Source organism: Caballeronia eucalypticola, from assembly GCF_047608185.1.
In the GTDB taxonomy this organism is placed as follows: Bacteria; Pseudomonadota; Gammaproteobacteria; order Burkholderiales; family Burkholderiaceae; genus Caballeronia.
Map to the genome: position 1 here is coordinate 399688 of NZ_JBLKRU010000003.1, position 40594 is coordinate 440281.

Annotated in this window: 33 protein-coding genes and 1 tRNA gene (1 of these 34 cut by a window edge); 22 read left to right on the forward strand and 12 right to left on the reverse strand. The window is 60.6% G+C overall.

All coding sequences use genetic code 11. The features are described 5' to 3' along the window. The 8 genes in view from ACMX25_RS06230 to ACMX25_RS06265 are tightly spaced (at most 50 nt apart) and all read left to right on the forward strand, a layout consistent with a single transcriptional unit that may run on beyond the window. Positions 1-326, forward strand: the 3' portion of a protein-coding gene (locus ACMX25_RS06230; protein ID WP_414948644.1) for a LolA family protein. Its footprint begins 322 nt before the window's first position; the window shows 326 of its 648 coding nt (coding positions 323-648); the start codon falls outside the window, past its left edge; the stop codon is at positions 324-326. Further along, entirely contained in the window at positions 326-2734 is a 2409-nt protein-coding gene (locus ACMX25_RS06235; protein ID WP_414948645.1) for an MMPL family transporter, read from the forward strand. Before ACMX25_RS06230 ends, ACMX25_RS06235 begins: the two co-directional genes overlap by 1 nt. Then, positions 2731-3915: a beta-ketoacyl-[acyl-carrier-protein] synthase family protein gene (locus ACMX25_RS06240; protein ID WP_414948646.1), complete on the forward strand. Its 1185-nt coding sequence runs from the start codon at positions 2731-2733 to the stop codon at positions 3913-3915. Before ACMX25_RS06235 ends, ACMX25_RS06240 begins: the two co-directional genes overlap by 4 nt. A gap of 17 nt (positions 3916-3932) precedes the next feature. Further along, entirely contained in the window at positions 3933-4424 is a 492-nt protein-coding gene (locus ACMX25_RS06245; RefSeq protein WP_414948647.1) for a hotdog family protein, read from the forward strand. After that, positions 4421-5146 carry a 3-ketoacyl-ACP reductase FabG2 gene (locus ACMX25_RS06250; protein WP_414948648.1) on the forward strand — a complete coding sequence of 242 codons (726 nt, stop codon included), beginning with the start codon at positions 4421-4423 and terminating at the stop codon, positions 5144-5146. The genes ACMX25_RS06245 and ACMX25_RS06250 overlap by 4 nt, the downstream gene beginning before the upstream one ends. Further along, the gene (locus ACMX25_RS06255; RefSeq protein ID WP_414948649.1) at positions 5146-6372 is read left to right on the forward strand and encodes a beta-ketoacyl-ACP synthase; all 1227 of its coding nucleotides are present in this window, start codon (positions 5146-5148) and stop codon (positions 6370-6372) included. Before ACMX25_RS06250 ends, ACMX25_RS06255 begins: the two co-directional genes overlap by 1 nt. Next, entirely contained in the window at positions 6369-7619 is a 1251-nt protein-coding gene (locus tag ACMX25_RS06260) for a beta-ketoacyl-[acyl-carrier-protein] synthase family protein (protein ID WP_414948650.1), read from the forward strand. The genes ACMX25_RS06255 and ACMX25_RS06260 overlap by 4 nt, the downstream gene beginning before the upstream one ends. Positions 7620-7669: 50 nt before the next feature. Beyond that, positions 7670-8107, forward strand: a complete 438-nt coding sequence (locus tag ACMX25_RS06265) for a signal peptidase (protein ID WP_414948651.1) — start codon at positions 7670-7672, stop codon at positions 8105-8107. 38 nt (positions 8108-8145) lie between these two features. On the opposite strand, the gene ACMX25_RS06270 is transcribed toward ACMX25_RS06265, so the two are convergent. After that, on the reverse strand, positions 8146-8883 hold the full coding sequence (locus ACMX25_RS06270) for a class I SAM-dependent methyltransferase (protein WP_414948652.1): 738 nt from the start codon (positions 8881-8883) through the stop codon (positions 8146-8148). A gap of 177 nt (positions 8884-9060) precedes the next feature. Here ACMX25_RS06270 and ACMX25_RS06275 point away from each other — a divergent pair, with 177 nt between their 5' ends. The 4 genes from ACMX25_RS06275 (at position 9061) to ACMX25_RS06290 (ending at position 14195) form a co-directional block, all read left to right on the forward strand. Beyond that, complete coding sequence (locus tag ACMX25_RS06275) at positions 9061-10308, forward strand: NAD(P)/FAD-dependent oxidoreductase (protein ID WP_414948653.1); 1248 nt, start codon at positions 9061-9063, stop codon at positions 10306-10308. Between the two features lie 260 nt (positions 10309-10568). Continuing rightward, a complete protein-coding gene (locus ACMX25_RS06280) occupies positions 10569-11861 on the forward strand; it encodes an MFS transporter (RefSeq protein ID WP_414948654.1) in 1293 nt (430 codons plus the stop codon). Positions 11862-12099: 238 nt separating this feature from the next. Then, a tRNA-Asp gene (locus ACMX25_RS06285) sits at positions 12100-12176 on the forward strand. 90 nt (positions 12177-12266) lie between these two features. Then, positions 12267-14195 carry a SurA N-terminal domain-containing protein gene (locus ACMX25_RS06290; RefSeq protein ID WP_414948655.1) on the forward strand — a complete coding sequence of 643 codons (1929 nt, stop codon included), beginning with the start codon at positions 12267-12269 and terminating at the stop codon, positions 14193-14195. Positions 14196-14350: 155 nt separating this feature from the next. On the opposite strand, the gene ACMX25_RS06295 is transcribed toward ACMX25_RS06290, so the two are convergent. Next, entirely contained in the window at positions 14351-14692 is a 342-nt protein-coding gene (locus tag ACMX25_RS06295) for a hypothetical protein (protein WP_414948656.1), read from the reverse strand. Positions 14693-14873: 181 nt separating this feature from the next. Continuing rightward, positions 14874-15602, reverse strand: a complete 729-nt coding sequence (locus ACMX25_RS06300) for an arylesterase (protein ID WP_414948657.1) — start codon at positions 15600-15602, stop codon at positions 14874-14876. On the opposite strand from ACMX25_RS06300, the gene ACMX25_RS06305 reads away from it, so the two are divergent. After that, positions 15601-16302 (forward strand): ABC transporter ATP-binding protein, encoded by a 702-nt coding sequence (locus tag ACMX25_RS06305; RefSeq protein ID WP_414948658.1) that lies wholly within the window; start codon positions 15601-15603, stop codon positions 16300-16302. The genes ACMX25_RS06300 and ACMX25_RS06305 overlap by 2 nt on opposite strands. A 58-nt stretch (positions 16303-16360) precedes the next feature. On the opposite strand, the gene pgi is transcribed toward ACMX25_RS06305, so the two are convergent. The 3 genes from pgi to ACMX25_RS06320 all read right to left on the reverse strand — a co-directional run bounded on the left by pgi (position 16361) and on the right by ACMX25_RS06320 (position 21269). Then, positions 16361-17986 carry a glucose-6-phosphate isomerase gene (gene pgi, locus ACMX25_RS06310; RefSeq protein ID WP_414948659.1) on the reverse strand — a complete coding sequence of 542 codons (1626 nt, stop codon included), beginning with the start codon at positions 17984-17986 and terminating at the stop codon, positions 16361-16363. 226 nt (positions 17987-18212) lie between these two features. Further along, positions 18213-19796, reverse strand: coding sequence for an NAD(P)H-hydrate dehydratase (locus tag ACMX25_RS06315; RefSeq protein ID WP_414948660.1), 1584 nt, complete (start codon positions 19794-19796; stop codon positions 18213-18215). Between the two features lie 168 nt (positions 19797-19964). Next, entirely contained in the window at positions 19965-21269 is a 1305-nt protein-coding gene (locus ACMX25_RS06320) for an FAD-dependent oxidoreductase (RefSeq protein ID WP_414948661.1), read from the reverse strand. Between the two features lie 490 nt (positions 21270-21759). Here ACMX25_RS06320 and purL point away from each other — a divergent pair, with 490 nt between their 5' ends. Then, positions 21760-25818, forward strand: a complete 4059-nt coding sequence (purL, locus tag ACMX25_RS06325; RefSeq protein WP_414948662.1) for a phosphoribosylformylglycinamidine synthase — start codon at positions 21760-21762, stop codon at positions 25816-25818. Between the two features lie 933 nt (positions 25819-26751). Here purL and ACMX25_RS06330 read toward each other — a convergent pair. The 5 genes from ACMX25_RS06330 to ACMX25_RS06350 form a co-directional block, all read right to left on the reverse strand. Continuing rightward, positions 26752-27534, reverse strand: a complete 783-nt coding sequence (locus tag ACMX25_RS06330; protein WP_414948663.1) for a peptidylprolyl isomerase — start codon at positions 27532-27534, stop codon at positions 26752-26754. 140 nt (positions 27535-27674) lie between these two features. Continuing rightward, the gene (locus ACMX25_RS06335) at positions 27675-27998 is read right to left on the reverse strand and encodes a BolA family protein (protein ID WP_414948664.1); all 324 of its coding nucleotides are present in this window, start codon (positions 27996-27998) and stop codon (positions 27675-27677) included. Next, the gene (locus ACMX25_RS06340) at positions 27995-28534 is read right to left on the reverse strand and encodes a septation protein A (RefSeq protein ID WP_062091754.1); all 540 of its coding nucleotides are present in this window, start codon (positions 28532-28534) and stop codon (positions 27995-27997) included. Before ACMX25_RS06340 ends, ACMX25_RS06335 begins: the two co-directional genes overlap by 4 nt. Before the next feature lie 199 nt (positions 28535-28733). Beyond that, the gene (gene msrB / locus ACMX25_RS06345; protein ID WP_414948665.1) at positions 28734-29156 is read right to left on the reverse strand and encodes a peptide-methionine (R)-S-oxide reductase MsrB; all 423 of its coding nucleotides are present in this window, start codon (positions 29154-29156) and stop codon (positions 28734-28736) included. An 85-nt stretch (positions 29157-29241) separates the two neighbouring features. Next, positions 29242-30840, reverse strand: coding sequence for a protein adenylyltransferase SelO (locus ACMX25_RS06350; RefSeq protein WP_414948666.1), 1599 nt, complete (start codon positions 30838-30840; stop codon positions 29242-29244). Positions 30841-31027: 187 nt separating this feature from the next. Here ACMX25_RS06350 and ACMX25_RS06355 point away from each other — a divergent pair, with 187 nt between their 5' ends. The 7 genes from ACMX25_RS06355 (at position 31028) to ACMX25_RS06385 (ending at position 38850) form a co-directional block, all read left to right on the forward strand. Next, complete coding sequence (locus ACMX25_RS06355; protein WP_414948667.1) at positions 31028-32686, forward strand: 3-(methylthio)propionyl-CoA ligase; 1659 nt, start codon at positions 31028-31030, stop codon at positions 32684-32686. Between the two features lie 254 nt (positions 32687-32940). Continuing rightward, the gene (locus ACMX25_RS06360; protein WP_414948668.1) at positions 32941-35025 is read left to right on the forward strand and encodes a 3-hydroxyacyl-CoA dehydrogenase NAD-binding domain-containing protein; all 2085 of its coding nucleotides are present in this window, start codon (positions 32941-32943) and stop codon (positions 35023-35025) included. A 33-nt stretch (positions 35026-35058) separates the two neighbouring features. After that, entirely contained in the window at positions 35059-35685 is a 627-nt protein-coding gene (gene pncA / locus ACMX25_RS06365) for a bifunctional nicotinamidase/pyrazinamidase (RefSeq protein WP_414948669.1), read from the forward strand. 71 nt (positions 35686-35756) lie between these two features. Further along, positions 35757-36935, forward strand: a complete 1179-nt coding sequence (locus ACMX25_RS06370; RefSeq protein ID WP_414948670.1) for an acetyl-CoA C-acyltransferase — start codon at positions 35757-35759, stop codon at positions 36933-36935. A gap of 76 nt (positions 36936-37011) precedes the next feature. Next, a complete protein-coding gene (locus ACMX25_RS06375) occupies positions 37012-37314 on the forward strand; it encodes a Dabb family protein (protein ID WP_414948671.1) in 303 nt (100 codons plus the stop codon). A 4-nt stretch (positions 37315-37318) separates the two neighbouring features. Beyond that, on the forward strand, positions 37319-37783 hold the full coding sequence (locus tag ACMX25_RS06380) for a PaaI family thioesterase (RefSeq protein WP_414948672.1): 465 nt from the start codon (positions 37319-37321) through the stop codon (positions 37781-37783). 59 nt (positions 37784-37842) lie between these two features. Continuing rightward, on the forward strand, positions 37843-38850 hold the full coding sequence (locus ACMX25_RS06385) for an NADP-dependent oxidoreductase (protein ID WP_414948673.1): 1008 nt from the start codon (positions 37843-37845) through the stop codon (positions 38848-38850). A 68-nt stretch (positions 38851-38918) separates the two neighbouring features. Here the strand turns inward: ACMX25_RS06385 and ACMX25_RS06390 are convergent, their stop codons facing one another. After that, a complete protein-coding gene (locus ACMX25_RS06390; RefSeq protein ID WP_414948674.1) occupies positions 38919-39362 on the reverse strand; it encodes a hypothetical protein in 444 nt (147 codons plus the stop codon). On the opposite strand from ACMX25_RS06390, the gene ACMX25_RS06395 reads away from it, so the two are divergent. Continuing rightward, entirely contained in the window at positions 39340-40587 is a 1248-nt protein-coding gene (locus tag ACMX25_RS06395) for an ISL3 family transposase (protein ID WP_414948675.1), read from the forward strand. The genes ACMX25_RS06390 and ACMX25_RS06395 overlap by 23 nt on opposite strands. Positions 40588-40594 lie beyond the last annotated feature (7 nt).

Here is a 40594-nt window from a genome sequence, read left to right on the forward strand (position 1 = left end):
CGAACACAAACAGCGGCAACGGCGTGCGTGGCGTGGCGCAGGTTTCTCGGATGATGCGCGCGATGCTGGGTGGCGATCTCTCTGCGCTCTACGCACAATTCGACGTGCACGCGGACGGCACACCGGCGCAATGGCGTATGCAACTGACGCCGAATCAACCGCAACTTGCCCAATCGATCAAGGGCCTGGAGATGAGCGGCGGCGACTACTTGCAGGCGCTGCGCATTACGCTCGCGAATGGCGATGTGACACGCATCGACTTTGCGAACAGCGCGGCGGTGACGGAGTTGCCGCCAGCCGATCGCACGCTGTTCGGAGCGCCGTAATGCAGGTGCCTCAATCACGGGTCGCTAAACCGGCATGGGGCATGCGCGTTGGTTGGCTTTTGCTTGCGCTCGCCGCTACGCTTTATTGCGTGTTGCGATTTGCCGGGCCGTCGCCGCTGCAGACGAACCTGCTTGCATTGTTACCCGCAACCGAAGCGGATCCGGTCGCTGAGAAAGCCGTCGATACCCTGGCGACCGCGTTGGGTGATCGGACGGTGTTCCTCGTCACCAGCAACGACGCAGCGCACGCCAAAGCCGCGGCGAAACAGCTTGGAGCGATGTTGTCGGCAAGCGGAGCGTTCGGCTCGGTGACAGCGGAGCTGCCGCCATTCGATATATCGAAAATTGCCGGGCTGTACATGCCGTATCGATTCGGCTTGCTTGCGTCGGCTGATCGCGTCGCGCTCGCAGACGGCACGCTCTCGTTACACGACACACTCGCGCGACGCCTCTATAGTCCGCTGCGCAGTGGCCTCGCCACTCAACTCGCCGACGATCCGTTCGGCTGGCTGGAACATTGGCTTGCGGGCTTGCCGCTGGCGACGTCGAACCTGGAGGTTGAAGACGGTTTGCTCGTGGCGCATCGAGGTAATGCGACCAGTGTTCTTGTGATGGCGACGTTGCCTGGTTCGGCTTACGAATCGAAGATCCAGCATGCGGTCCATGATGCTGTAGCTCGCGGCGAAGGAACCCTAAAGCAAAGTTTCCCCGATGTCACTTTAGCCCGCACCGGCGCTGTCTTTTACGCGGAAGCGGCACGCGCTGCTTCGGAGCGCGAAGTGCATTTGATCGGTATCGCGTCGCTCTGCGGGATCGCGTTGCTCATGTTGTGGGTGTTCCGTTCACCGCGACTGATCCTGCTCGGCTTTGTTTCGACGGCGCTCGGCATTGTCTGCGCGCTTGCCGCCACCATGTTGATATTTGGCAAGCTGCATCTGCTGACGCTCGTGTTCGGCGCGAGTTTGATCGGCGAAGCTGTCGACTATTCGATTCAGTACTTCGTCGTCTATCTAGGTGCGGGGCGTGAATGGGATGCGCAGCGCGGCGTGCGCGCCGTGCGGCCGGCACTGATGGTCGCGCTGACAACAAGCTTGCTGGGTTACGCCATCCTCACGTGGGTGCCGTTCCCTGCGCTCAAGCAGATCGCGTGTTTCGCGATTGTGGGTATCTGTACCGCTTTCGCATCAGTGCTGTGGCTGTTGCCAGCATTACTGGTCCGTGCGCCCAAGCGCAGTCCGCAGCGCGTATTCGCCGGGGCGGCGCGTCTGCTTGACGGATGGCGCCTAGTGATCGGCGGCCGGCGGGCATGGGGCGTGGCGGCTCTCCTGTTGATTGTTTCCGTGCCCGGCTGGCTTCGACTCACGAGCGACGACGACATCCACGTGTTGATCCAGCGCGATCCTGTGCTCATGGCGCAGGAACAGAAGGTGCGCGACGCGGTCGGTTTCGATAACAGCTCACAGTTTTTCGTCGTGCGCGGCGCGACATCTGAGGTCGTGCTGGAGCGTGCTGAAGCGCTGGGCGCGAAACTCGACGGCTTGACGGGCGCGGCCAAGCTGAGCAGTTGGCAATCGATAACATCATTCGTCCCGTCGGCGAAGCGGCAGGACGAAGACCATACGCTGCTCAGCCAACGCGTGTTCAACGATCCGTCCGCGTTACGCGCGACGCTCGTTCAAGCGGGTTTCCGCGATGAAGTCGCTGACGCATGGCTTGCGGCCTACGCGAAGTCGGACCACGCGGTGCTGACCATCGACAGCTGGCTTGCAGCGCCGTGGTCGCAGCCATTCCGTCACTTGTGGCTCGGCAGAGTCGATCCGGCATCGACGTCGGGCGGTTATGCCGCCGTCGTGATTCCGCAGGGCGTGACGCCTGCGAACGAGCCTGTGCTGATCTCCACGGCACACACATTACCGGGCGTCTTGTTCGTCGATAAAGCCGCGAGCGTGTCGGCGCTGTTCGGCGCTTATCGTGTCGATAGCGGCATCTGGCTGGCAGGCGCGTTGCTAAGCGTCCTCTTGCTGATGATGGTGCGCTACCGGCCGCTCGGCGGCGTTGTCGTCACGCTGCCCGTCTTGCTCGCGGTTGGGGTGACGCTCGCCGTATTCGGCTATGCAGGCGTGCCGCTGAATCTGTTTAACTGGCTCGCGTTAATGCTCGTGCTCGGGGTAGGCGCAAACTATGCCGTGTTCCTGCGCGAGGGCGCCGCGCGCCCGGATGCCAATCTTGGCGCGGTGTGGACAGGCGTGCTGCTGTCGGCGGCAACAACCCTGCTTTCGTTCGGCCTGCTCGCCATGAGCGCGATGCCCGCGTTGCGGAGTTTCGGCGCGACGCTTGCACTTGGTATCGCGGTATCGGTGCTGCTTGCGCCGATAGGCATGCCATCTGAACGAAGGGGGGCCGCATGAACGGGCCACGGGTTTATCTGCATGCGCTGGGGATGATCAATGCGCTGGGCGACACCATTGACACGATCGTGCCGGCGCTCGCAGCCGGCATTGCGCCGGGCATGCGAACGATCCATACCGGCATTGGCGATACGTTTGCCGGCAGCGTGATCGCACCGCTTACTCTCGCGCCTCCGGACTCACTCGCGCGTTACGACTGCCGCAATAATCGGCTGCTGCTCGCTGCGCTCGCGCAGATCGCGCCGGCGGTAGAAGCCGCTCGGGAGCGTTACGGCGCGCATCGGATTGGTGTGGTGCTTGGCACGAGCACATCGGGTATCGAGGCGGCCGAGGCTGCGTTCGTGTATCAGGCACAAGCCGGAAAATTGCCGGTGAGCTTCGACTATCGGCAAGTTGAAATTGGCACGGTGGCGCCGTTCGCCGCAGCAGCGCTGGACATTCACGGCCCGGCGTTCACGATCTCGACCGCGTGCACGTCGAGCGCGAAGGCGTTCGTTTCCGCGCGTCGCTTGCTCCAGTTGCACTTGTGCGATGCAGTTGTAGTCGGCGGTGTCGATTCGTTATGCGAACTGACCGTGCAAGGCTTCGCGTCGCTCGAATCGACCAGTTCGGTCCGCTCCAATCCCATGAGCCGCAATCGCAACGGGATCAACGTGGGCGAGGGTGCCGCCGTGTTCCTGATGAGCCGCGACGAGGGCGCAGTCGTACTCGCGGGGGCGGGTGAATCGAGTGATGCGCATCACATTTCCGCACCTGATCCACACGGCGCGGGCGGTGAGATCGCATTGCGCGCCGCATTGGCGGATGCCGGTCTTGTGCCGGCTGATATCGGCTATGTAAATCTCCATGCGACCGCGACGCGCAAGAACGACGACATGGAAGCGCATCTGATGGCGCGGGTGTTCCGCGCAGGCGTTGCGGCGAGCGGCACCAAACCGCTGACCGGGCATCAACTGGGCGCCGCGGGCGCGACGGAACTGGGCTTGGCTTGGCTCACGCTTGCACACGACGATGTCGCTTTGCCGCGTCATCTGTGGGACGGCGAGGCCGACCCGGCGCTGCCGCCGCTTGACCTCGTCGAGAGCGAGCGTTATCTGCCCCGCACGGCGGGCGCGCAGTACGTGATGAGCAATTCGTTTGCATTTGGCGGCAGCAACGTCAGCCTGATACTCGGTCGATGATGACCGTGACGACCTCTATGAATAACGACAGCTTTGGCTCCATTGAAACCATCTTGCCGCACCGGGGCACGATGTTGCTGCTCGACGCGGTCAGCGCCTGCACGGACGAAACCGTGACAGCTTATGCAAGCGTGAGAGCAGATGCCTGGTACGCCGACGAAGACGGTTCGGTGCCGGCGTGGATCGGGATCGAACTGATGGCGCAGGCCATTGCCGCGCACGTAGCCATACTCGCGATGCGCGCAGGCGGCCGGGCACGTCCCGGCGTCCTGCTCGGATCGCGCCGATACGAGGCACATGTGCCCGTATTCGCTCGCGGCGCGCGCTTGCGCATCGAAGCAAAAGAACTGCTGCGTGGTGAAGAAGGCCACGGCGCGTACGAATGCTCGATCCATTACGACCAGAAGCTCGACCGGAAGCACAGCCCGGTGTGCTGCGCCGAGGCAGTCATCAAGGTGTATCAACCGGCTGACTTTCAGTCGTTTATTGTTGGGAGTTTCGGATCATGAGCCGGCGTGTCCTTGTAACGGGCGCAAGCCGTGGCATCGGCCGCGCAATAGCGTATCAACTCGCGGCAGACGGCTTCACAGTCTCCGTGCATTGCCGCAGCGGCCGCACTGAAGCGGAAGCGGTCGCGACCGGTATTGCCGCGCAGGGCGGCACGGCGCGAGTGTTGCAATTCGATGTCCGCGACCGCGCCGCATGCCGCGAAGTGCTGGAGGCCGATGTGGCGAGTCATGGCGCGTATTACGGCATCGTATGTAGCGCGGGCGTGACGCGTGACGCGGCGTTCCCGGCGCTCACCGAAGAGGACTGGGACATCGTGATCGAAACCGGTCTCGACTCGTTTTATAACGTCGTGCATCCATTGACCATGCCGCTCGTGCGCGCGAAGCAGGGCGGTCGTATCGTGACGATCGCCTCGGTCTCGGGTGTGATGGGTAACCGTGGCCAGGTCAACTACAGCGCGGCGAAGGCCGGACTGATCGGCGCCACGAAGGCGCTCGCCGTCGAACTTGCGACGCGCAACATCACTGTCAATTGCGTGGCGCCCGGCTTGATCGATACCGGCATGCTCGATGGCGTGCCGCTCGAGCAAGCACTGAAGACGGTGCCGATGAACCGCGTCGGGCAACCAGCCGAAGTTGCATCCGTGGTGAGTTTCCTGATGTCGGACGCGGCCTCGTACATCACGCGGCAGGTGATCGGTGTCAATGGCGGGATGATCTGATGAAGCGCGTAGTCATAACCGGCATGGCTGGCGTCACGGCGTTCGGCAACGCCTGGGACGAGATCGAAGCGAACTTGAGAAGCGGTCGAAATGCCGTGCGCCGAATGCCCGAATGGGACTACTTCGAGTTGCTGCATACGCGGCTCGCGTGCCCGTTGCCCGGCTTCACCACGCCGGCTCATTACCCGCGCAAGAAAACCCGTTCGATGGGACCTGTGTCCCTCTATTCGGTGCGTGCAAGCGAATTGGCGCTCACCGATGCAGGTCTCGCCGATGACCTCACGATCAGGGACGGCCGCATGGGCGTGGCCTACGGTTCGTCGTCTGGATCGGTCCAGCCGATTCGTGCATTCGGCAAGATGATCGAAACCGGTTCGATGAGCGACGTGACCTCGAACAGCTACGTGCAGATGATGCCGCACACCACGGCCGTCAACGTGAGCCTGTTCTGGGACCTGAAGGGCCGCATTGTGCCAACGTCCTGCGCGTGCGCGTCTGGCAGCCAGGCGATTGGTTACGCGTACGAGATGATCGCGGCGGGTAAGCAGACGCTGATGCTCGCCGGTGGCGCGGAAGAATTGTCGGGGCCGGCCGTCGCAGTGTTCGACACGCTTTATGCGACGAGCACGCGCAACGACGAACCGCATCTCACGCCGCGTCCCTTTGATGTCGCCCGCGACGGTCTCGTGGTCGGTGAAGGCGCAGCGACCCTGGTGCTTGAAGAATATGAACACGCGCTTGCACGCGGGGCGCGGATTCATGCGGAGATAGCAGGCTTTGGCTGCAACTCGGACGGCGCGCACATGACGCAGCCATCGGCCGACACCATGGCCTTCGCCATGCAGCTCGCGCTGCGCGATGCACGGCTTCCGGCTGAAGCCATTGCTTACGTCAACGCGCATGGCACGTCGACAGATCGCGGCGATGTAGCCGAAAGCCACGCAACGGCGCAGACCTTCGGTGAGCGTGTGCCAATCAGTTCGCTGAAGAGTTACGTGGGCCACACGCTGGGTGCGTGCGGCGCATTGGAGGCGTGGTGGACCATCGAGATGATGAAGCGCAACTGGTATGCGCCCACGCTCAACCTGACGCAAGTCGATCCGGCTTGTGCGCAGTTGGACTACATCGTGGATAGCGGGCGCACCATTGATGCCGACTACGTCATGAGTAACAACTTCGCATTCGGCGGTATCAATACGTCGTTGATTTTCAGGCGCGTGCCATGAGCGGGAGTCATTCATCGACGTCCCGTGGCTTGTCACGCGTAGTCGTGACGGGCATGGGCATCGTGTCGTGCCTAGGTAATACGCTCGATGAAGTTTCCGCTGCGCTGCACGCGGGCCGAAGCGGTATTACGCGCGTCGATGCATGGCGTGAACGCGGTCTCGCAAGTCAGGTGGCCGGCGTAGCGGCGATAGCAGGCGAGCCGCCATTCGATCGCAAGCTCGAACGCTTCATGGGTGACACGGCGCGTTTTGCGTGTCATGCGGCGCGCAAAGCAGTACACGATGCCAACCTCGATCCCTCCTTGCTGCGTTCGCCGAACGCCGGCGCGGTGATCGGCTCGGGCACCGGAACCATCGCAGCGTACGACGCAGCGATGGCAATTGCGCACGCGCGCGGTATCGAAAAGGTGCCGCCGTATACGGTCCCGCAGGTGATGGGCAGCACCACGTCGGCGAACGTGGCTCAGGTGTTCGGGCTGGAGGGCATGACCTATTCGCCGTCGTCGGCCTGCACCACGTCAGTCCTTGCGATCGGCCAGGCAATGCAACTGATCCAGACCGGCCGCCAGCAGATCGTACTCGCGGGCGGCAGCGAAGGTCTGCACGACAACATGACGCTGATGTTCGACTCAATGGGCGCATTGTCGAGGCGTTTTAACGACGCACCGGAACATGCCTCGCGTCCCTATGACAGCACGCGCGATGGTTTCGTGATTGCATCCGGCGGTGGCGTGCTGGTGCTTGAGTCGCTGGACCATGCGTTGTCTCGAGGCGCACGTATTCATGCCGAGCTGACAGGCTTCGGCCATTGCACGGATAGTGCGGGCATGGTGAGTCCGCACGCGCCGGGCATCGCGCGCGCCATGAGAAGTGCACTCGATGAAGCGGGTACACGTCCGTCGTATATCAACACGCACGCACCCTCCACACCGCTTGGCGATGTCGAAGAACTGCATGCGTTGTGCGATGTATTTGGCGACGACATCCCGTTGTTTTCATCGACGAAAGGATTGTCCGGGCATCCGCTTGGAGCCTGTGGCGTGCACGAGGCAATCTACGCCATGCTGATGATGCGCGATGGTTTTGTCGCCGGAACGGGACCGATAGAAATGCTCGATGCTCGCGTGAACGGCATGCCGCTCGTGCGCACGTCGCGGCCGATGAAGATAGACACCGCGATGTCGATTTCATTCGGCTTCGGCGGCAGTTGCGCGAGTCTCATCTTCGATGCGTGGAAGGGCGCTTGAAAAGGTCCGCTGAAACAATGACCGTAACAAAAACTAACCGGGGAAACACGATGAAGAGCAAGTTTGCGTTTGGAGGGCTGATGGTGGTCGTAGCGACGCTGTCGGGATGTGCAACACAGGTGAAGTCGTTGCCGCTTGCGCCGGTGGTTGCACAATCAACTCAGTCCGCGCCGGGCGCGCAGGTCGCGTTGTATTTCGGCTCTCAGGATCATCCTGCCGTGCAGAGTCAGCTTGGGCGAACCACTGAGTCGGTGCGTATCGCGCGTGAGACTAATGGCCAGGATGCGGCATGCAACCGTGCGCTCGCCGCTGCGCTGGAGAAGCTACGAGCGACTGCCCGGGATCGTCACGCGAACGCCGTTATCAATGTGGGGACGAGTTTTCATAGCACTGAATCGTCGTCGGCTACGGAGTTCACATGTGGCGTGAGCCCCAGCGCGGCGACCTTGCGAGTGCGTGGCGATCTTGTTGTGCTTGACGGGCAATAACGTCGAATACCGTGGGATAGCGCAGCTTGAGGGCCGATTCAATCGGCCTTGATCGCAGCCACATTGACCAGCGTTTCACGACGCTTGCCCGGCAGCGGCCGATGCAATCCAAGCCGTTCAAGAAGTCCGAAGTCCGCTGCACGACTCCACCACAAGTAAGGCATGGAAACGTTTTGTGGACCGAATGCAAAGCCAGCGTTGCGGATCATATCGAGGTAACCGTCGGCGCTTTTTTGCACGTGCATGGGATGACGGAACAGCAGACGGATCACCCACGACTTGATATACGCGTCGGTGGATTCGGCGAACAGCAAGACCCCGCCGGGTTTCAACACGCGGCGAAATTCAGCGAGGGAGCGGCCTTGATCGACGAGATGATGAAAGGTCTGATGGCAGAACACGATGTCAGCGCTTGCGTCGGGCAAGGGCAGGCGTGCGCAGTCACCATGCAGCAACTCGATCTGCATCGCCCAGCCGTCTTCTCGCGAGCAAGCCCGCGCTGCGCTGCGGGCTTCGGCAAGCGAAGGCTCATGGAAATCCACTCCTATGATCCGGCCGGGCCTGAACGCGTTGCCGAGCAGCCGGAACGATTGACCTTGCCCGCATCCCACATCGACGATCACAGGCGCCGCGGGCAGGGAGAAATCGGCCAGGCGCCTGAGGTCGTTGATGGCTACGCGCAGCACGTGATGTTCCCACGTGGCGGTGCGAAGAAACCACAATCCGAAGGCCGTCTCCGGCACGAAGGCAACGCTGGATATTTCGGATGACGACACGATTTTCTCTCCGGCAACAAAGGATGCGAAAGGATGCAAACAGGGCGCACGTCATTGTACTGGCAAGCATGGCACGCATAGAAGCAAGAGCTTGAAAGTTGATCCGAACACATGATCCACACAATGATCGACCCACGAGATTACGCACACAGCTTCATGTCTTTAAGCGAGGCACCCTTGAGTACTGATTCTTCGAAGCAAGACACGACTGTCGATGTCGCCATCATCGGCGCGGGGCCCTCGGGGGCAGTCGCGGCCGCGCTGTTGCGAAAAGCGGGCCGTTCGGTGCTCGTGCTTGAGCGCCAGCATTTTCCGCGCTTTTCTATCGGTGAAAGCCTGTTGCCGCAAAGCATGGCTTACCTTGAAGCGGCCGGCATGCTGCGGGCGGTTGTCGAGGCCGGGTTCCAGTACAAGAACGGCGCGCATTTTATTCATCGCGACCAGTCGTTCTCCTTCGACTTCCGCGATAAACACACGCCCGGATGGGGCACGACGTACCAGGTTGAACGCGCGGTATTCGACGACCTGCTGATCCAGTGCGCCGCGAAGCAGGGCGCCGAAGTGCGTTTCGGCCACACCGTGCAAGCGATGCAAACCGGCACTGCGCCGGTGCTGGACGTGATCGATGAAGCGGGCATTGCATACCAGGTGAACGCCCGTTTCGTACTCGATGCCAGCGGCTTCGGCCGTGTATTGCCGCGTCTCCTGAACCTCGAAGCGCCCACGCGGATGCCCACGCGTGCGGCCATCTTTACGCATGTGCGCGACGGCATCCCGGTTGGCGTTACGGACCGGAACAAGATCTGCGTCGCAACGCATCCGGAGCATCGCGATGTCTGGTTCTGGATGATTCCGCTCGCAGGCGGCCGCTCGTCGGTCGGGTGCGTAGCCGAGGCGAGTTTCCTGGACTGTCCCGAGAACGAACGCGATGCAAAGCTGCGCGCGCTGATCCAGCAGGAGCCGACACTTAACGCGCTCATCGCCGAGGCGCCGTTCCTGATGCCGGTGCGGCATATCGGCGGTTATTCAGCGAACGTCGAGTGGCTGCATGGTCCGGGTTACGCGCTGCTCGGTAACGCGGGAGAGTTCCTCGATCCTGTGTTTTCATCGGGCGTGACGATCGCTCTTCGCTCCGCGCATCTGGCGGTGCAAACGCTGGAGCGGCAGTTCAATGGCGAAACTCCCGACTGGCAGGCAGAGTACGACGCGCCGCTGCGAAAAGGGATTGATACCTTCCGCGCATTTGTCGAACGGTGGTACACGGGTGAGCTGCAGGACATCATTTTTTATCCGCATAAAACGCCGCATATCCAGCGTTTTATCAGCGCGGTGCTGGCGGGCTATGCGTGGGATGAATCGAATCCGTACGTAGCCGATCCAGTACGCAGGCTCAATGCGCTTCACGAGATATGCAAGAGTTCTTGAGGGAGCATGGACCGTGTTGGAGTCGGGACCAAACGCGCAAAAGCTTTCTTGTTGTAAGCATTAAGCTATGGCTCAGGGAACACCCTGACCCGCGACTCCGCCTGTGCAGACACCCGCATTTAGCGAGTAGCATGTAACGCCCCGGCGAGCACGCACCCATCACGCATCATGCACGCCGGGCCGATCCTGCGCTCGCTCGCAGCATCGCTGAACCCGAGCATCGTAGATAAAAAAACGAGCCGTACCGGAGGAGACAAAGCATGCGCAAGATGCGGTGGATGGTCATATTTCTATGTTTCCTGGCAATCGCGATCAATTACGTCGATCGTGCGAACTTGGCCGTTGCAGCCCCTCAGATACAGAAGGCGCTCAACATCGGTCCCGCGCAAATGGGCCTTGTAATGAGCGGCTTCTTCTGGACCTACGCGCTGATGCAAATGCCGTTCGGCTGGTTCGTCGATAAAGTCGGCGCGCGCATCGCATTGCCGCTTGCAGTCGGATGGTGGTCCATATTCACCGCACTCACCGCCGCAACCTCGAGCGTGGCGGGCATGTTCGGCTGCCGCCTGATGCTCGGCGTGGGCGAAGCGGGCGCTTATCCGGCGTGTGCGAAGCTCGTCGCGCAATGGTTCAAGCCGGCGCAACGCGCGTTCGCGACAAGCATCTTCGATAGCGGCTCGCGAGTCGGCTCCGCACTTTCCATCCCGATCGTCGCGCTGATCATCAGCGGCTTTGGCTGGGAAGCATCGTTCGTCGCAACCGGCGCCGTGGGCCTGCTGTGGGTGTTGGGCTGGTTCGTGATCTACCGCAATCCGTCGCGCGGCGATCTGACCGGCGAAGAAAATGTAACGCCTGCGCCGCGCGACAAAACGGGTGACCGGAACATCACGTGGGCCTCGCTTTTCAGGCATCGCACGCTGTGGGGCATGATGCTCGGCTTCTTCTGCCTGAACTTCGTGATCTATTTTTTCATCACGTGGTTCCCGAGTTATCTCGTGCAGACGCGCGGTTTTTCGCTCAAGTCGCTCGGCACGCTCGGCATGATTCCCGCGCTCATTTCAATACCCGGCGGCTGGCTGGGCGGCATCGTTTCGGATGCGCTCTATAAGCGCGGCTGGAGCCTGACGAAGTCGCGTAAGACCTGCATGGTCGGCGGCATGCTGCTTTCGTCGATCATCACGCTGTCGGCGTTCACCACCAGCATCTATGTGATGCTGGCATCGTTTGGAGTCGCGTATGGCAGCCTCGCGTTCGCGGCTGCCAGCATCTGGTCGCTTCCCGGCGATGTGGCGCCGACCCCGGATTACGTGGCATCGATCAGCGGCATCCAGAACTTCGCGTCGAACCTCGCGGGCATTGTGATCACCACGTTCACCGGCCTGATGCTTGCACTCACTAAAGGCTCGTTCACCATTCCGTTGATTGTTGCGGGCGGTTTCTGTTTCCTTGGCGCGTTCAGTTATCTCGTGATCGTGGGCAAGATCGAGCCGCTGCGGATTCCAGGCGAGCAGCCAATCGATGTAGCCGCGTCGCAGGGAGTAGGGGGACGGTAGCGTGATAAAATTCCGCATCGTCTGACTTTTCGTTGTATACTTCGTCCCCGATCGAGCAAACGGTTGTGGAGCAAGGCTGGCAGGATGTTGATCAAACCTTCCGGCGCGCCGCTTTCCCGTTGTGTTGACCCGTATTTAGTCGGCACATAACCGCCAGTTTCGTGCAAATGATTGAAACAATTGGTGGAATAAGCGGCTGCACTGCTCGCGTCTCGATCGTTGCAGAAGATGTACAAAAGGAGTGGTAGTTCAGTTGGTTAGAATACCGGCCTGTCACGCCGGGGGTCGCGGGTTCGAGTCCCGTCCACTCCGCCAGCATTCTCGAGAAGGGCGAACTCCGGTTCGCCTTTTTTATTGCCCGCTGCTGTAACATCGGGCGTTTCGTATTAGGCAGAATCGTCACGCATGCTCGACTTTTTCCGTAATCACCAACGCCTGATGATGGCCCTGTTGATCCTGATCGTCGTGCCAGGATTGGGAATTGTGGGTATCCAGGGTTTCAGCAGTTTCTTCGACGAAAACGCGAACGTCGCCAGCGTCAACGGCCACAAGATCACGCGTGTCGAGTACGACGGCGCGATGCGCCAGCAAGTCGATCGCGCGCGGCAAATGCTCGGCGCCCAGTTCGACCCGAAGATGTTCGAAACGCCGGAAATGCGCGCCTCGCTGATCGACAGCCTCGTGCAACAGCGCGTGCTCGCCGACGAAACCCAGCGCCTCCACCTGACCGCGTCCGACGCAGCCGTACGCCGCGCGTTGCTGGCCGATCCGACCATCGCTTCGTTGCGCAAGCCGGATGGTTCCATCGACGTGGACCAGTACAAGCAATTGCTCGCGATGCAAGGCATGACGCCTGAGCAGTACGACGAGCGCGTGCGTTACGGTCTCGCTGCGGATCAGATTCCGGCGAGTATACAGTCCACCGCATTCACGTCGAAGACGCTGGCCCAAACGCTGACCGAGATCGCCGAGCAACGCCGCGACGTTCAAGGTCTCGCGTTCCGTACCGTCGATTACACCGCGAAGATCCAGCCCAGCGACGCACAAGTAAAGTCATATTACGACGCGCACAGTGCCGAGTTCGCTACGCCCGAGTCCGCGACCATCCAGTATCTGGTGCTGTCGCCGGCTACGTTGTCGGCAGCGGTCAAGCCGTCTGACGCGGATCTCAAGAAGTACTACGACGACAACATCGCGCGCTTCAAGACGCAGGCGCAAGTGCGTGTGAGCCACATCCTGATCAATGCGCCGAAAGACGCAAGCGCGGCAGACAAAGCGAAGGCCAAGCAACAAGCCGACACGCTGCTCGCGCAGGTCAAGGCGCATCCGGATCAGTTCGCCCAGATTGCAGAGAAGAATTCCCAGGATCCAGGGTCTGCGTCAAAGGGCGGCGACCTGGGGTATTTCAGCCGCGGCATGATCGCGGGCGGCAAGGCATTTGATGACGCCGCGTTCGGCCTGAAGAAGGGCGAAACCAGCGGCATCGTGCAGACGGATTTCGGTTATCACATTCTTGAGGCGACCGACGTGAAGCCGTCCGTCACGCAGCCGTTCGACGAAGTGAAGGAGCAGATCACGAAGGAAGTCATCGCGCAGCAAGCGGCGAAGAACCTCGCTGACGACGCGGAAGGCTTCACCTCGACGGTGTACGAACAGTCGAAGTCGCTGCAACCCGCCGCCGACAAATACAAGCTCCAAATCCAGACGGCAACGGTTGGATCGAAGCCTGATCCGAAGCTGCCGGCTGACAGCCCGCTGAACAATCCCAAGTTCCTCGCGGCCATTTTCGCGCCGGACGCCGTGAAGCAGCACAACAACACCCAGGCTATCGACATCGGCAACAGCACGATGATCGCCGGCCGTGTGACGGACTATAAAGCGGCGGCCGTGCCCGCACTGGACACCATCAAGGACGCAGTGCGTACAAAGGTCATCGCGGAAGAAGCGGCCCAAGCTGCGCGCAAAGATGGCATAGCCAAGCTGGCCGAGTTGCAGAAGTCGAACTCGACGGCAGGTTTTTCGTCGATATCGAAGGTATCGCGTAACGACGCGCAGGGCCTGCCGCGCGCCGCGCTCGCCGCCATCTTCAAGGCCGATTCGTCGAAGTTGCCGTCGTATGTTGGTGTCGACCTTGGCACGGACGGATACGCGATCTATCGCGTGGACGGTATCGAGAAACCTGATCCGGTCACCGCAGACCGCCTGACCGGCGCGCAGCAGCAAGTCGCTCAGGTCTACGCGCAAGCCGAGATGGAGTCGTACCTCGATTCATTGAGAGCGCGCTCGAAGGTGAAGATCACGAACGTGCCCACCACGGCTGATCAGTCGCAATGATCTTCGTGGGCTGAGACGCTGAGTCTTAGCCTGAGTCGCTAAGTTTGACCCGCACGATAAAAAGCCCCGCTGGCGCAAACCAGCGGGGCTTTTTCATATCGGAAGTGCGTGAGGAAGACTCGCCCGATAAAGTCGTTACAGGACCTTCACGAAGGTCAGAGGCATGCCTGGATGTCGCCGGTGGCATCGCTGCCGGCCGAGCCCGCAGCGCGGAAACCGACCCATGTGCCCGGACCCGAATAGTTGGGACGTACGATCGCCTTGGCTCCATCGGGCGGTTGCTGACCCGGAACGTAGACATCGGCAGCCATGTCGTTCGCGAGCGTGTCTTGCGACACTACTTGCTGCTGTGATTTATCGGCCCATTTCTGCGCGATACATTGTGCGACGGCCTTCGGCGGTTGCTGACTCGTTCCAACCTGGCTGACGCCAGGTGACATAGGAGCGGCGCAAGCCGAGATCGCGACGGTCAAAGCGAGAATTGGTAAATATTTCACGTTACCTCCTTTCAATGCGCTCACAAACGGAGCCGGGGTTTTTCAGGGTTACGCGAAAATCTTGAGTACTGAATCGTGGCCGTATTCCGCGCATGGCTAAAAGCCAACCAGACGACGCGCTGACAGGGTGCAAGCGGGGATGTGGAGATGAATCGCCTCAATCATCAATTATCTCCCCCAGTCATTTCGATGGCGCGCCCAGCAAAGGTCTTAAAACTGGCCAGACGTTGTTCAATAGCAAAGGCTGGGCCTGAGGGGTCGGATGAATCTGGTCCGCCTGAAACATCTCGGGCTTGTTTTCAATACCAGCCAGCAAGAACGGGACTAGCGGCACGCGTTTTTCTTTCGATAATTGTTCATACACGCCGTGAAACTTTTGCGAATAGTCGGGGCCATAGTTAGGCGGAACATACATCCCGACGAGTAAAACTTTCGCATTGGCGGCCTGCGATTTCTCGATGATGCTCCTCAGGTTCGCCTCGGTCGTCGCGAGCGGGACGCCGCGCAGCGCGTCATTGGCGCCGAGTTCCACGATCACAATGCTCGGCCTGATGCGGTTGAGCGCGGCGGGCAGGCGGGCGAGGCCGCCGCTGGTGGTGTCGCCGCTGATGCTTGAATTGGCGACGCTATAATCGAAGTGCTCCTGGGGAAGCTTTGAGCGCAGCAACGCGACCCAGCCTGTATCGCGCGGCAGGCCATATTCTGCGGAGATGCTGTCGCCGAGTACCACGATTGCCGGTTTGTCTGCCGTAGGCGTCGTGCTTGTTGCAGCCGTGGTTCCAACCGTAGCTGCAGCCTTAACCGCAGTCGCGTCTTGCGCTGCATAAGCGGGCGTCCCGCTCATGCATGCGATCACTGCAACCCATGCCAGCGTGGCGCGCGTTGTCCAGTTCACCTTAAGTCTCTCCATGCAAAACAATATCGAACCGGTCATAGAAGTACGGGGTTTAAGCAAGCGGGTGAAGGACGCGACGGGCGAATTGATCATCCTCGATCAGATAGACCTGTCGATCGAAAAGGGCAGCAGTGTCGCCATTGTCGGTGCATCGGGGTCGGGCAAGTCCACGTTGCTTGGTCTGCTTGCGGGATTGGACAGCGCGACGGCAGGCTCGGTTCGCTTGCTCGGGCGCGACCTGAGCAAGCTTTCCGAAGACGAACGCGCGGCATTGCGCAGCGGCTCGGTGGGATTCGTCTTCCAGTCGTTCCAGTTGATGCCGCACCTGACCGCTCTCGAGAACGTGATGTTGCCTCTGGAATTGCGCGGCGATGTGCCGCACAAAGAGATCGCGACGCGTGCGCGGGACCTGCTCGAACAGGTTGGCCTCGGTCAGCGGACCGCACATTATCCCAAGCTGTTATCCGGTGGCGAGCAGCAACGCGTGGCGCTTGCGCGCGCGTTTGTCACGCGTCCGGCCGTGCTGTTCGCCGATGAACCCACCGGCAGTCTTGATGCGGCAACGGGATACGCGATCATCGACTTGATGTTCGAGATGAACCGGCGTAACGGTGCAACGTTGATCCTCGTCACGCACGATGCCGAACTGGCCGAGCGATGCGACGCGACGGTGACCATAGAAGCGGGGCGGCTTGTGAACGGGCTGAGCGTGTAGCGGCCCGTCTCGCGGCTTCATGAATGGAAGACGCGAGACGGTGTTCAAACCAAAGCCTTTACAGTCCCTTCAACGCAGCCTGCGCACGCGCAATCAACGCCGATGTCGACGAATCGTGCTTCGCCGGATCGGCCTTGTCGCTGGTGATATCGGCTTCGACCACCTTGCCGAGGATCTTGCCCAGCTCGACGCCCCACTGATCGAACGAGTTGATGTCCCACACCGCGCCTTGCACCAGCACCTTGTGCTCGTACAACGCGATAACCGCGCCCAGGGTCTCAGGCGTGAGGGCATCGAGAATGATCGTGGTTGTCGGGCGATTTCCGGGGAAGCTGAGGTGAGTAGCCAGTTCTTCCTTACCGGGTCCCGCGACCTTCTTCGCTTCTTCCAGCGTGCGTCCGAGCATCAGCGCTTCGCTTTGCGCGAAGCAGTTCGCGAGCAACTTGGCGTGATGATCGACGAGCGGATGTTCCGGCGTCAGCACCGCGATGAAGTCGATCGGGATCAACGTCGGTCCCTGATGCAGCATCTGGTAGAACGCGTGCTGGCCGTTCGTGCCGGGCTCGCCCCAGATCACGGCGGCGGTAGGGTAATCGACCATCGTGCCGTCGAGCCTCGCCGACTTGCCGTTGCTTTCCATCTCGAGTTGCTGGAGATACGAAGACAAGTAGCGCATGGCTTGCGAGTACGGCGCGACCATCACGCTTTGCGACTTGAAGAAGTCGCGGTACCAGATGCCGATCATGCCCATCAGCACGGGCAGGTTGCGATTGAACGGCGCGGTACGGAAATGCTCGTCCATGGCATGCGCGCCGGCGAGCAGCTTTTCGAAGTTCTCCGGTCCAACCGAGATCACGATCGACAAGCCGACAGCAGACCATAGGGAATAGCGGCCGCCGACCCAGTCCCACATTTCGAAGACGTTTTCCTTCGCAATGCCGAACTTGACCACTTCCTCAGGATTCGCCGATACCCCCACGAAGTGCTTCGACAGCGCCTCTTCCGGGCAACCGCTCTTGATAAACCAGTCGCGCATGGACCGCGCATTGGTCATGGTCTCGAGCGTGGTGAACGTCTTCGATACAACAATCGCCAGCGTCTCTTCAGCGTCGATGCCCTTGAGCACGTTGTAGATATCGGCGCCATCGACGTTCGAGACGAAATGCGTATCCAGGCCCGGCTGCGCCAGATGTTGCAACGCGTGCACCACCATCTTCGGCCCGAGATCGGAGCCGCCAATGCCGATGTTCACGACATGGCGAATCCGCTTGCCGGTGTAGCCGGTCCACGAGCCGTCGCGAACCTTGTTCGCGAACGCGGCCATCTTGGCTTTTTCAGCGCGGATTTCCTTCTGGAACGGGGAGTTGTCGTCGGTGGAACGCAAGGCCGTATGCAGCACCGCGCGATGTTCGGTGACGTTGACAATATCGCCGGCAAACACGGCATCGCGCTTTTCCGCGACCTTCGCCTGCTGCGCAAGTTCGACCAGCAGCTTGAGCGTGGCTTCGGTGATGCGGTTCTTCGAGAAATCGACGGAGATGCCGCCGCCGTCAAAAGTCAGGCGCTCGGCGCGGGACGGCTTTGTATCGTTTTGCGGCGCGAACCAGTCGCGCAGGCGTTCGTCACGGATGGCATCGTAATGCGTCTGGAGCGCCGGCCAGGCAGGGAGCGAATTGAGCGTCATAACGGTCCGTTTATCAGAGGGTGACGGGAGGTACTGATCATCGCGCAGGTCGGATGATGGTCTATCTCGATCCGCCTACGCGCGAGTCAACAAGTATAGCCACGATGGATGAATGATTGCTTGCATGAACGGTCGTCGTATAGACCGACGCTGCGTGTTTCGTTCGTCCAGGATAAACGCGACTTGGCGGAGGGCTTTATTCCGAGGCGAATGTCCGCCCAGTAAGTCAAGCCGGGTAAAAAAGCCGGTTGAGCAGACTTCGCACCTTTGGCGCCAGTTCGCCCGCGGTCAGTCCTGCGGGACCTTCGCCTTCAGCGGTCAGCGCTTCGGCCGCCATGCCGTGCAGATACACACCTGCGAGCGCGGCCTCATACGCCGGCAACCGCTGCGCGAGAAATGCGCCGATCAGCCCGCCCAGCACGTCGCCCGTACCGCCCGTAGCAAGCGCCGCATTGCCGGTGGGATTCACCGACACGCGACCATCCGGCGACGCGACGATCGTGCCTGTGCCCTTCAACACGATCACCCCAGCAAAGCGCGCAGCCAACTGCCGGGCGGCAGCAAGCCGGTCCGCTTGCACCTTTTTCACATCCGATCCGAGTAAACGCGCGGCTTCGAGCGGATGCGGCGTCAACACGCACGGATCGCCTTGAGCGCCTCGCTCGGCGACCCTGGCTGCTAATTTCTCATCCGATGAAATCAGGTTGAGCGCGTCGGCATCGAAGAGCTTGGGGACATCGAGCGCGAGGACGTCGACGAGCACTTTCTTCGCGCGGTCGCTCTGGCCCATGCCGCAGCCAACCGCGAGCGCATTCATTTTATCGAGGGAGATCTGGTCGACGTGGTGCAGCATCAGTTCCGGATGCGGCGGGTCGTAAGGCGGCGAATCGGTGCCGATGAACGCCACGTTCACCTTGCCGGCGCCCCCGTATAGGGCCATGCGCGCGGCGAGGATGGGCGCGCCGCACATGCCGGTATCGCCGCCGAGCACGGCCAGCGTGCCGAACGTGCCTTTGTTGGTCGCGTTATCGCGCGGCGGAAAATGCGAGCCGAACAGCGACGGCGCGTTCAGCGTGATGGAGGGTTCAAGTGGCGGCTTGACCCCCAGGTCGGCGATATAAAGCTTGCCCGTCAGGTCGCGGCCATCGCCGGTGAAATGGCCCGGCTTCGCGCCAATGAACGTGATGGTGTGCGTGGCGCGCACGGCCTGCGCGCGGCCGTCGGCGCTGCGGCTGACCGGTTCGCCGGTGTCGCTCGACAGCCCGCTCGCGATATCCAGCGCAAGCACGCCGCCGCTCGCCCTTGAGCGCCGCGACAAGCGCGCGGCGAGATCCGCGAACACGCCTTCCAGCGGCCTTCCAAGGCCGATGCCGAACATGCCGTCGACGAGCCAGCCGAGGTTATCGAAGGAGGCAGGGGCTTCTGTCGTGATTTTGACGCCTGCTTGCCGGGCTTCGGCGAGTGCCCAGCGGGCGTCGTCGGGTTTAACTTCCACCGGCATGCAGACTTCGACGTCGATGCCGGCGTGCCGCAGGCGGGCGGCCATCACGAGCGCATCGCCGCCGTTGTTGCCCGGCCCGGCGACGATCCAGACCGGCAATGCAGCGAGATTTGGCGCATGCCGGTTCTGATCGATAAGAAATTGCGCCGCCGCGGCGCCGGCGCGAGCCATAAGCGTATTCGCGGGCAGGGACGCCGCTGCGCGGCTTTCAAGTGTGCGGAGTTCGCCCAGTGTCAGGAGCGCCAGCGCATGATCGCGTGGCTCGACGTAGGGCGAATTAGTGGTGTTTGAAAGGGAGGAGTCGGTCATGGCGCCAGCGTGAGAGGAATGCGTGAACTCGTCGCAATTATTGCGCCCAATTGTCGCAAACGCAGGCCGGGAATTCGTATCCGAGTGAAAGGTGTTCGCGGCTGCGTTTCGTATGTCACCAGTCCGCATTCCAACGCGCGGCCATGAGGCCGATAACGGCTCACCCCCCTAAAACCGGTCCATCCGCAGCGCGCTTAGTGTTTCAGCCGGTACATCAGGCGTGATTCCGGAAACCATCGCCGCCACCACTTTTGCCGCTCCGCAAGCGATACCCCACCCCGCCGGCCCGTGCGCCGCATTGATGAACAAACGCGCGTGCGCGGTTGGGCTCACGATGGGCAAACCATCGGGCGAAACCAGCCGGATGCCATCCCAAGCCCGCGCCGCCGATACCTTCGCCGCGCCCGGAATCCAGTCGTGCGTCGCCTGACCGAGCAACGCGAGGGCGCGCCGTGTCATGCCTTCGTTCATCGGCTTATGCGCTTTGGCCACGCTCTGCAGCACCGCGCCGCCAGTCACGCGCATCCGCTGGTTGATCCGCGTCATCGTGATGCGTTTCACGGAATCGACCACCGTAATGTGCGGCGCGCGCTCCTCGTAAGCGATCGGCGCAGTCAGCGTGTGCAGGCGCAGCGGATGCAGCGGCAAGCTGATTCCCAGCGTAGCCAGCAATGCAGACGTACCCGTCCCGGCCGCGACCACGATGGCGTCGGCGCCGATCAATTCAACGTCGCGTGACTTGCGGCCTTTACCGTCGACTTCGCCCGCGCGCGGGCCGAGTTCCACGGCCGCACTTTGGCTGTCGGCGCGAATGGCCGTGACCTCGCGGCCAAGCTGGAATTGCACGCCGCCGTCTTCCAGCATTTGCTTGAGCAGCTTGGTGAACAACGGGCAATTCGCGGTGCGGGCGTCGCCGAGTAACACGCCGCCGGCAAACGGCGGATCGTCGGGAATCGACGGCTCAGCCGCCACGCATTCCTCTGGCGTCAATACGCGATGCGGCGTCTCGAAGCGCTGCAGCAGGGCGATCGCGGACTGCGCCAGCTCGAGATCGCGTTCATGGCGGAATACGTGCAGCACGCCGGTGCGCTGTTCGTAATCGAGTGCATGCCGGGAGTCGATATCGGCGATCACGTCGCGCGATATATCCACTAGCGGACGCAGGGCAGTGCATTGACTGGTGAACAGCTCCGGGTCCTGGAACCGCGCGAGTTGCTTCGCGAATTCGCGGGTGTCGGAATTGAAGCCGGGTTTAAACAAGATGCCGGTTTTGGCCGCGCGGCGTGTCTGCATGAACGTCGGTCCGAACCACACGTCGAGCGGCGAGGGCAGCACCGAGCCGCCATGGCCGTAGGTTGCGCCTTGCGCAACGGTGGCATGTCGCTCGACCACGCAGACGCGGTGCCCGTTTGCACGCAATTGATACGCGGTGGCGATGCCGGCGATTCCGCCGCCGATGACGATGACATCCATGATTCGTTCTCGCCCGAAGGCGCAAGACCAGACTGGTTCACGAGCCGGCGCCCGATGTGTCAGGGCGCCCGGGATTCGCTGGGGTTCTCGTGAGAGAGGCGAACCGGCGTTCGTGCGACTTTTGTGCGCCCCAACGCCGGTCAGGGAAAGCGCGCAATGATAGCGCCAAACGCGCGCCGCCGGGACGCCGGGACGCATGGTACAGCGGCGCGATTGACCGGGTCGGTGCCTGAAAAACCAGGTGTATCAAGCCTTTTGAAGGTCGTCACCGGACCGATGGCGAGACATTCCGGAATATTTCAGAGATTGGAGCCTCGCCGGCAGGCTGTTTCGTGGCTTGGCCCTAGGTCCGTTTTCGAGACACTTCCGGGTTATAATCCGAGCCTTCCCACCGCCAATTGCGGCACTGCCGCAAACGGCTCCGACGTCTTTCGTCCTGACGTCTGCCTTGACGAATTCGACATCCCGACGTCCTCTAAGCACCGTGACAATGGCCCACTTCTCGTGTTTCCCCGGCGCTTCGGCCCTCTCCGATTTCCGTCAAACCCGCCTGCTCGAAACATTGACGCGCATCGACCCGGCAATTGTCGGCGTGCGCGGTCAGTATCTGCATTTCGTGAACTCGGCCGATCCGCTCTCCGATGAAGACAGCACCCGCATCCACGCGCTCATGCACTACGGAACGCCGTTCGAGGCGAGCACCGAGCGCGGGGCGCACGAGACCTTCATGGTCGTGCCGCGCTTCGGTACCGTTTCGCCATGGGCGAGCAAGGCGACAGACATCGCCCATCACTGCGGCCTGACGCAGGTTCGCCGGATCGAACGGGGTGTGGAATATACGGTGATCCTGAAAAGCGGCTTGCTCGGCAGCGGCATCGGCGGCAAGAAGGCGTTGGGCGAGCAGGAACGCGCGGCAGTCGCCGCAGCGCTGCATGACCGGATGACCGAAAGCGTGGCGCCGTCGCGGGATCACGCACTGCATCTCTTCGACGAACTGCCGGCGCAGCCGCTGCAAGCCGTCGATATCCTCGGCCACGGCCGCAGCGCGCTGGAAACGGCGAATGCGGAACTCGGCCTCGCTTTGGCCGACGATGAAATCGACTATCTCGTCGATTCATTCAAGCAGCTGGAGCGCAATCCGACCGACGTCGAACTGATGATGTTCGCGCAAGCCAACAGCGAACATTGCCGTCACAAGATTTTCAACGGACAGTGGACCATCGACGGCGAGCCGCAGGACATTTCGCTCTTCAACATGATCCGCAACACCGAGAAGCTGAATCACGCGGGCACCATCGTCGCGTATTCGGACAACTCCGCGATCATGGAAGGCGGCACGGCCGAGCGCTGGTTCCCGCGCGGTGCGAACGAACATTACGGCCGTCACACCGAATTGACCCACACGTTGATGAAGGTCGAGACGCATAACCATCCGACCGCCATTTCGCCGTTCGCCGGCGCGGCAACAGGCTCGGGCGGCGAGATCCGCGACGAAGGCGCGACCGGCCGCGGCGCGCGACCGAAAGCGGGCCTGGCGGGTTTCTCGGTATCGAACCTGGATTTACCCGATGCACGCCAGCCGTGGGAAAACGCCCGCGACAGCGCCGTGCCGGTGCCGCAGCGCAATCCTTCGGATGAGCACGCGCCATATGGCAAGCCGGAGCGCATTGCATCGCCGTTGCAGATCATGATCGATGGTCCCATTGGCGCGGCTGCGTTCAACAACGAATTCGGCCGGCCCAATCTGGGCGGCTATTTCCGCGCGTATGAGCAAAACGCCGCGGGGCGCGTGCGGGGTTATCACAAGCCGATCATGATCGCGGGCGGGATCGGCAATATCTCGGACCAGCATACGCACAAGATGGATTTGCCGCCGGGATCGCTGCTGATTCAGATCGGCGGTCCGGGAATGCGGATCGGCATGGGCGGCGGCGCGGCGAGTTCGATGGCCACCGGCGCGAACACCGCGCAACTCGACTTCGATTCCGTGCAGCGCGGCAACCCGGAAATCCAGCGGCGCGCGCAAGAAGTCATTAATGCGTGCTGGCAGTTGGGCGCTGAGAACCCGATCCTGAGCATCCACGACGTGGGCGCGGGCGGGTTATCGAATGCGTTTCCTGAACTGGTCGATGGCGCCGACAAAGGCGCGCGTTTCGAATTGCGTCGCGTCCAGCTTGAAGAATCGGGGTTGTCGCCGCGAGAAATCTGGTCGAACGAAGCGCAGGAACGTTACGTTTTGGCGATTGCGCCGGAAAGCTTGCCTTCGTTCGAAGCCATCTGCACGCGCGAACGCTGCCCGGTAGCGGTGGTGGGCGTCGCGACGGAAGAACGCCAGTTGCAGTTGATCGATGCCTTGAAGAGCGCCGATCAAGCGCTCGAACCTGTCGATATGCCCATGGAAGTCCTGCTCGGTAAGACGCCCAAGATGCATCGCGACGTGCAGCGCGAAGTGTTGAAGTTTGAACCTGTCGATGTCACCGGAATGGTGCTGTCGGAGATTGCGGTGAGCGTGCTCAAGCACCCGACGGTCGCGAGCAAATCGTTCCTCATCACCATCGGCGACCGCTCGGTGGGCGGCACGACCGCGCGCGACCAAATGGTCGGCCCGTGGCAAGTGCCGGTCGCCGATTGCGCGATCACCACCATGGACTACGCCGGTTTCCGTGGCGAAGCAATGACCATTGCTGAGCGCACGCCTTTGGCTGTGATCAACGCGCCCGCATCGGGACGCATGGCAGTGGGCGAGGCGGTGACGAACATTGCGTCGGCGCCTATCGAATCGTTGAACAAGCTGAAGCTGTCCGCTAACTGGATGGCCGCGTGCGGCAGTCCCGGTGAAGATGCGGCGCTGTTCGATACCGTGAAGGCGATCGGTATGGAGTTGTGCCCGGCGCTGGGCATCAGCATTCCTGTGGGCAAGGATTCGCTATCGATGCGCACCAAGTGGCAGGACGAGGCGGGTGTCGCGAAGGAAGTCGTGTCGCCGGTGTCGCTGATCATTTCGGCGTTTGCGCCGGTTGAAGATGTGCGCCGCCAACTCACGCCGCAGTTGCAGCGTGGCACGGACACGGTGCTGATCTCGATCGACCTGGGCCGCGGCAAGAATCGTCTCGGCGGCAGCATCCTGGCGCAAGTGACGCAGCAGATTGGCGACACCGTTCCCGACGTCGACGACGCCGAGGACCTCAAGCGATTCTTCAACGCGATCCAGTCGCTCAATGCTGCAGGCAAGCTGCTCGCGTACCACGATCGTTCCGATGGCGGTCTCTGGGCAACTGTCTGCGAAATGGCGTTTGCGGGGCACGTGGGTGTGTCGCTGAACGTCGATATGTTGATCCTCGACCCGAACCACGAATCCGATTACGGCGATGCCAAGGACTGGGCGAAGCAGACCAGCGGCCGTCGTGAAGACCGGACCATTCGTGCGTTGTTTTCGGAAGAGTTGGGCGGCGTGATCCAGGTGCCTTTGGCGGAACGCGATGCCGTGATGGCTGTGTTGCGCGAACACGGGTTGTCGGCGTGTAGCGAAGTGATCGGCAAGCCGAACGAGCGTGACGCCATCGAGATTTATCGCGATGCGAAGAAGGTCTATGAAGCGCCGCGTCATGAATTGCAGCGTGCTTGGAGCGAAGTGAGCTGGCGCATCGCGCGGTTACGCGATAACCCCGCCTGTGCCGATGCCGAATATGACGCGTTGCTCGATCCGGCTGATCCTGGCATCTCGCCGGTACTGACTTTTGATCCGACGCAGGATGTATCGGCTCCGTTCATTGGCAAGGGCGCGCGTCCGCGAGTGGCTATCTTGCGTGAGCAGGGCGTCAATTCGCATCTGGAAACGGCTTACGCGTTCGACCGTTCGGGCTTCGACACCCACGACGTCCACATGAGCGATTTGCTGGAAGGCCGCGTTACGTTGGCGGACTTTGCGGGTGCGGTTGCTTGCGGCGGTTTCTCTTACGGCGACGTGCTCGGCGCGGGCGAGGGCTGGGCGAAGACGATTCGTTTCAATCCGCGTCTGGCTGACATGTTCGAGGCGTTTTTCGGTCGCACGGACACCTTTGCGCTAGGCATTTGCAATGGTTGCCAGATGATGAGCAGCCTCGCTTCGATGATCCCGGGCGCCGATGCGTGGCCGAAGTTCACGCGGAATAAGTCGGAGCAATTCGAAGCGCGATTTGCATCGGTTGAGGTCCAAAGCTCACCGTCGATATTCTTCGCCGGGATGGAAGATTCGCGGATTCCGGTAGCCGTTGCCCATGGCGAAGGCTTTGCGGATTTCTCGCAGCAAGGTGATTCTGCGAATGCTTTGGTAGCGATGCGTTTTGTTGATAACAAGGGCGCTGCGACTGAGCAATATCCGTTGAATCCGAATGGCTCGCCGGAAGGGATTACGTCGGTCACGACGCCGGATGGACGCTTTACTGTGCTGATGCCGCACATGGAGCGGGTACACAGGAATGTGCAGATGAGCTGGACGCCGGAGGGGTGGACTGGGGACGCGAGTCCTTGGTTGCGAGTGTTTCAGAATGCGCGGCGCTGGGTGGGGTAGGGTAGGAAGGTTCGCTCGCGCCGGTGGACCGGGAGGTTTGCTGGCGCTAGGGTCTGGATTTGTGGGTCTGGGTCAATGCCGGGTTGCTGCTTTTTAGGTTTTTGCGCGTTTTATGTTGGCTGATTTCTTTATCACTATTAGCCACTGCGCGTGGCGGCGCGTCATTTCTTTGTCCAAAGCGACAAAGAAACGAAGCAAAGAAAACGCTTTCACCGCTTTACCCTAAGTGTCCACAGCGTGCAGTTTCTATTCATGGGTGCCCCAAAAGCACGGTGCTCGCAAGAGCTTAGGATGTTTGAACCCCTCTTTCTCGCGAATCCTGACAGTAAAACGCTGCGCCCCGTACGCTCTCGGGCAAGCACCCTCGCCATAGAAACCCGCACCGCCCCGCTCGTATTTGCCGCTGTGGGGCTTCGCGGGTTAACTATCAGTTTGCATTGTTATTTTCCGGGTTAGGCCTTATGCATTCTGCAGATCCATTTCTGGGTGGTTTAAAAGATGGTTCGGCATGCATACAAATTTGGAGGTTGGTTTTCCGCGGATAGCGCGGGGCGTTCCTTGGGCAGGTTCAGTCGCTAGAGCTAGCCCGAGAGCGTACGGGGCGAAGCGTTTTACTGTCAGGATTCGCGAGAAGGAGGGGTTCAAACATCCTAAGCTCCGGCGAGCACCGTGCTTTTGGGGCACCCATGAATAGAAACTGCACGCTGTGAACACTTAGGGTAGAGAGGTGAAAGCGTTTTCTTTGCTTCGTTTCTTTGTCGCTTTGGACAAAGAAATGACGTGCCGCCACGCACAGTGGCTAATAGTGATAAAGAAATCAGCCAAGATATAACCTGCGAAGACCTGGAAAGCAGCAACCCGGCAATGACCCAGACCCGCAAATCCAGACCCCTCGCGCCAGCAAACCCCTTTGTCCACCGGCGCGAGCGAACCTTACTTAATCACAGCCTTCTTCTGCAAACCTTCTTCAAAAGCCTGCAGCTTTTCCTGCTGAATTTGCTTGGCAATCTGATCCTTCACTTGCTCGAGCGGCGGCGGGGCAACATCGCGGATATCGTCCAACCGAATGATGTGCCAGCCGAATTGTGTCTTCACCGGCTGGTCAGTTATCTCACCCTTCTTCAACTTCTCAGCCGCCGCGCCGAACTCCGGCACGTAAGCCTGCGGGCTTGACCAGTCCAGATCGCCGCCATTCTTGCCCGATCCCGGATCCTTCGAGAACTGCTTCGCCAAATCTTCAAAACTTGCGCCAGCCTTGATCTTCGCGATCAAGTCCTTAGCCTGAGCTTCGTTGTCGACAAGAATATGGTGCAGGTGATATTCCTTGCCGCCGCCAACCTGCTTCACCATGTCGTCGTAACGCGCCTTGATCTCAGCATCGGTCGGCGCATTGTTCTTCACGAAATCTTCAATCAACGCACGCAACACCACGGTCTGCTGGGCAACGGCAATTTGCGCCTTGACGTCGGGACGCGTGGCAATCCCGCGCCGCATCGCTTCCTGCATCAGGATCTCGCGATTCACCAACTCTTGGCGCACGGCCGCCTGCAATTGCGGCGTGTCCTGCTGACCCTGCTGGACGAGTTGCGCGACCAGCGCATCGACACGAGACTTCGGAATCGGCGTGCCGTTCACCACGGCAATGTTCTGCGCAAACGCGGGCGCCGCCGCGAACGCGGCCAGCAACACCCAAATACGGGGATTTTTTAAAATCATCAATAGTTCCTGATCAGAACGGGGCTGGAGATGTTGCTGAAATCGGTTAGCTGAAAGCAACTGGACTGAAGAACAGTGAAGTTACCAAGCGTCGTTATTAAGCGTGCTCATTAAGCGTAATTAAGCGCGATTACTAAGGGTCACTCGAACTGGTCTGCAAACTCTTCGGGTGTAAACGCCTTGATGGCAAGCGCATGAATATCCTGCCGCAGCTCGTCGGCCAGCGCATCATACACCAGCCGATGCCGCGCCACGCGTGGCTTCCCGGCGAATCGGGCGGCTACGATAGTCACCGTATAGTGACTTCCCGCCGACGCTCCCGCATGACCCGCGTGCGCGGCGCTGTCGTCATCGATGTGCACCTGCGACGCATCCAGCGCCGCATTAAGCCGCGCCTCAAGATAAGCAATCTTGCCTTCAGCCGACGCGTTGACGAAGTTCTCGATAAACCCCGGATCGCTCATTTCCCTTCGTCCTCTTTCATATACTTCGCGAGCCACAAACTCTGCGCGACGATAAACACCAGCAAGCACCCGGTCGCGCCAAAAAGCTTGAAGTTGACCCATTGATCGGTGGTGTAGTTGAACGCCACGAACAGGTTGACCACGCCGAGGATCGCGAAAAACACGGCCCACGCAAGATTCAACTGGCCCCACACCCTGTGCGGCAACACGATCTGCTTGCCCATCATCGCTTCAATGAGGTTCTTGCCGAAACCAACCTGCGACACGATCAGCGCGCCGGCAAACAACCAGTAAAGCGCGGTAGGTTTCCACTTGATGAAGGTGTCGTTATGCAGCACGAGCGTTGCGCCGCCGAAGACGACCACCACGCCCAGGCTCACCCACAGCATGGGATCGACCTTGCGATGCCGGAACGCGACCCAGGCGATCTGCACAAGCGTAGCCACGATAGCCACGGCGGTCGCGGTGTAGATGCCCCAGATCTTGAATGCGACGAAGAAGAGGAGGATCGGAAATAGATCGAACAGAAATTTCATGTCGTAGGGACGAGGAGGGCATCAATAGGAAAGCGCGCAACGCGCCGCGTGTCGCCGGTTCCTACCGGCACAACACGACGCCTGGCGAGTGAATAGCCGCAGTCAGCCGTTTTCAAAGCATGTAAAAACGCGCGGCGAGGTCGCTCGCCGCGCCAACGTCGACTCTCACTGGCTCAATGGCCGGCAGCGCCGGACGCGCTTACTTGGGTTCGAATTGTAGCGCAGCCGAGTTGATGCAGTACCGCAGGCCGGTCGGCGCGGGACCGTCCTCGAAAACGTGGCCCAGATGCGCGCCGCAGTTCTGGCACTGGACCTCGATGCGCAGCATGCCGTGCGCACGATCCGTCTTTTCCTTGATGACTTCGCCGTTGATCGGCTTGAAGTAGCTTGGCCAGCCGCAACCGGCGTCAAATTTCGTATCCGACTCGAACAGCGGCGTGCCGCAGCACACGCAGTCATATATGCCGCGCTCCTTGTGATCCCAGTATTCGCCGGTGAACGGCCGTTCGGTGGCGGCGCGGCGCGTCACCTGGTACTGGATATCGGTCAATTCCTTTCGATACTCGGCATCGTCCTTCTGCAGCGGAGCAACGGGGTCTTTCGTCAGATCGTCTCGGTTCATGGTTCTCTATCTCCAGATCTTTAGCGGAGCTGATCAGGTCCAAAAGCGCGGAACCCGAAGCAGGCTCATGTATTTGGGGGCTATTTCAGGAAGAGCAACTGACTTCCAGGTCGCTCGCCCAGTCGGGCGGCAGGGCGGCATACGCTTCAAATTCAGGTTGCTCATGGAAGGGATGGCGCAGCACCTGTGCCAGCCGTTCAACTTCGGAAAAATCCTTCTCTTTTGCAAGGCGGATGGCGTTTTCGGCCAGATGATTGCGTAAGACATATTTTGGGTTCACGGCGTTCATCGCGCTTGCCCGCGCTTCATCGCTTTGTGTTTCCTCCGACAAGCGCAGCCGATAGTCGTTCGTCCAGACATCGAAAGCGGCGCGATCCAGGAACAGATCACGCGCCGGCGCGTCGCCGGAAGCGTCGGCTTTGCGCATTTTGGCGAGATTTCGGAACGTCAGCGTGAAATCGGCCCGGTTCGCGTTCATTACTTCGAACAAGCGGTTCGCGAGTTTGTCGTCACCGTCGCGAATCTCCGCCAGACCGAGCTTGGCGCGCATGCGGCGCTCGAGCGCGGGCGCAAAACGGTCCTTGAATCCTTCCAGGACCCGCTGCGCGTCTTCAATCACCTTGTCGTTGCGCGTCTCGGCGTCGTATTGCGGACCGAACAGCGGCACCAGCGCCTGCGCGAGGCAAAACAGATTCCAGTAGCCAATCTGCGGCTGCATTTTATAAGCGTACCGTCCCTGCGAATCCGAGTGATTGCAGATGTGATTCGCGTTAAATCCATCGATAAACCCAAACGGGCCGTAATCGATCGTCAGCCCGAGAATCGACATGTTGTCCGTGTTCATCACGCCATGGCAAAACCCGACGGCTTGCCAGTCCGCCATCAAGTCGGCCGTGCGATTCAGGACTTCCTGCAAGAGCGCCAACGCGGGATCGTCGGCTTCGCGGCACTGCGGATAGAACCGGTCGATCACGTGATCGGTGAGCTTCTTCAATTCATCGAGCCGATCGTTCGTGTAGAAGTGCTCGAAGTGGCCAAAGCGAACGAAACTTGGCGCGACCCGTGTCACAACGGCCGCCGTTTCCATCGTTTCGCGGCGCACGGGCTGATCCGATCCAATCACGCACAACGCGCGCGTCGTCGGAATGCCGAGATGGTGCATGGCTTCGGAGCACAAATACTCGCGTATCGATGACCGCAGCACAGCCCGCCCATCGCCCATACGCGAATACGGCGTGCGTCCCGCGCCTTTTAGCTGAAGCTCGAGCCGCTTGCCGTCATGCTCGATCTCGCCCAGGCCGATCGCGCGACCATCGCCGAGCTGGCCGGCCCACACGCCGAACTGATGCCCCGAATACACCGACGCATACGGCAATTTCTCCGCCGGCCATTCCGGCGTGGGATTGCCCGCAAAAAGCTGGGCGAACGGCTCGGCGAACGCGGGATCTTGTGCGTCCAAAGCGTCAAAACCCAGTTGCGCGGCGGTATCGGCGGAAATGCCGACCAGATAAGGCTCCGGCAACGGTGCGGCGGGCAGGCGGGTGAGAAAGGCGGAGCCGAGTGAAACGAACGCATCGGGCCTGTCGATTTTTATCGATGCGAGCAGCGCATCCACGGGGGCAGCCACGGGCGCAAGGCTTGCTGGTTCGGCTTGCGCGGCGGTGCTGCTTGGGGAAAACGACATATTGAGCACCTCATGATTAACCGATATTGTAAATCCGCCCCCGCGCCGCTGCACGAGCGCGCGTCAACCCGCCCCGGCGTTGGACCGGGGATCAACTCAGCGTCGAATTGAGGTACTGTCGCCAGGTAGTGGATCAAGTAGATCAGGCATCAAAACCCGTGCATCCGGACTTGTGAGGAACTCGCCCATGACGTCGCCGCTTTTCGGCCAGATGATGGATGTACCGCTGCTCGCTTCATCGTTGTTGTCCCACGCCGCACGCCATTTCGGCGACACCGAGATTGTCTCGCGCCGCATTGAAGGCGACATTCATCGCTACACCTGGCGCGATTGCGAAAAGCGCGCGAAACAACTTGCGCAGGCGTTGATCGGGTTGGGGGTGCAACCGGGCGAACGGATTGGCACATTGGCGTGGAACGGGTATCGCCACCTGGAGTGTTATTACGGCGTGACCGGTATGGGCGCCGTCTGCCACACGATCAACCCGCGGCTCTTCCCCGATCAGGTTGCGTTCATCGTCAATCACGCCGACGACGAATACGTAGCGTTCGACATGACATTCGCCACGCTCGTCGATATCATCGCGCCGCAGTGTCCGAACGTGAAAGGCTGGATTGCACTCGGCGACGAGACCTGCATCAGCACCCATCTCGCCGACATGGCCACGCCCGTCCTCAGCTACGAAACGCTGCTGGCGAAATACGACGGCGACTATGCGTGGCCCGTCCTCGATGAACGCACGGCATCGTTTCTTTGCTACACGTCGGGAACGACCGGCAATCCGAAGGGCGCGCTTTATACCCATCGATCAACCGTGCTGCATGCATTCGGCGCGTCGCTCCCGGACGCCATGGGTTGTTCTGCCCGTGATGCCATCCTGCCCGTCGTGCCCATGTTCCACGTCAACGCGTGGGGCATCCCGCATTCCACGGCGCTGGTCGGGGCGAAGCTCGTGCTGCCCGGCAATTGTCTCGATGGCAAAGCGCTTTACGATCTCATGGAAACCGAAGGCGTAACGTTTTCGGCCGGCGTGCCGACGGTCTGGCTCGGCTTGCTGAACTACGTGAAGCAAGCGGGCGTGCGCTTCAATACCCTTAAACGCACGGTGATCGGCGGGTCGGCTTGTCCGCCGGCCATGCTGCGCAGCTTCGAAGACGATTACGGCGTGGAGGTGATTCACGCGTGGGGCATGACCGAGATGTCGCCGCTCGGCACGCTTGCGAAGCTCACCTGGAGACAGCAGCAGCGCTCGCCGAAAGAGCAACTGCATTCGCGTGAAAAGCAGGGGCACGTGATGTTCGGCGTGGACATGAAAGTTGTCGGCGATGACGGTCAGGAACTCCCGTGGGACGGCAAGTCGTTCGGCGATCTGCACGTGCGCGGCCCGTGGGTGATCAGCCGGTATTTTCGCAAGGACGATTCGCCACTGATCGATGGCTGGTTTCCGACAGGCGATGTCGCGACCATCGACGCCGATGGTTTCATGCACATCACCGATCGCAGCAAGGACGTGATCAAGTCGGGCGGCGAATGGATCAGTTCGATCGACCTGGAGAACGTGATGATGTCGCATCCGCAGGTGGCGGAAGCGGCGTGTATTGCGTGTTCGCATCCGAAGTGGACGGAGCGGCCGCTGGTGGTGGTTGTGCGGCGTCCGGGCGCAACTGTGACGCGCGAGGAACTGCTCGCGTTCTACGACGGCAAGGTGGCGAAATGGTGGAAACCGGATGATGTTGTTTTCGCCGATGAACTCCCGCATACGGCTACAGGGAAGCTGCAAAAGCTTCGGCTGAGGGAGCTGTATCGGGAGCATGTGCTGCCGACGGTGGATGAAAAGGTGGTTTGATTATTTGACTCAATCTTGATGTCGTGACTTCCCCGCTTCACCGGGCCGCCGTCCCGCAGCTCGGCAGTCTCCCCGTGCTTTTTCCTGACCCCGCACCAAAACTCAACCATCCCAAAAATAACAGAATTGAACGAGCGTTCTTTTTTGTGTATTCTTCTCGGGTAACTCACAATCCCAGCGACACGGTAATCAGCGCTTTCCAGGAGTTTCCCAGAGAATCTGGCTATCGGCAGGCATCGAATGGAGGTAGACAAATGGCAGTGGACTACACGACTCGCGACGGCATCGCCGTTATCACGCTGAACAATCCGCCCGTGAACGGCCTTGGATTCTCCACCCGGCTTGGCATTGTCGAGGGCGTTGAAAAAGCGCAGGCGGATGCGTCCGTCAGCGCGATCGTGATTATCGGCGCGGGCAAGGCGTTTTCCGGCGGCGCGGATATCACCGAATTCAATACGCCCAAGGCAACCCAGGAACCCACGCTGCACACGGTCATCAAGGTCATAGAAGGCAGCGCAAAACCTGTCGTGGCGGCAATCCACAGCGTCGCCATGGGCGGCGGGCTCGAACTGGCGCTTGGGGCGCATTATCGAGTGGCGTCGGCGGGCGCGCAGATCGCGTTGCCGGAAGTCAAGTTAGGCATCCTGCCCGGCGCAGGCGGCACGCAGCGCCTGCCGCGCGCGGTTGGTCTGGAAACGGCGCTGAACATGATTGTGTCGGGCGCGCCGGTGATGTCGGAGAAACTGGCCGGCACCGGATTGTTCAATCAAATGGCGGAAGGTGATCTGCTCGACGCAGCCGTCAAATTCGCGCAAAAAGCGGGCGCGCAAAGCGGCCCGCATCCGAAGGTCCGTGATCGCAAGATCGAGCATCCGAACGCCGAAGGTTTTATCCAGTTCGCACGCAACGGCGTCACGCCGCTCGCGAAGAATTTCCCGGCGCCGCTCAAATGTATCGATGCAGTGGAAGCCGGCGTGAAGCTCGGTTTCGATAAAGGCCTGGCCTTTGAACGCGACTGCTTCATAGCGCTGGTGCAAACGCCCGAAAGCCGCGCGCTGCGGCATGCGTTCTTCGGTGAACGTGCGGCAAGCAAGATCCCCGATGTCCCTTCGAGCACCCCGGTGCGGAAAATCGATCGCGTTGGCGTGATCGGCGCAGGGACGATGGGCGGCGGTATCGCGATGAATTTCGTCAACGCGGGCCTGCCGGTCACGCTGTTGGAGACGAAGCAAGAAGCGCTGGATCGGGGCCTCGCCACCATCCGCAAGAACTACGAAAGCGCCGTGAAGAAGGGCCGTCTGACGGCCGAGAAACTGGAAGAACGCATGGCGCTGATCACGCCAACGCTCGCCTATGAAGACCTCAAGGACGCCGACCTGATCATCGAAGCGGTGTTCGAAGAACTCGGCGTGAAAGAGCAGGTTTTTTCGAAACTCGATCAGGTCGCGAAGAAGGGCGCGATCCTGGCATCGAATACGTCTACGCTCGATGTCGACAAGATTGCGGCGTTCACGAAGCGTCCCGAAGACGTGGTCGGCATGCACTTCTTCAGCCCGGCCAACGTGATGAAACTGCTGGAAGTCGTGCGCGGCGCGAAGACGTCGAAGGACGTGCTCGCCACTGTCATGCAGCTTGCCAAGAAGATCAAGAAGACGGCCGTGGTGTCGGGTGTCTGCGATGGTTTCATCGGCAACCGGATGATCGAACAGTATCTGCGCCAGGCGCTTTTCATGCTTGAAGAAGGCGCGCTGCCGGCGCAAGTGGACCGTGCAATCGAAAAATTCGGGTTCGCGATGGGACCGTTCCGCATGAGCGATCTCGCGGGCAATGACATTGGCTGGGCGATCCGCAAACGCCGTTATCAAGAGAAACCTGACCTGAAGTATTCGAAGATCGCGGACCGCTTGTGCGAGACCGGGCGCTTCGGGCAGAAGACCGGCGCGGGCTGGTACGACTACAAGGCCGGGGACCGCACGGCGCATCCGTCGAAGATCGTCGACGAGATGATCGTTGCGTATTCGGGCGAGCAAGGCGTCAAGCGCCGCAAGATCTCCGATGATGAGATTGTCGAACGGCTCGTGTTTGCGCTCGTCAACGAGGGCGCGCTGATCCTGGAAGAAGGGATTGCATCGAAGGCGTCGGATATCGACATGGTCTACCTGACCGGCTACGGTTTCCCGCTGTATCGCGGTGGACCGATGCTGTATGCGGATACGGTCGGCCTGTACAACGTCGAACGCGCGATGCGCAAATATGCGGGCCAAGGTAACGGCGAAGCCTGGAAGCCCGCGGCACGCGTGACCGAACTGGCCGCAGAAGGGCGCGGCTTCAACAGCTAGCTTCAAAGCTAGATTCAACCGGTGAGATTCGCAATGAAAGGCGCTGACGAAGTCCTGCTTGTGATCGATGTCCAGAATGACTTCATGCCGCGCGGCGCGTTGCCGGTCGCTCACGGCGACGAAGTCGTGCCCGTGATCAATCGCCTCGCACGTGCGTTTTCGCACGTGGTGGTGACGCAGGACTGGCATCCGGCGAAGCACATTTCGTTCGCCGAAAATCACGCTGGACGCGCGCCTTTCGACATGGCCACGTTGAGTTACGGCCAGCAGGTTTTATGGCCGACACATTGCGTGCAGAACACGGACGGCGCGGCGCTGCATCGCGACCTCGACGTGCCGCACGCGCGCATGGTGATCCGCAAGGGGCATCACGCGGATGTCGATAGTTATTCGGCCTTCATGGAAGCCGATCGCATCACGCCGACGGGCCTCACGGGTTATCTCCGCGATGTCGGCGCGAAGCGGGTCTATTGCTGCGGGCTGGCGACGGATTATTGCGTCGCGTGGTCGGCGCTCGATGCGCGCAGCGCGGGTTTCGAAGCGGTTGTTATCGACGATGCCTGTCGCGCGATCGATCTCGACGGCTCGCTTGCGCGTGCGTGGGAACAGATGACAGCGGCGGGTGTAACGCGAATTGGATCGACGGACTTGCTGCGCTGAATAGCTCAGCCAAATAAAGCCGAATCAAGCCAAATGAACCAACCCTATTCGTATTCGAAGTGGAGACAAGCATGACTGACGCGGTAATCGTATCGACGGCACGCACGGGCCTCGCCAAATCCTGGCGCGGTGCATTCAACATGACTCACGGCGCGACGCTCGGCGGCCATGCCACGCAAGCGGCGGTGGCACGCGCGGGCATTGACCCGGCGCGGGTGGAAGACGTGATCATGGGCTGCGCGAATCCGGAAGGCGCGACCGGCATGAACATCGCTCGGCAGATCGCGCTGCGCGCCGGGTTGCCGGTGAGCGTGCCGGGCATGACCGTGAACCGCTTCTGTTCATCGGGGCTGCAGACCATCGCGCTGGCGGCCCAACGCGTGATCGCCGGTGAGGGCGACGTCTACGTGGCGGGCGGCGTGGAATCCATCTCGTGCGTGCAGAACGAAATGAACCAGCACATGCTGCTGGACGGCTGGTTGAAGGAGCACAGGCCTGCCATCTACTGGTCAATGTTGCAGACGGCCGAGAACGTTGCCAAGCGCTACGAGATATCGAAGGAGCGGCAGGACGAGTACGGCGTGCAGTCGCAATTGCGCGCGGCCGCGGCGCAAGCGGCGGGCAAGTTCAACGACGAAATCGTACCTATCACGGTGCTCGCCGGTGTCGCCGATAAAGCCACGGGCCGCATGTTCACGAAGGAAGTCACGCTCTCCTCCGATGAAGGCATTCGCGCCGACACGACGCTCGAAGGGGTATCGAAGATCCGCACCGCAATGCCCGGCGGCGTGGTCACGGCGGGCAATGCCAGCCAGTTCTCCGATGGCGCGTCGGCATGCGTGGTGATGAACGCGACGCTGGCAGAAAAAGAAGGGCTGAAGCCGTTGGGGATTTTCCGCGGCTTTGCGGTCGCGGGTTGCGAGCCGGATGAAATGGGTATTGGCCCGGTATTCGCGGTGCCCAAGCTGTTGAAGAAAGCGGGCCTCAAGGTCAGCGATATCGATCTGTGGGAACTGAACGAAGCGTTTGCCGTGCAAGTGCTCTATTGCCGCGATACGTTGGGCATTCCGGCTGATCGCCTGAACGTCAACGGCGGTGCGATTGCAGTGGGACATCCGTATGGCGTGTCGGGCGCGCGGCTCACGGGGCACGCGTTGATTGAAGGCAAGCGGCGCGGCGCGAAGTTTGTCGTGGTGACCATGTGCATTGGCGGCGGGCAGGGCGCAGCCGGGTTGTTTGAAGTAGTGTGATTTTGACCGGTCGCCCGGTGTTTTTGATACGCTTGGGCGATCGGCATAATCATTGTCTACCAATCGGGAGCCCGTCTTGTTACGTCACATCGTCATGTGGAAGCTGAAGGAAAGCGCCGAAGGCGGCACTCGCGCTGAAAACATCGTCAAACTCAAAGCCAAGCTCGAAAGCTGCCGCAGCATTGTTTCAGGTCAAGGCCACTTCGAAGTGGGCGTCGCGCAACCCGGCCTCGAAGCCACGTGCGACGTCATCCTCGTCTCCGACTTCGACAATCCGGAAGCTCTCCAGGCCTATCAGGTCCATCCCAAGCACCTGGCGATCAAGGACTTCGTTGCAGCGGTACGTGAATCGCGTCAATGCATCGATTACGAAGTCTGAAGCCATGACCGATTTCTCCACGCTCCCTGAAAGCCCGTTCGTCGATTCGCTCGGCGTGCAGCTCATCTCCGCCGAAGATGGCGCAAGCGAAGTGGTGCTGCCGCTGAGCACCACGCACATGAATACGTGGGGCATTGCACACGGAGGCGTGACCATGACGCTCGCCGATGTCGCCCTCGCGATGGCCGCGCGCAGTCTCGCCGATAACGGCATCGGCGTGGTCACCGTCGAAATGAAAGTCAACTTCATGCAGCCAGGCCGCGGCGAACTCCGCGCGTTTGCCCGCGTGTTGCACCGCTCCACCACCATGGCGTATTGCGAAGGCGAAATCCGCGACAGCGAAGGCCACTTCGTCGCGAAGGCGCTGGGTACCTTCAAGTACATGCGCAGGCTCGCCGTCGGCCGCGATATCGCACAGCAACGCCTCCGCTCAGATCCGTCCGCCACACCCGGTCCCAGCGACGCCTGACGCCGCTACCAGGGCGCCTCGCGCTCTGGCTTCTATCGGGACTGCACAGGAGTATCACGATGTCAGAACACACTTCAATCAATCGCCAGATCCTCCTCGTTTCGCGCCCGCAAGGCGCAGCAAGCGTCGACAATTTCAAGCTCGTCGAAACTGCGCTCCAGCCTCTGACCGATGGTCAGGTGCGCGTGCGCAATCATTTCCTTTCGCTCGATCCCTACATGCGCGGCCGGATGGACGACTCAAAGTCGTACGCCGCGTCGCAGCCGCTCAACGAGGTGATGATCGGCGGGACGGTGGGCGAGGTGGTGGAATCGAAGAATCCGAAGTTTGCGATCGGCGACAAGGTGGTCGGGACCTACGGCTGGCAGGAATTCGGCACGTCGGATGGCAAGGGCCTGCGTAAGGTCGACGACACGCATATCCCGCTGTCGACGTATCTCGGTCCGGTCGGCATGCCCGGCGTAACCGCATGGCTTGGGCTCAACAAGATCATCGAGCCGAAAGCCGGTGAAACAATCGTTGTCAGCGCGGCGAGCGGCGCGGTGGGAAGCGTGGTCGGCCAGTTGGCGAAAGCCGCGGGCTGCCGCGCGGTGGGCATCGCGGGCGGGGCGGACAAATGCCGCTACGTCACCGAGACACTCGGCTTCGATGCATGCGTCGACTACAAGGGCGGCAACCTCCATGACGACCTAAAGGCGGCATTGCCTAACGGGGCCGATGGCTATTTCGAAAACGTCGGCGGCGAGATACTGGATGCAGTGTTGTCACGCATGAATGCCTTCGGCCGCATTGCGCTGTGCGGGATGATCGCGAGTTACGACGGAACGCCCATGCCGCTTAAAAAGCCCGCTTTGCTACTCACGCAACGGCTGAAGGTGCAGGGTTTCATCGTCAGCGAATCGCCGGAAATATGGCCTGAGGCGCTCACGCAACTCGGCGGGCTCGTTGCACAGAAGAAGCTGCAATATCGCGAGACCATTGCGCAGGGCCTTGAAAATGCGCCGGAGGCATTTCTCGGATTGCTCAAGGGCAAGAACTTCGGCAAGCAGCTCGTCAAGCTCATCTGAACGTCCGGATCCTTGCGATCAAAAGAAAAAAGGATCGTCGGGGGAATTTGTGGGTGAAATCGATGGATTCAGGCGGCGTTGAGGAAACGGCATAGCTTTCGGCAGGTGGCATCGAAGAGGCCTTGCTCGCGCTCAGAGCGGTCATCCAGGAGCGGGCCACCGTCTTGCTCGTCGATATACCGTAACAGTATCGAGCGGGCGTCCAGCTTCCTGAGTTCGCGGTAAAGCTGCCGCTCTTCAACGAGACGACCACCGAGCATCCAGATGAAGTCCCGATGCTGGCGCAGGGTTTTCCGGCTGTAACCGCTGTCCAGAAGATGCAGGAGATACGGGGTGAATATCTTGACGAGATCCTGTCCGAACGGAATGTCCTGTTCCTCAAAGCTCCAGGACTTGGGCCAGTTTTGCAGGTCGGGAACGACTCGTTCAAGATCGCTTGATTCGGGTGTGACAATGGCGGTATTACCGACGATTTTTCGCTTGCTAGCCATGCTTTTGACCCGCTTGCTCAATTCCTGTCATCATTTCCGCGGTTTCGTTTATGAAGGGGCGCGGCTGTGCGAAAGGTCGCAGACCATTGAGATTGACGTGCGCCCACGTAAAGGATCCAAACCAGTTTGTTCGTGCTGCAACGAGCGCGCAAGCGGCTACGATACGCTCGGAGAACGTCGCTTCGAGTTCATCCCGATCTGGGGTTTTGCCGTCATCCTGCTGTATTCGATGCGTCGTGTCGATTGCCGTCAGTGCGGCGTAAAGGTTGAGACAGTACCGTGGGCCATCGGCAAGCATACGTTGACCAAGGCATACATGCTGTTTCTGGCCCAGTGGGCTCGTAAGCTGTCGTGCAAAGAAACCGCGCTGAGTTTCAGGACCAGTTGGGAGAAGGTCTTCAATGCCGTGGAATGGGTCGTCGACTGGGGGCTGAACCATCGTGAGCTCGGGACGATTCGCGCTTTCGGCGTTGACGAGATCCAGTATGGCCGAGGGCACCAGTACCTCACGCTCGTCTACCAGATCGAGGCCGGCTGCACGCGACTGCTCTGGGTCGGACAGGAACGTACTAAGGAAAGCTTCGCGAAGTTCTTTGACTTGATCGGCAAGCCGCTGTGCGAGAGGGTCGAATTCGTGTGTTCCGACATGTGGAAGCCCTATCTCGAAATGATTGCGCGTCATTGCCCGAACGCCCTGAACATCCTCGACCGTTTCCACATCGTTGCCAAGATGAACAAAGCGATCGATGAGGTGCGAGCCGATGAGGCCCGGCGCATGACGCGTGATGGCTATGAGCCTGTTCTCAAAAAATCCCGCTGGTGCCTGCTCGCGCGACGCGAGAACCTTACTAGCAAACAACGTGTTCGCCTGCGTGAGCTGCTCCAGTACAACTTACGTAGCGTACGTGCCTATCTGCTCAAAGAAGAATTCCAGCAACTCTGGGACTACATCTCTCCTGTCTGGGCGGGCAAGTTCCTCGACCAGTGGTGCAAGCAGGTGATGCGCTCACGCATCGAGCCGATGAAGAAGTTTGCCTGGACCGTGCGCTCGCACCGAGAGCTGATCCTCAACTACTTCCGTGCCAGAAAGCAATTCTCCAGCGGCGTCATCGAGGGGCTGAACAACAAGGCCAAAGTCACTATGAGAAAAGCGTACGGCTTCCGAACCTTCCGAGCCACAGAAATCGCGCTCTATCATGCACTTGGCAAGCTTCCCGAGCCTCCATCCACCCACACTTTTTACTGACGAACCA

Bases quoted from the DNA above. Each gene is read 5' to 3' on its own strand.
- ACMX25_RS06300 (WP_414948657.1), bottom strand. From the start codon at position 15,602: ATGGAGAGACTTAAGGTGAACTGGACAACGCGCGCCACGCTGGCATGG.
- ACMX25_RS06255 (WP_414948649.1), top strand. From the start codon at position 5,146: ATGAAGCGCGTAGTCATAACCGGCATGGCTGGCGTCACGGCGTTCGGC.
- ACMX25_RS06355 (WP_414948667.1), top strand. From the start codon at position 31,028: ATGACGTCGCCGCTTTTCGGCCAGATGATGGATGTACCGCTGCTCGCT.
- ACMX25_RS06320 (WP_414948661.1), bottom strand. From the start codon at position 21,269: ATGGATGTCATCGTCATCGGCGGCGGAATCGCCGGCATCGCCACCGCG.
- pncA (WP_414948669.1), top strand. From the start codon at position 35,059: ATGAAAGGCGCTGACGAAGTCCTGCTTGTGATCGATGTCCAGAATGAC.
- ACMX25_RS06280 (WP_414948654.1), top strand. From the start codon at position 10,569: ATGCGCAAGATGCGGTGGATGGTCATATTTCTATGTTTCCTGGCAATC.
- ACMX25_RS06350 (WP_414948666.1), bottom strand. From the start codon at position 30,840: ATGTCGTTTTCCCCAAGCAGCACCGCCGCGCAAGCCGAACCAGCAAGC.
- ACMX25_RS06305 (WP_414948658.1), top strand. From the start codon at position 15,601: ATGCAAAACAATATCGAACCGGTCATAGAAGTACGGGGTTTAAGCAAG.
- ACMX25_RS06380 (WP_414948672.1), top strand. From the start codon at position 37,319: ATGACCGATTTCTCCACGCTCCCTGAAAGCCCGTTCGTCGATTCGCTC.
- ACMX25_RS06385 (WP_414948673.1), top strand. From the start codon at position 37,843: ATGTCAGAACACACTTCAATCAATCGCCAGATCCTCCTCGTTTCGCGC.
- ACMX25_RS06330 (WP_414948663.1), bottom strand. From the start codon at position 27,534: ATGATTTTAAAAAATCCCCGTATTTGGGTGTTGCTGGCCGCGTTCGCG.
- msrB (WP_414948665.1), bottom strand. From the start codon at position 29,156: ATGAACCGAGACGATCTGACGAAAGACCCCGTTGCTCCGCTGCAGAAG.
- ACMX25_RS06395 (WP_414948675.1), top strand. From the start codon at position 39,340: ATGCTTTTGACCCGCTTGCTCAATTCCTGTCATCATTTCCGCGGTTTC.
- ACMX25_RS06335 (WP_414948664.1), bottom strand. From the start codon at position 27,998: ATGAGCGATCCGGGGTTTATCGAGAACTTCGTCAACGCGTCGGCTGAA.
- ACMX25_RS06245 (WP_414948647.1), top strand. From the start codon at position 3,933: ATGAATAACGACAGCTTTGGCTCCATTGAAACCATCTTGCCGCACCGG.
- purL (WP_414948662.1), top strand. From the start codon at position 21,760: ATGGCCCACTTCTCGTGTTTCCCCGGCGCTTCGGCCCTCTCCGATTTC.
- pgi (WP_414948659.1), bottom strand. From the start codon at position 17,986: ATGACGCTCAATTCGCTCCCTGCCTGGCCGGCGCTCCAGACGCATTAC.
- ACMX25_RS06235 (WP_414948645.1), top strand. From the start codon at position 326: ATGCAGGTGCCTCAATCACGGGTCGCTAAACCGGCATGGGGCATGCGC.
- ACMX25_RS06315 (WP_414948660.1), bottom strand. From the start codon at position 19,796: ATGACCGACTCCTCCCTTTCAAACACCACTAATTCGCCCTACGTCGAG.
- ACMX25_RS06340 (WP_062091754.1), bottom strand. From the start codon at position 28,534: ATGAAATTTCTGTTCGATCTATTTCCGATCCTCCTCTTCTTCGTCGCA.
- ACMX25_RS06240 (WP_414948646.1), top strand. From the start codon at position 2,731: ATGAACGGGCCACGGGTTTATCTGCATGCGCTGGGGATGATCAATGCG.
- ACMX25_RS06370 (WP_414948670.1), top strand. From the start codon at position 35,757: ATGACTGACGCGGTAATCGTATCGACGGCACGCACGGGCCTCGCCAAA.
- ACMX25_RS06360 (WP_414948668.1), top strand. From the start codon at position 32,941: ATGGCAGTGGACTACACGACTCGCGACGGCATCGCCGTTATCACGCTG.
- ACMX25_RS06250 (WP_414948648.1), top strand. From the start codon at position 4,421: ATGAGCCGGCGTGTCCTTGTAACGGGCGCAAGCCGTGGCATCGGCCGC.
- ACMX25_RS06260 (WP_414948650.1), top strand. From the start codon at position 6,369: ATGAGCGGGAGTCATTCATCGACGTCCCGTGGCTTGTCACGCGTAGTC.
- ACMX25_RS06290 (WP_414948655.1), top strand. From the start codon at position 12,267: ATGCTCGACTTTTTCCGTAATCACCAACGCCTGATGATGGCCCTGTTG.
- ACMX25_RS06265 (WP_414948651.1), top strand. From the start codon at position 7,670: ATGAAGAGCAAGTTTGCGTTTGGAGGGCTGATGGTGGTCGTAGCGACG.